Origin of the sequence: uncultured Aquimarina sp. (genome assembly GCF_947492965.1) — a bacterium.
Classification (GTDB): domain Bacteria; phylum Bacteroidota; class Bacteroidia; order Flavobacteriales; family Flavobacteriaceae; genus Aquimarina.
On record NZ_CANLOZ010000002.1, the window covers coordinates 519,043 to 576,713 of the forward strand.

The 57,671-nt window shown below is 33.0% G+C and carries 58 protein-coding genes (2 of these 58 only partly in view); 37 read left to right on the plus strand and 21 right to left on the minus strand.

Features of this window, described 5'->3' with window-relative positions; all coding sequences use genetic code 11:
* The 3 genes from Q1B37_RS06670 to Q1B37_RS06680 all read right to left on the minus strand — a co-directional run.
* A protein-coding gene (locus Q1B37_RS06670; RefSeq protein WP_299896981.1) for a DUF5916 domain-containing protein crosses the window boundary here: on the minus strand, positions 1–1,770 show its 5' portion. 465 nt of this gene lie to the left of the window's left edge; only the first 1,770 of its 2,235 coding nucleotides appear in the window; it begins with the start codon at positions 1,768–1,770; its stop codon lies off the left edge, out of view.
* A gap of 161 nt (positions 1,771–1,931) precedes the next feature.
* Positions 1,932–2,921: a glyceraldehyde 3-phosphate dehydrogenase NAD-binding domain-containing protein gene (locus Q1B37_RS06675; RefSeq protein ID WP_299896983.1), complete on the minus strand. Its 990-nt coding sequence runs from the start codon at positions 2,919–2,921 to the stop codon at positions 1,932–1,934.
* Positions 2,922–3,000: 79 nt separating this feature from the next.
* Positions 3,001–3,678, minus strand: coding sequence for a DUF2461 domain-containing protein (locus Q1B37_RS06680; protein ID WP_299896985.1), 678 nt, complete (start codon positions 3,676–3,678; stop codon positions 3,001–3,003).
* Between the two features lie 190 nt (positions 3,679–3,868).
* On the opposite strand from Q1B37_RS06680, the gene epsC reads away from it, so the two are divergent.
* From epsC to recQ, 6 genes are all read left to right on the plus strand, one after another.
* Entirely contained in the window at positions 3,869–4,660 is a 792-nt protein-coding gene (gene epsC, locus Q1B37_RS06685) for a serine O-acetyltransferase EpsC (protein WP_299601218.1), read from the plus strand.
* The gene (gene cysM / locus Q1B37_RS06690; protein WP_299896986.1) at positions 4,660–5,544 is read left to right on the plus strand and encodes a cysteine synthase CysM; all 885 of its coding nucleotides are present in this window, start codon (positions 4,660–4,662) and stop codon (positions 5,542–5,544) included. The genes epsC and cysM overlap by 1 nt, the downstream gene beginning before the upstream one ends.
* 135 nt (positions 5,545–5,679) lie before the next feature.
* The gene (pulA, locus tag Q1B37_RS06695; RefSeq protein ID WP_299896989.1) at positions 5,680–7,668 is read left to right on the plus strand and encodes a type I pullulanase; all 1,989 of its coding nucleotides are present in this window, start codon (positions 5,680–5,682) and stop codon (positions 7,666–7,668) included.
* 24 nt (positions 7,669–7,692) lie between these two features.
* Positions 7,693–8,622 (plus strand): erythromycin esterase family protein, encoded by a 930-nt coding sequence (locus Q1B37_RS06700; RefSeq protein WP_299896991.1) that lies wholly within the window; start codon positions 7,693–7,695, stop codon positions 8,620–8,622.
* Positions 8,623–9,078: 456 nt separating this feature from the next.
* On the plus strand, positions 9,079–9,450 hold the full coding sequence (locus Q1B37_RS06705) for a VOC family protein (RefSeq protein WP_299896994.1): 372 nt from the start codon (positions 9,079–9,081) through the stop codon (positions 9,448–9,450).
* Positions 9,451–9,521: 71 nt separating this feature from the next.
* Positions 9,522–11,642, plus strand: coding sequence for a DNA helicase RecQ (gene recQ / locus Q1B37_RS06710; protein ID WP_299896998.1), 2,121 nt, complete (start codon positions 9,522–9,524; stop codon positions 11,640–11,642).
* Between the two features lie 3 nt (positions 11,643–11,645).
* On the opposite strand, the gene Q1B37_RS06715 is transcribed toward recQ, so the two are convergent.
* The 5 genes from Q1B37_RS06715 to Q1B37_RS06735 all read right to left on the minus strand — a co-directional run bounded on the left by Q1B37_RS06715 (position 11,646) and on the right by Q1B37_RS06735 (position 14,996).
* Complete coding sequence (locus Q1B37_RS06715; protein ID WP_299897001.1) at positions 11,646–11,948, minus strand: hypothetical protein; 303 nt, start codon at positions 11,946–11,948, stop codon at positions 11,646–11,648.
* Positions 11,949–11,951: 3 nt separating this feature from the next.
* A complete protein-coding gene (locus tag Q1B37_RS06720) occupies positions 11,952–12,290 on the minus strand; it encodes a hypothetical protein (RefSeq protein ID WP_299897004.1) in 339 nt (112 codons plus the stop codon).
* 71 nt (positions 12,291–12,361) lie between these two features.
* Positions 12,362–13,495, minus strand: a complete 1,134-nt coding sequence (locus Q1B37_RS06725) for an NAD(P)/FAD-dependent oxidoreductase (protein ID WP_299897007.1) — start codon at positions 13,493–13,495, stop codon at positions 12,362–12,364.
* A gap of 3 nt (positions 13,496–13,498) precedes the next feature.
* Positions 13,499–14,149 (minus strand): MOSC domain-containing protein, encoded by a 651-nt coding sequence (locus Q1B37_RS06730; RefSeq protein WP_299897010.1) that lies wholly within the window; start codon positions 14,147–14,149, stop codon positions 13,499–13,501.
* A 58-nt stretch (positions 14,150–14,207) separates the two neighbouring features.
* A complete protein-coding gene (locus tag Q1B37_RS06735; RefSeq protein ID WP_299897013.1) occupies positions 14,208–14,996 on the minus strand; it encodes a tRNA pseudouridine(38-40) synthase TruA in 789 nt (262 codons plus the stop codon).
* Between the two features lie 149 nt (positions 14,997–15,145).
* Between Q1B37_RS06735 and Q1B37_RS06740 the strand changes: the two genes are divergently transcribed.
* Positions 15,146–15,523, plus strand: coding sequence for a LysM peptidoglycan-binding domain-containing protein (locus Q1B37_RS06740; RefSeq protein ID WP_299601188.1), 378 nt, complete (start codon positions 15,146–15,148; stop codon positions 15,521–15,523).
* 182 nt (positions 15,524–15,705) lie between these two features.
* Complete coding sequence (locus tag Q1B37_RS06745; RefSeq protein WP_299897015.1) at positions 15,706–16,026, plus strand: hypothetical protein; 321 nt, start codon at positions 15,706–15,708, stop codon at positions 16,024–16,026.
* 28 nt (positions 16,027–16,054) lie between these two features.
* On the opposite strand, the gene cmk is transcribed toward Q1B37_RS06745, so the two are convergent.
* Positions 16,055–16,750: a (d)CMP kinase gene (gene cmk / locus Q1B37_RS06750; protein WP_299897018.1), complete on the minus strand. Its 696-nt coding sequence runs from the start codon at positions 16,748–16,750 to the stop codon at positions 16,055–16,057.
* Positions 16,750–17,769: a type IX secretion system protein PorQ gene (porQ, locus tag Q1B37_RS06755; RefSeq protein ID WP_299897021.1), complete on the minus strand. Its 1,020-nt coding sequence runs from the start codon at positions 17,767–17,769 to the stop codon at positions 16,750–16,752. Before porQ ends, cmk begins: the two co-directional genes overlap by 1 nt.
* A 280-nt stretch (positions 17,770–18,049) precedes the next feature.
* Here porQ and Q1B37_RS06760 point away from each other — a divergent pair, with 280 nt between their 5' ends.
* The 5 genes from Q1B37_RS06760 to Q1B37_RS06780 all read left to right on the plus strand — a co-directional run bounded on the left by Q1B37_RS06760 (position 18,050) and on the right by Q1B37_RS06780 (position 21,721).
* Entirely contained in the window at positions 18,050–19,084 is a 1,035-nt protein-coding gene (locus Q1B37_RS06760) for a rod shape-determining protein (RefSeq protein ID WP_299897024.1), read from the plus strand.
* 62 nt (positions 19,085–19,146) lie between these two features.
* Positions 19,147–19,458 (plus strand): helix-turn-helix transcriptional regulator, encoded by a 312-nt coding sequence (locus Q1B37_RS06765; RefSeq protein ID WP_299601176.1) that lies wholly within the window; start codon positions 19,147–19,149, stop codon positions 19,456–19,458.
* Between the two features lie 41 nt (positions 19,459–19,499).
* The gene (locus tag Q1B37_RS06770) at positions 19,500–20,099 is read left to right on the plus strand and encodes a short chain dehydrogenase (RefSeq protein ID WP_299897028.1); all 600 of its coding nucleotides are present in this window, start codon (positions 19,500–19,502) and stop codon (positions 20,097–20,099) included.
* 51 nt (positions 20,100–20,150) lie between these two features.
* The gene (locus Q1B37_RS06775) at positions 20,151–20,936 is read left to right on the plus strand and encodes a PhzF family phenazine biosynthesis protein (protein WP_299897030.1); all 786 of its coding nucleotides are present in this window, start codon (positions 20,151–20,153) and stop codon (positions 20,934–20,936) included.
* 92 nt (positions 20,937–21,028) lie between these two features.
* Positions 21,029–21,721, plus strand: coding sequence for an aspartate/glutamate racemase family protein (locus tag Q1B37_RS06780; protein WP_299897033.1), 693 nt, complete (start codon positions 21,029–21,031; stop codon positions 21,719–21,721).
* A 23-nt stretch (positions 21,722–21,744) separates the two neighbouring features.
* On the opposite strand, the gene Q1B37_RS06785 is transcribed toward Q1B37_RS06780, so the two are convergent.
* The gene (locus Q1B37_RS06785; protein WP_299897036.1) at positions 21,745–23,259 is read right to left on the minus strand and encodes a DEAD/DEAH box helicase; all 1,515 of its coding nucleotides are present in this window, start codon (positions 23,257–23,259) and stop codon (positions 21,745–21,747) included.
* A 175-nt stretch (positions 23,260–23,434) separates the two neighbouring features.
* Between Q1B37_RS06785 and Q1B37_RS06790 the strand changes: the two genes are divergently transcribed.
* The 5 genes from Q1B37_RS06790 to lpdA all read left to right on the plus strand — a co-directional run bounded on the left by Q1B37_RS06790 (position 23,435) and on the right by lpdA (position 27,514).
* The gene (locus tag Q1B37_RS06790; protein ID WP_299601168.1) at positions 23,435–24,304 is read left to right on the plus strand and encodes an alpha/beta hydrolase; all 870 of its coding nucleotides are present in this window, start codon (positions 23,435–23,437) and stop codon (positions 24,302–24,304) included.
* 72 nt (positions 24,305–24,376) lie between these two features.
* Positions 24,377–24,862, plus strand: a complete 486-nt coding sequence (msrB, locus tag Q1B37_RS06795; protein ID WP_299601167.1) for a peptide-methionine (R)-S-oxide reductase MsrB — start codon at positions 24,377–24,379, stop codon at positions 24,860–24,862.
* Positions 24,863–24,948: 86 nt separating this feature from the next.
* The gene (gene msrB, locus Q1B37_RS06800; protein WP_299601166.1) at positions 24,949–25,350 is read left to right on the plus strand and encodes a peptide-methionine (R)-S-oxide reductase MsrB; all 402 of its coding nucleotides are present in this window, start codon (positions 24,949–24,951) and stop codon (positions 25,348–25,350) included.
* A gap of 73 nt (positions 25,351–25,423) precedes the next feature.
* A complete protein-coding gene (locus Q1B37_RS06805; protein ID WP_299601165.1) occupies positions 25,424–25,930 on the plus strand; it encodes a hypothetical protein in 507 nt (168 codons plus the stop codon).
* Between the two features lie 192 nt (positions 25,931–26,122).
* Positions 26,123–27,514: a dihydrolipoyl dehydrogenase gene (gene lpdA, locus Q1B37_RS06810; RefSeq protein WP_299897039.1), complete on the plus strand. Its 1,392-nt coding sequence runs from the start codon at positions 26,123–26,125 to the stop codon at positions 27,512–27,514.
* Between the two features lie 61 nt (positions 27,515–27,575).
* Here the strand turns inward: lpdA and Q1B37_RS06815 are convergent, their stop codons facing one another.
* From Q1B37_RS06815 to Q1B37_RS06825, 3 genes are read right to left on the minus strand one after another with little or no spacing between them, the layout of a single operon-like run.
* Positions 27,576–28,301: a diphthine--ammonia ligase gene (locus tag Q1B37_RS06815; protein WP_299897042.1), complete on the minus strand. Its 726-nt coding sequence runs from the start codon at positions 28,299–28,301 to the stop codon at positions 27,576–27,578.
* A complete protein-coding gene (aroQ, locus tag Q1B37_RS06820; protein WP_299601161.1) occupies positions 28,302–28,715 on the minus strand; it encodes a type II 3-dehydroquinate dehydratase in 414 nt (137 codons plus the stop codon).
* Complete coding sequence (locus Q1B37_RS06825) at positions 28,712–29,350, minus strand: porin family protein (RefSeq protein WP_299601160.1); 639 nt, start codon at positions 29,348–29,350, stop codon at positions 28,712–28,714. Before Q1B37_RS06825 ends, aroQ begins: the two co-directional genes overlap by 4 nt.
* 285 nt (positions 29,351–29,635) lie before the next feature.
* Here Q1B37_RS06825 and Q1B37_RS06830 point away from each other — a divergent pair, with 285 nt between their 5' ends.
* The 5 genes from Q1B37_RS06830 to Q1B37_RS06850 all read left to right on the plus strand — a co-directional run bounded on the left by Q1B37_RS06830 (position 29,636) and on the right by Q1B37_RS06850 (position 33,808).
* Positions 29,636–30,196 carry a hypothetical protein gene (locus tag Q1B37_RS06830; protein ID WP_299601158.1) on the plus strand — a complete coding sequence of 187 codons (561 nt, stop codon included), beginning with the start codon at positions 29,636–29,638 and terminating at the stop codon, positions 30,194–30,196.
* A gap of 207 nt (positions 30,197–30,403) precedes the next feature.
* Complete coding sequence (locus tag Q1B37_RS06835; RefSeq protein WP_299897045.1) at positions 30,404–30,937, plus strand: hypothetical protein; 534 nt, start codon at positions 30,404–30,406, stop codon at positions 30,935–30,937.
* Between the two features lie 73 nt (positions 30,938–31,010).
* The gene (xerD, locus tag Q1B37_RS06840) at positions 31,011–31,907 is read left to right on the plus strand and encodes a site-specific tyrosine recombinase XerD (protein ID WP_299897047.1); all 897 of its coding nucleotides are present in this window, start codon (positions 31,011–31,013) and stop codon (positions 31,905–31,907) included.
* Between the two features lies 1 nt (position 31,908).
* Positions 31,909–32,868, plus strand: coding sequence for a hypothetical protein (locus Q1B37_RS06845; RefSeq protein WP_299897050.1), 960 nt, complete (start codon positions 31,909–31,911; stop codon positions 32,866–32,868).
* Positions 32,858–33,808, plus strand: a complete 951-nt coding sequence (locus Q1B37_RS06850) for a hypothetical protein (RefSeq protein ID WP_299897053.1) — start codon at positions 32,858–32,860, stop codon at positions 33,806–33,808. The genes Q1B37_RS06845 and Q1B37_RS06850 overlap by 11 nt, the downstream gene beginning before the upstream one ends.
* A gap of 51 nt (positions 33,809–33,859) precedes the next feature.
* On the opposite strand, the gene Q1B37_RS06855 is transcribed toward Q1B37_RS06850, so the two are convergent.
* Positions 33,860–34,729, minus strand: coding sequence for an anti-sigma factor (locus Q1B37_RS06855; protein WP_299601144.1), 870 nt, complete (start codon positions 34,727–34,729; stop codon positions 33,860–33,862).
* A 114-nt stretch (positions 34,730–34,843) separates the two neighbouring features.
* Positions 34,844–36,394 (minus strand): NAD(P)H-hydrate dehydratase, encoded by a 1,551-nt coding sequence (locus Q1B37_RS06860; RefSeq protein ID WP_299897056.1) that lies wholly within the window; start codon positions 36,392–36,394, stop codon positions 34,844–34,846.
* Positions 36,395–36,796: 402 nt separating this feature from the next.
* Between Q1B37_RS06860 and thrA the strand changes: the two genes are divergently transcribed.
* The 4 genes from thrA to thrC are packed head-to-tail and all read left to right on the plus strand — an operon-like array spanning position 36,797 to position 41,852.
* Entirely contained in the window at positions 36,797–39,241 is a 2,445-nt protein-coding gene (gene thrA, locus Q1B37_RS06865; RefSeq protein WP_299897059.1) for a bifunctional aspartate kinase/homoserine dehydrogenase I, read from the plus strand.
* Between the two features lie 3 nt (positions 39,242–39,244).
* Positions 39,245–40,180 (plus strand): homoserine kinase, encoded by a 936-nt coding sequence (locus Q1B37_RS06870; protein WP_299897062.1) that lies wholly within the window; start codon positions 39,245–39,247, stop codon positions 40,178–40,180.
* A 1-nt stretch (position 40,181) separates the two neighbouring features.
* The gene (locus Q1B37_RS06875) at positions 40,182–40,547 is read left to right on the plus strand and encodes a RidA family protein (RefSeq protein ID WP_299601137.1); all 366 of its coding nucleotides are present in this window, start codon (positions 40,182–40,184) and stop codon (positions 40,545–40,547) included.
* A gap of 15 nt (positions 40,548–40,562) precedes the next feature.
* Complete coding sequence (gene thrC / locus Q1B37_RS06880; RefSeq protein ID WP_299897064.1) at positions 40,563–41,852, plus strand: threonine synthase; 1,290 nt, start codon at positions 40,563–40,565, stop codon at positions 41,850–41,852.
* 59 nt (positions 41,853–41,911) lie between these two features.
* Here thrC and Q1B37_RS06885 read toward each other — a convergent pair whose 3' ends face one another.
* Entirely contained in the window at positions 41,912–42,805 is an 894-nt protein-coding gene (locus Q1B37_RS06885) for a M28 family peptidase (RefSeq protein ID WP_299601133.1), read from the minus strand.
* 109 nt (positions 42,806–42,914) lie between these two features.
* Here Q1B37_RS06885 and Q1B37_RS06890 point away from each other — a divergent pair, with 109 nt between their 5' ends.
* The 6 genes from Q1B37_RS06890 (at position 42,915) to Q1B37_RS06915 (ending at position 48,341) form a co-directional block, all read left to right on the plus strand.
* Positions 42,915–43,505 (plus strand): hypothetical protein, encoded by a 591-nt coding sequence (locus Q1B37_RS06890; RefSeq protein ID WP_299897067.1) that lies wholly within the window; start codon positions 42,915–42,917, stop codon positions 43,503–43,505.
* 88 nt (positions 43,506–43,593) lie between these two features.
* Entirely contained in the window at positions 43,594–44,625 is a 1,032-nt protein-coding gene (gene gshB, locus Q1B37_RS06895; protein ID WP_299601128.1) for a glutathione synthase, read from the plus strand.
* Positions 44,618–45,454, plus strand: coding sequence for an N-formylglutamate amidohydrolase (locus Q1B37_RS06900; protein ID WP_299897666.1), 837 nt, complete (start codon positions 44,618–44,620; stop codon positions 45,452–45,454). The genes gshB and Q1B37_RS06900 overlap by 8 nt, the downstream gene beginning before the upstream one ends.
* A 51-nt stretch (positions 45,455–45,505) precedes the next feature.
* Positions 45,506–46,663 (plus strand): flavohemoglobin expression-modulating QEGLA motif protein, encoded by a 1,158-nt coding sequence (locus Q1B37_RS06905; RefSeq protein ID WP_299897070.1) that lies wholly within the window; start codon positions 45,506–45,508, stop codon positions 46,661–46,663.
* 81 nt (positions 46,664–46,744) lie between these two features.
* Positions 46,745–47,674, plus strand: coding sequence for a DUF547 domain-containing protein (locus Q1B37_RS06910; protein WP_299897072.1), 930 nt, complete (start codon positions 46,745–46,747; stop codon positions 47,672–47,674).
* A gap of 475 nt (positions 47,675–48,149) precedes the next feature.
* Positions 48,150–48,341 carry a cold-shock protein gene (locus Q1B37_RS06915; RefSeq protein ID WP_299601118.1) on the plus strand — a complete coding sequence of 64 codons (192 nt, stop codon included), beginning with the start codon at positions 48,150–48,152 and terminating at the stop codon, positions 48,339–48,341.
* Between the two features lie 124 nt (positions 48,342–48,465).
* On the opposite strand, the gene Q1B37_RS06920 is transcribed toward Q1B37_RS06915, so the two are convergent.
* The gene (locus Q1B37_RS06920; RefSeq protein WP_299897075.1) at positions 48,466–50,055 is read right to left on the minus strand and encodes an NAD(P)/FAD-dependent oxidoreductase; all 1,590 of its coding nucleotides are present in this window, start codon (positions 50,053–50,055) and stop codon (positions 48,466–48,468) included.
* Positions 50,056–50,360: 305 nt separating this feature from the next.
* On the opposite strand from Q1B37_RS06920, the gene Q1B37_RS06925 reads away from it, so the two are divergent.
* Positions 50,361–50,876 (plus strand): hypothetical protein, encoded by a 516-nt coding sequence (locus tag Q1B37_RS06925; RefSeq protein WP_299897078.1) that lies wholly within the window; start codon positions 50,361–50,363, stop codon positions 50,874–50,876.
* A 183-nt stretch (positions 50,877–51,059) separates the two neighbouring features.
* Here the strand turns inward: Q1B37_RS06925 and Q1B37_RS06930 are convergent, their stop codons facing one another.
* The gene (locus tag Q1B37_RS06930; protein WP_299897081.1) at positions 51,060–51,929 is read right to left on the minus strand and encodes a DUF5694 domain-containing protein; all 870 of its coding nucleotides are present in this window, start codon (positions 51,927–51,929) and stop codon (positions 51,060–51,062) included.
* A 213-nt stretch (positions 51,930–52,142) separates the two neighbouring features.
* On the opposite strand from Q1B37_RS06930, the gene Q1B37_RS06935 reads away from it, so the two are divergent.
* Entirely contained in the window at positions 52,143–53,177 is a 1,035-nt protein-coding gene (locus tag Q1B37_RS06935) for a sensor histidine kinase (RefSeq protein ID WP_299897084.1), read from the plus strand.
* A 17-nt stretch (positions 53,178–53,194) separates the two neighbouring features.
* A complete protein-coding gene (locus tag Q1B37_RS06940; protein WP_299897087.1) occupies positions 53,195–53,911 on the plus strand; it encodes a LytTR family DNA-binding domain-containing protein in 717 nt (238 codons plus the stop codon).
* 99 nt (positions 53,912–54,010) lie between these two features.
* Here the strand turns inward: Q1B37_RS06940 and Q1B37_RS06945 are convergent, their stop codons facing one another.
* Positions 54,011–54,748: a YARHG domain-containing protein gene (locus tag Q1B37_RS06945; protein ID WP_299897090.1), complete on the minus strand. Its 738-nt coding sequence runs from the start codon at positions 54,746–54,748 to the stop codon at positions 54,011–54,013.
* Positions 54,749–55,086: 338 nt separating this feature from the next.
* The gene (locus tag Q1B37_RS06950; RefSeq protein WP_299897668.1) at positions 55,087–56,451 is read right to left on the minus strand and encodes a glycosyltransferase family 2 protein; all 1,365 of its coding nucleotides are present in this window, start codon (positions 56,449–56,451) and stop codon (positions 55,087–55,089) included.
* A 353-nt stretch (positions 56,452–56,804) separates the two neighbouring features.
* On the opposite strand from Q1B37_RS06950, the gene Q1B37_RS06955 reads away from it, so the two are divergent.
* Positions 56,805–57,671 carry the 5' portion of an adenylate/guanylate cyclase domain-containing protein gene (locus Q1B37_RS06955; protein ID WP_299897093.1) on the plus strand. Its footprint extends 219 nt past the window's final position, so the window shows 867 of its 1,086 coding nt (coding positions 1–867); its start codon is at positions 56,805–56,807; the stop codon falls past the right edge of the window.

Consider the following 57,671-nt stretch of genomic DNA (forward strand, 5'->3'; position numbering starts at 1 on the left):
AGAAAAATCTTGATCGGCTGCTAATTCAGTAGAATCTGTACCCGTAGGATCAAATGGATCGAATAAATAAACATAACTATGATTTAGATTAAATCCAAAGTTAGAACGTTGGGATAATTCTCCTCCCCAACCCACTGAAAAGAAATGATCTGTTTTTCCAAATTCAGGTCTCCAAAAAACATCTCCAGACACACTATAATTATGATTATTCAAAAAATCGTTTTGCGGATAATATCGTAACTCTGCGCTAGGATTGATCCGGAAATAATTCGTTCTAGGTACGAATCCAACTTCTGCATTATAATCTTCATGCACATACTCATGTCTCCACAAGGCTCCAAACTTTCTTGTATTATAATTTAGAGTAGATCCTTGGGCGATTGCGAGATCTGTATCTGGTGAAAAAGTGCCGTGAACAAAACTCTTCCCAAACCAAGTATTACTTCTAGTAGAATAATTGTAGTCCAATCCTATCATTCGATTATATCTATTGATATCCAAAGTATCAAGGTTTTGATCAAAGTCTATTGCTTGTTTATTAACCGCAATAACGCCTATATTAGAACGTACACCGATCTTTCTCTGTGCTACTGCAACTCCAAAATTGGTCGCTGGAATTCCCTGACTGCTGCGAGCCTCGGTTTGCATATTTAGTAGACCTACACGTGTCTTTGGATCCAGTTTTCCGCTAATTCTAAGTCCTCCATAAATTCTATTCTGAGCTAACTCGTCTGTAACAACATCTTGAGCAACTCCAATACGTCTGGAAAAAAATGGATTGATATTTGAAAAACCGAACTGTCCAAACAAATCTGCATTTTCCAAGAAGAATTGCCTTCTTTCGGGAAAAAAGATCTCAAAACGGTCTAGATTTGTAATTTGTGTATCCACTTCTACCTGTGAAAAATCAGGATTCACGGTTAAATCAAGATTTAATCCAGGCGTCAACCCAATCTTTGCATCTCCTCCTATTTCAAAAATCTGATCCGTAGGTGTTCCGTCTTCGTAGTCTTTATTAATTCCTGAAGAAACAAATGGTATTAATGATATCGCACTACTTTTTGTCGTTAAATCATCCTCCCAAATCATCTCTGCTGGATATGCTAAAGTGAAAACAATCTGATTTCTTGGTGTGCCTGGATATACACTTATTTCGTTAGATTGTGTATCAAATCTATACGACGTAAAACCCCATTTTTTAGAAGGTGTTGGATACCTAAACGTACTAAATGGAATCTCTAGTTCCGCAGTATAATACCCATCATACTTTTGGGCATTACCTCTCCATTTATTATCCCATGAAGTAGAAAAATCCTGAATGACATTACCGCCATTACTTATGGTTCCTTCTCGTAATACTCCTTCTGGATTAATTCCAAAATAAAAAGCATTTGTTTGATCATCGAAAGTATCAAAAATCAAGGTAATATTATCATTACCTCCAGCACGATAGTCACGTCTTAGAGATTCTACTCTCCAATCGTTTCCTGCTGCGTAGCATTTAATACCTATGTAAAGATTCTTTTGATCCGTACACATATATATTTCTGTTTGTGCTGCGGCAGGTAAAGAATCATTAGGAAAATATTGCAAGAAGTCTTTGGCAGGTGTTAGCTTTTTCCAGATAGCTTCATCAAGTTTACCATCAATAGTCATACCTTCTTCCGTAGTACCCACTAAAAATGATTTCTTTTCTGAACTATTTACCTCTTGAGAAAAAGTCTGCTGTCCTAGCAAGAAGAAAAGGCATACACTAATCCATAACTTCATAAAAAAACTTTCGTATTAAATTTTATGTTTTAAAAATAATATGGCATTAAACCCTTTAGTGGTGCCAATAAGATCTCAAAAATATAATACGAAAGTTTAGTTTGTGTTAAAATTATTACAAACAAAAGTCTTCATACTTTGGTTTGTATCAAATTCTAATATTATAACTCCAATATCTGTCTGATCATCTGATTTGTGAATCCCCATTCATTATCGTACCAGATCATAATTTTCACTAAATCTCCATCTACTACTCTAGTCATAGAAGCATCTACGGTAGATGCATAAGGATTCATTTGTATATCGGAAGAAACTATAGGTTCATAGGTAACATCCAATACCTTCAAATATCTATCAGTTTTGGCTTCTTCTTCTAGTATTTTATTGATCTCTTCTGCAGTTGTATTTCTTTCTGCAATAAATGTAACATCACTAACAGAACCTACAGGAACAGGTGTTCTTACTGCTATTCCGTCGAACTTACCTTCAAATTGTGGTAAAGCTTTTGTAGTGGCTATAGCAGCTCCAGTAGTAGTTGGCGTTAAATTTACTGCTCCTGCTCTTCCCATTCTCGGATTTTTCTTCGATGGTGCATCTACCAATGTTTGTGATGCCGTGTAGGCATGTATTGTATTTAATATTGCCTTTTTAACTCCAATGGTTCTTCCTAATATTTCGACTACTGGACTAATATTATTGGTAGTACAACTCGCGCAAGAGAAAATAGCTGTTTTTCCATCTTCTGTATTCACTCCATGCACTACGGTTGGTGTATCTTTACTTTTAGTAGGGCCGGAAATTACAACATTTGTCGCACCAGCTTTTATATGCTTTTCAGCATCTTCTCTATTGGTAAAAAAACCTGTACTCTCTATGACAACATCAATATTGTTTTCTTTCCAAGGAAGTAGTTCGGGATCTCTTTGTGTCAAATATTTAATTTTTTGACCAGCTATTATCAAAGAATCACCTTCGATTGTTACCTCTTTATCATAGATTCCATATACACTATCGTATTTTAATAAATACTGTGCATTTTCAATGGTCATTAAATCATTCACAGCGACTATTTCTAATTCGGGTTGATCCATAATTACTTTTAGTGCAGCTCGCCCGATTCGTCCAAACCCGTTTATTGCTATTCTTTTCATTTTTTAAGATTTTGTTGATTTATGTTGTGGTTAAAATTCGATTCTAATAGTCGCAAATACTGGTAAAAAATTACACGAATTACTCTAACAGAGAAACGCCATTTAGATCCGTTGTCAATACATCACTCATATAGTCGAAATAAGGTCGTAAAAGTCTATAATGATATGTAAGATTATCTAAAAAACCTTCTGAAAAGACTTCTTTATCCGTAAAGCTCTTGGTAACAAAAAAGGACTTATTTTTTATCAAATCAATCGCAGGATGTTCTTTACTAAAACCTTTTGGTGCAGTTTTTACCTGATAATCTGTATTAAACCCTCCAAACGCTTTTTGAAACTCTACATTAGATAAAATCTCACGAATTTCTTGATCATCCATTTCAAATTCCTTTCTTATACGTAGTAAATCTTTAGGTTCTGGACCAAAAAAACCACCAGCCATCTGGGAATTTCCAGGTTCTAATCTAAGATAATAGCCACCACGTCTATGCGCTCCAGCACGACTAAAACTTGCACTTCGATGTACATTATAAGGTGTCTTATCTTTACTAAATCGAATATCTCTATTAATTCTAAAAACTTTTGTTTTTTCTATTTCATCCTCTTCATTTAATCTATCTACAACTGCAGCATAAAAAGCTTTTAGTTCCTTCTCATTAGATTGATATCGCTTTTTATGTTCTTGCATCCAATCACGGTGATTATTTTTTTTTAGATCTTTTAGAAACTCAAAAGCGGTTTTTGGTATCGTATTCATATATAAAGTTTGGCATTTAAAATTACTAAAATCTATAAGGCATCACTAAGTTTAACGTAATTTTATGTATAAATCGGAATTTTTGAAGCGAGATGTTATAATTCCGTAAAAAATGTAAGTATTTACAAAGAATTAGGACTTCTCTATTTCTTTATTCTATATATTTACTAGACTTTTCAAAACAGGCACAATGACTAAAGAAAAAGATCAGGTTATAGCTAAGATTAAGGAGCAGAAAAAGAATCCTAATCTAAAGCTAAAATTAAAAGAAAGAACAGAGTATTTTACTAATCTTCTTTTCTACACTTTATTCGATTCTGATACAGAAGTAGAAAAGAATATAGACATTCTCGAAAAAACTTTCGAGGAGCTAGTTGATCTTGCCTGTTGGGAAACTGAAAAACCTTGTAGTAAAATTTGGCAATCCTATTTAGAGAAACTACCAGAAATATTAGAAAAATTAAACAAGGATGCAGATTCTTTTATGAAAAGTGATCCTGCAGCTAATTCTATAGAGGAAGTGTATCTTGCTTATCCTGGATTTTACGCCATTGCTATTTATCGATTAAGTCATGAATTATTAAAATTTGGCCTACCATTAATACCAAGATTGATGACCGAATATTCTCATAGACTTACAGGAACAGATATAAATCCTGGTGCAGAGATTGGAGAATCGTTTTTCATTGATCATGCAACGGGTATTGTAATAGGTGAAACTGCCATTATAAAAGATAATGTAAAAATTTATCAAGGAGTTACTTTAGGAGGTTTATATGTAGATAGAAAACTACGAAATGTAAAAAGACATCCTACTGTAGAAAATAATGTTACAATTTATGCCAATGCCACTATCCTTGGTGGTAGTACTGTAATTGGTGCTAATAGTACCATTGGTGGTAACGCTTGGATTACATCATCTGTACCAGAAAACTCTGTTATATCAAATACTTCAGAAATAAAGATCAAAAAAGTTATTTAATGTCCCATAGCATTTTAGACCTCATAGGAAACACGCCTTTGGTAAAAGCTACTTCCTTAATTAAAAATCCAAATATTACATTATATCTAAAATTAGAAGGTCACAACCCTGGCGGAAGCGTCAAAGATCGTGCTGCTTATAATATGATTAAGTCTGCTCTAGATCGTGGAGATATTGATCAATCTTCTAAACTTATCGAAGCTACTAGTGGAAACACAGGTATTGCCTTAGCGATGATTGCTGGTATTTTTAAGTTGGATATTGAGTTGGTAATGCCCGAAAACTCTACGAAAGAGCGTGTGCAAACCATGAGAGCTTATGGAGCCAAAGTAACCCTTACCTCTCAGGATGTAGGGATTGAAGGTGCACGCGATTATGCTGAAGCTAAAGTAAAAAACGAAGGGTACATCATGCTGAATCAATTTGCCAATGATGATAACTGGAAAGCTCATTACAAGACTACTGGTCCAGAGATATGGAAAGATACAGAAGGGCAAATTACACATTTTGTATCCTCTATGGGAACCACAGGAACTATTATGGGGACTTCTACTTATCTGAAAGAACAATCTAAAGACGTTCAGATTGTAGGAGTACAACCCACTGATGAATCCAGAATTCCGGGAATTAGAAAATGGCCAAAAGAATACCTTCCTAAAATATTTAATCCTTCAAAAGTAGATCAGGTAATTGAAGTTAGCCAGGAAGAAGCTACAGAAATGGCCAAAAAGTTGGCCAAAGAAGAAGGTGTGTTTTCTGGGATGAGTAGTGGCGGATCTGTAACCGCAGCATTAAAACTAGCAGAAACCTTAGAAAGCGGTGTTTTAGTAGCCATTATTTGTGATCGTGGAGATCGATATTTAAGTTCTGATTTATTTTCATAATTTACACTACTCTTAATTCCTAGCATAACCATTTAACCAATTAATCAACCAGCAGTAGTTAGGATGGGATTAAGTATATCAATCTAATTAGATTGGCACTTAAGATGATTCTTTCTATAAAAAACAAACCAGTAAATGAAACGTATATTTTTATACCTTTTTGTTATATCTTGTAGTATCTCATGCACAGAAAAAAATATAACCTATTCCAGTTTTGAGGAATACCCTACTCCTTCAGAAACAAATCTTTGGGTTGATTACACCAAAGAGACTACTACTTTTAAGATTTGGTCTCCTATTGCAGAAAAAGTTCAATTACACTTATTCCAAAATGGTGACGGAGGTTCTGCATTAGAAAGCATTTCTTTAGATCTTGATGTAAAAACTGGTATCTGGAGTACCAAAATCAATAAAGATCTAAATGGTACCTATTATACCTATCAAATCATGCATGAAGGGAATTGGTTAGAAGAAACTCCCGGTATTTATGCTACAGCCACTGGTGTCAATGGTAAAAGAGCGATGGTATTAGATTTTGATGCTACAAATCCCGAAGGATGGAATGAAGATAAAGGACCAACCATAAAAAGTCCTAATGAAGCTATTATCTATGAATTACATATCAGAGATATGACAATTCATCCGCAATCTGGATCCAGTAAACCAGGAAAATATTTAGGATTGGTGGAAAAAGGAACCAAAGGACCAGAAAATGTTAGTACTGCAATTGATCATTTAAAGGAATTAGGTATCACGCATGTCCACCTATTACCCACGTATGACCACTACTCTATTGATGAAACAAAATTAGATACTCCACAATTTAATTGGGGATACGATCCACAAAACTATAATGTTCCGGAAGGATCTTTTTCTTCTGATCCTTATAATGCTGAAGTAAGAATCAAGGAATTTAAACAAATGGTAAAAGCTTTCCATGATCATGGAATTGGTGTCATCTTGGATGTCGTTTATAACCATACTGGAAGAACAGAAAACTCTAATTTTAATTTAGAGCTTCCTGGATATTATTACCGCCAGTGGGAAGATGGTAAATTTTCTGATGCGTCTGCCTGTGGAAACGAAACAGCATCGGATCGTATCATGATGCAAAAGTATATCATCGAATCCGTAGCTTTTTGGGCAAAAGAATATCATTTAGATGGTTTTCGTTTTGATCTAATGGGAATACATGATATCGAAACTATGAATAAAGTTGCTAAAAATGTAAAATCAGTAAACCCAAACATATTTATTTATGGCGAAGGTTGGACTGCTGGTGATTCTCCTCTACCGATTGAAAAAAGAGCACTGAAAAAAAATACTTTAGAAATGCCTGAAGTTTCTGCATTTAGTGATGACCTTAGAGATGGTTTAAAAGGATCTGTTTTTGAAGAAAAAAGTACTGGTTTTGTAAGTGGGGCTAAAAACACCGAAGAATCTGTAAAAATGGGGATTGTAGGAGCTATTAAACATCCACAAATTGCTTACGACAAAGTAAATTACTCGAAAGCTCCGTGGGCAAACGAACCTTGGCAGTCAGTTTCTTATGTTTCTTGTCATGATAATCATACCGTTTTTGACAAACTAAAAATTTCCAGAGAAGATACTACGGATGAAGAATTGGTTGCAATGCAAAAACTTACCAATGCTATCGTTATGACCTCTCAGGGAATTGCTTTTATGCATGCTGGATCTGAAATGTTGCGTACTAAAAACGGAGAGCATAATTCTTATAATTTACCAGATAGTATTAATCAGATCGATTGGTATTGGAAAAGCAACAATGCTGATGTTGTTGACTATTACAAAAATCTAATCCGATTACGAAAAGAGCACCCTGCTTTTAGGATGGATACTGCGGATGAAGTAAGAGAAAAACTAACCTTTGTAAAAGACTCTAAAGGGTTGATTAGTTATAAAATCAGCAATCATGCTAATGGTGATAAATGGAAGAACATTTATGTGATCTACAATGCCAAACCAGAGCGTTTAACCTATATGCTAGAAGGTTTCTGGCGTGTAGCAGTGTTGGGTGATGATTTTGATTTTGAAGGAGAAGAAATGATTAAAAACGCTGTTTCTATCCCACCAATATCTATGGCGATTCTGTTTGAGGAGTAAGTAAACTAATCGTTGACAAAAATTATGAAAAAACATCTGTTTATACTTTTGATTTTATTGTATTCTGGAGATGTGTGTATAAGTCAAATCCAAGACAACACTCACAATTTATTTTCAGAAAACAATGAGATCTCCAATATTGTAAAAGAAATCATCAAAGAAAACCTTGTAAACAAACAATTTGTTTTTTTAGGTGAATCGTTTCATAAATCAGGATCTGACTTAGTTTACAAAACAAAATTTGTAAAATATCTAGTTGAGGAACTAGGATTTAAAAATATTGCTTTTGAATCCGACTTTTATGGGTTGTATCTAGACAAAAATCCAAGAAACATCTATTGGACTTGGTATGGAGCAAATCAATGTATCGAACTGTTTGATTTTATCAAGGAAAAAAACATTAATATTTGGGGAATTGACAGTCAATTACATTCTAATTACTCAAAAAGAAATTTTCAATTTGAATTAAAAGAAAAGTTAAATGAATTGAAAATTCCTCTAACTCAATCATTCATCTCGAAAACGAAATATTTAGTTGATTATCAGTTTAATGCAAAAAAGAATATTACAAATTCTGAACTCAACTCATATCTAAATGAACTTGATCAAATCACTCAAATAGTAAATACATTAGGTGAGCCATTTCTTTTACAATCTTTGAAAAACCTTAAGAGCAGTGTAATAATCTATACGACAGAAGATATTAAAGTCGGTATGGCAAACAGAGACCGACAAATGGCTGATAACTTAGATTTTTTATCAAAACAATTTCCAAACAAAAAATTCATAGTTTGGGCCGCTAATGCGCATATTGCAAAAACGGATAGTGATTATATGGGAGAGGCTACCATGGGTTGTGAATTCTTAAAAGCAAATCAAAATAACTCTTATCACGTTGCTTTTGCTTCTATCAAAATGCCCTACCGAAAATTAAAAAAAATCAAAACAAGCTAAAAAAAAGAATTGCTTACTTTATTACTTACCAGACCGAAACAAAGATTATTTCATTGATATAGAAAACGCTGTTAAAATTAATAATGACTTAAAAAATCAAAAATTTCTGGCAAACTTATGGAGCGGACCAAAAAAACACCTTAATACTAAATGGCTGGAACATTTTGATGCCATTGTTTATATAGAAAACGGTGAATTGACAACATTTAGAAAATAACAATTGTCAGAAATCAATACGAAATCGTAGGGTATCGATGTCTAATTGAAAGGTCTCTGTTTCTTTATATGTTCCCAAATATAAAATTTGGGATTTATGAGAAAAAAGGTAAAAACTGTATAAAACTGTTTCTAACACAAATCCCGATTAATTACAAGTATTTAATTTTCAATTGAGTATTTAACCAGTTCATCTTAAATTTCTTTACATTTATAAAATAACCACCAAACCATATAGATATGAAATTAGGAGCTTTTTCGATTAGTTTAAGTGTAAAAGATATTAATGTTTCCAAAGAATTCTATGAAAACTTAGGATTCGAAGTTTTTGCAGGAAGTTTGGAGAACAACTATCTCATTATGAAAAATGAAACCACCTTAATTGGCCTTTTTCAGGGAATGTTTGAAAATAATATCATCACTTTCAATCCAGGTTGGGATCACAACGCAAGTACTCTAGAAAACTTCGATGATGTTAGAGAAATTCAAAAACATTTAAAAAATAAAGGTATCCCACTACAAAAAGAAGCCGACGAAGATTCTAAAGGTCCTGCAAGTGTTGTTTTAACAGATCCTGATGGCAATGCCATTTTATTAGATCAACATGTTTAGACTTGAGAAATAATTCATAAACTTTAGTTTCGAAAGTTTAGGTTTGCCACCTTTTTCCGTTCTTTGCAACTATGCCAGAGAAAGAACAAATTTACGCTACGCTCAAAGAGTATTTTGGGTATGACAGCTTCAGACCATTACAGGAAGATATTGTAAATTCTATATTTTCTGGTAATGACAACATGGTTGTTATGCCTACTGGTGGCGGAAAATCTATTTGTTATCAATTACCTGCTCTCTTACTTCCTGGAATTACTTTAGTTATCTCGCCTTTGATTGCCTTAATGAAAGATCAAGTGGATGGATTAAAGGCTAATGGTATACAAGCTGCCTATGTAAATAGTAGTCAGAATGACGATGAACAACAAGAGATTTATACTCAGCTTCAGGAAAATCAAATTCAGCTACTATACATAGCGCCAGAAAGCTTAAGTTTTATAGACAATCTTCTTTCTCAGATAGAAATCAGTTTAATCGCTATTGATGAAGCTCATTGTATTTCAGCATGGGGACATGATTTTAGACCTGCTTATACCCAATTAGGATATCTAAAAAAACGTTTTAATGATGTCCCTATTATTGCACTTACTGCTACAGCAGACAAGGCAACAAGGAAAGATATCTGCGAACAATTAAACATTCCTAATGCCAAATTGTTTTTAGCATCTTTTGATCGAAAAAACCTTAGTTTAGAAGTTCGTCCTGGAAATAAAAGAATAGAACAAATATTTGATTTTCTGGAAGATAAAACTGAAGAAGCAGGTATTATCTATTGCTTGAGTAGAAAAACTACCGAAATGCTTGCAGAAAAACTTCAAAATCAAGGTTTTAATGCTGAAGCATATCACGCAGGTATTGCACATGAAAAAAGAGCTTTAGTACAAGAGAATTTTATAAATGACACAACACATATAGTCTGTGCTACCATTGCCTTTGGAATGGGAATCGATAAATCTAATGTTCGTTGGGTGATTCATTACAATTTACCTAAAAACATAGAAGGGTATTATCAGGAAATTGGTCGTGCCGGTCGAGATGGATTACCATCTTCCACCCTACTTTTTCATAGTTTTGCAGATGTTATTCAATTACAAAAATTTGCCACAACATCTGGTAATCATGAAGTACAGATGGCAAAATTAGATAGAATGAAGCAATATGCTGATTCTTTAAGTTGTAGAAGAAAAATACTGTTAAGTTATTTTGGCGAATTGATTGAAGAAGATTGCGGTAATTGCGATGTTTGTAAAAATCCTCCGAGTTTTATAGATGGAACCATAATTGCTCAAAAAGCACTATCTACAGTAGTTAGAATAAAAGAAGAAGAACCTATGGGAACTATTATTGATGTTCTTAGAGGTGCTCAGAATGCTGTGGTAATTGATAAAGGATATCAACATCTAAAGACCTACGGAATTGCCAATGATATATCATGGCAAGATTGGCAGCAATATATCATCCAATTGATTAATCAGGGATATCTGGAAATCGCTTTTCATCAAAATAATAAACTAAAACTCACCCAACTTTCAAAAAAGGTATTATTCGAAGGTGAAAAAGTAAGTTTGGCGAATTTAGCAGAATTTGAAAAAATTAAAGAAACTGCTGCACAACAAACGAAACAGCGAACAGCAAATACATTATTCGACAAATTAAGAGAACTACGATTGCAACTGGCAAAGGAAGCTGGAATTCCTGCTTATCAAATCTTTAACGATGCATCGCTTAAAGAAATGGAAAAAGTAAGACCGATGAGTGATGAAGAATTTATGCAAATCAGCGGTGTGGGTAGATTGAAAATGCAAAATTATGGATATCAATTTATTAAAGCTATCATTGATTATTCATCCGAAAAAACAAAAAAGAAAAAAAAGCCGGCTAAAAATAAAGGAAACTCATTTAAAGAAACTCTAACTTTATATCAACAAGGTCTATCTATCGAAGAAATTGCTGAAGTAAGAAAACTAGCGCAATCCACCATTTTTTCTCATATTATGAAATTATATAATGATGGAGAAGATATAGATCTCAATACATTCATAGCTAAAGAAGATGTGAAAGCTGTAAGAGTTGCGAAAGAAGCGTTGGATAATCCGGATACATTAAAACCCTACTTCGAGCATTTTGAACAAGCAATGGATTATAATACGATTAAATTAGCACTTGCCATTTTAGAAAAAGAATCAGCCTAGTAGTTAATGATCTGTTATCGAAATTAGCTGATAAGAAGGACCTTGATCACAACCATCCATTCCATGAATAATACCAGATTCTATAAGTAAAAGATTATGTTCTTTAGAAAACCAAACATTTACAATACTTTGGTATAACTGGCAGTTCTCATTTATATCTGTACCTCCATTACAACAAAAACCATGAGATGATATTCTACGAAGATGAATTTTATCACTTGTATACTTTTGATCCTCGAGAGTAAAAGTAATCTTATGTTTATTATTGATATCATTAAGATGATTAAACTTCGTAATTTCTTTCAACGTTCAGTAGTTATTACTATCCAAAAGCTTCTGCACCTCCTTGTAAGCTGTTTCTAAATCTTGAACTAAAAATTCTGTTGCTTCTTCTCCTGGATATAACATAATTTCATCTAAAACCCTTCCATCTTTAGCGCTAATCTTTTGTAGCTTTGTTTCGGTAGATATGCAACAGGAATATTGACTATATTCTATTAAATAATGTGATCCATCGTTAGAAATAGCAGGAAAGTTGTCCACTACTAAATTATCACCGTAAAAATCAACGAAGGGCTTAAAGAACTCTTGAGCGATTGAAACATACCCAATAAAAAAGAATGCTATAAGTAGGAATTTGTTCTTCATTTTATACTGATTTTCAAAAATCAAATTTCATGTATACATGGAAAACATAAAACACCGTAAACCGTGAAAAACTATGTAGTCTTTCTAAGAATATCATCTACTATAATCTTAGAATCATTAACAATAGTTCCTAAGATTCCGCCAAGTTTATTATTATCAAAACCAACAAAATATAAACCTTTATGAATCCCTGTTCCTATTACATTCTTAGGAACTCCGTATGAATCTAATAAACCATCCGTGTTTTCAATAAACTGCTCAACCTTAGCACGATATCCAGTAGCTAAGATCACAACATCAACACTTATTTTAGTTCCGTCTCTAAGCTTTACACCTTTTTCATAAAAGGAATTGATATCTCCTACCACTTTTATTTTTCCAGATTTAATTTGTCTTACGGTCCCGAGATCAATTACTGGCGTTTTACCTGTTTGCTTCAGATGATCAATTGGATCTTTTTTAGAAATAGAGATTCCGTATTTAGAAAGATCTCCAATGACAATTTTTCGAACTTGCTTTCCAATCCATCTTCCTAATCCAAAAGGTAATTTCTCCAATTTTTTAGCAGTAATCTGTACTGGACGGCCATTAATATCCCTAGGAACAATTAATAATGGACTTCGTACAGATATACTAATATCTATATCATGCTCACTAAGATCCAATGCTAACTCAGCGCCAGTATTCCCCATACCTACAACCAATACCTTTTTACCCTTAAAAGGCAAAGCATTCTTATAATCCCTGCTATGTACAATAGATCCAAGAAAATCACTTTGATTTTCCCAAATTGGTACAAAAGGAGTTCTATTTATACCAGTGGCAATAATAACATTATGAGCCTTGTATGAACCATTATTCGTATCAACGACCCAATAGTCTTCTTCTTTTTTTACTGAATTTGCAGTGGTGTTAAAACGAGGTCGAATATCAAAATGTTCCGCATATGTCTCATAATATGCTGCTAATTTAGCTTTAGGCACATATCTAGGATAATCTACAGGAAACTCTAAGTGAGGCAAATGAGAAAGCTCTTTTACCGTATGTAGTAACAATCGATCATAATGGTTATGCCAACTCCAAGCTATTTTATCAGTTTGCTCGATGATCTCAAAAGGAATATTTTGTTTTCTAAAACGTCCTGCTACTGCCAGACCTGCAGGTCCCGCTCCAATAATGAGATTCTTGGTTCTACGAACATCCATATACTATTTAGAAATTGAGCTTCCGTAGCGGTTTAGGATATTTTTTTTATTGTTTGTAGTAACGAAAGGATCATCGATTGCCTTTTTGGCCAAAGCTTCATGAGAATTCTGGTCATAAAAAAGTTTGTACATATCCTGAATAGAAACTCCTTCTGTATGTAGCTTTTGCGGAATCAAGACATCATCTTTTTTAACCAAACCAGCTGTCAATACTCTTACATATACGCCTGGCATTAATGCTTGTATAAATTGTTTCAAAACAGTTTGGGTTCCAAAACGAACTCCCAATTTATAACAAGGTTGTCTTGGTTGCGTTACCTGAACCACAGCTTCACCAAGATTATATATGCTTCCGATGTGAATAATACGCTCATCTAATCCCAAAACTGTAAGGTTTTCGCCAAACATACCATAATTCCAATCGAGATCTGGATACTTCTCTTTCCAATAAGGGTAATGCTCTGCAGCATATAAGTAGCAAGCTTTGTCTACACCTCCATGAACTCTTCTATCAATCACATGATCACCCTTCACATCTTCTTTATCTAAAAAAATAGATTCATCCACAGGATACTTATAAATACCTGTTTTTACTTCTTTTCCTCTCCAAGATATGGTTTGAGGTTCTCCGATATTTGTTGATATTACTTTCATCTAATCACATATTTTTTGTAAAACTATGCATCACCAATTAATAATGTATTCAAATATTTTATTCCTGTAACTCCACAGAATTTAATATCAAACCAGAACCAGGAACAATGTGTTCTAAAGTTATTTTTTCATGATTTGGATCCAATGTATTTTTTATAAATTCTAAATCAATTTTACCCTTTCCTAAATCTAATAAAGCGCCCATCATCAATCGTATTTGATTTCTTTTAAAACCAACACCTTTAACTCTTAACATATAACTTGTATCTGGAAAAAAATTAGCCTTATACAAATCATTCTTTGTAATCTCACAAACTAAAATTTCTCCATGAACGATTGTATTCTCATTAGGACGATGGCAATAAGATCTATAATTGTGCTTACCCTCGAACAAGGTTGCTGCCTGCATCATACTCTCGATATCCAAATCTTCCATTACATTATACATAAAAGGCGCAGAAAATGGATGAAATTTCTTTCCGAATGAGAATAAGTATACATATTCTTTGATCTTGGGATGTTGTATGATATTAAAATTCTCATCTGTCTCTTGTATGCTCAAAGCCCTAATATCTTGGGGTAAATTTTGATTGAACAGTACAAAGAAATCCTTTAACTCTAGTTGCTTATGATCCACAAACAATTCTATATACGCTTCATTCGCAGATACTTTGGCATCTGTTCTCCCTGCAGCTAAAACTTTAAAATCTTTATGATCTAAAACATACGTAATAGTACGTTCCACCATCCTTTGCAAAGTATTCACGTTAGGCTGTTTTTGCCAACCATGATATCTAAAACCTAAATATTGAAGTTGAATAAGGTAATAGAAACGTTTTCGAAACATGTAACTAATTTTTATAACAATTCGAATATAGATAAATTCTGCATTTTGTCGATTATTTCCTCTTTTTTAATCTTCATATATGCTAAAATCAACTGTATAAATTATTATATTTGAGTAAATCTAATTAATAATTTTAAATCAACTTAGTTATGGTTAAAGCAAAATATCAAGATGTTTTAGATCTTGGACAGGAATTAAATATTCAAAACGGGGATGTAACTGAAGAGAATGGAGTTCTTAAAGTAAAAGGAACTGCTAACACGCAATATGAAAAAAACCAACTTTGGGATAAGATTAAAGAAATCGGTGGAGAAGCTCCATCAGATATTGAAGCAGATATAGATGTAGCTGATAATTCTGTTTACCATAGACATACAGTAAAAAGTGGAGAATCTTTAAGTAAAATAGCAAAGCATTATTACAAAGATCCTATGAAATACAAGGAAATTTTTGAGGCAAATACTCATATCTTAAAAAATCCTGACGTAATCCACCCAGATCAAGAATTGATCATCCCTAATCTATAAGACATATTAGATATCATATATAATTAGATCTTCTTAACTATTTAAGAAGATCTTTTTTTGCTATAAAAGTAGGATAAACACTCTAAACATTCGTTAATTATCAAGATTTGGCGATTTAAAAAAATAAAATCACTAATTTTACGGCTTTACCGTAATTACACTTCACCAAATCAGGTTTTGATATGAGATCAATTATACTTTTAGTTGCATTAGCGATTGGGATATCTGGCTATGGACAAGTTTTATCTAAAACAAATATCATCTTCGAATCTAATAAAACTGTAGTATTAAATAATGGTAAGGAATATAAAATTCTTAAAGAAACACCTTTGTATGCCATTTCAGATACTTCGATTCCTCTTAAACATACGGTAAAGGAAAAAACCTTAATCCTAAATAGAGTTCTTTTGATAAAAGAAAAAGACGAACCAAAAGAGCTGATAGAATACATCAAAGGTAAGATGTTTTACTACCAACTAAGAGAAACAAAAAGTACCGAATGATTTAAGTTAATAAATCAGTAGTTATTGGTTATTTTTTTTCAATAGTATTTTGAGCAAGGTCTAAAATCTGCTGAAATTGTTCATCTAATGTTAGATTAGAATTATCAATTTGTATAGCGCCTTCCGCTTTGCGAAGTGGAGAATCTTTTCTTGTGCTGTCTATATGATCTCTATTCACTACATTTTTAAGAACATCTTCATAGGTTACTTGATCACCTCTTTCTACAAGTTCTTTATACCTTCTCTCTGCTCTATCCTTTGCCGTTGCTGTCATAAACAACTTCAACTCGGCATCCGGAAAAACTACCGTTCCAATATCTCTTCCATCCATAACAATCCCCTTATCTTTGCCCATCAATTGCTGTTGTTCTACCAACTTCTTTCGAACTTTGGATACCGCTGCTACAGGACTTACTAATCTAGATACTCCAAGCGTTCTAATTTCTTTTTCTACGTTTTTATCATTCAGAACAACTTCTGCCAGTCCAGTTTCAGGATTTACTTCAAATTTTATTTGTATTAAAGGAAGGCTATTTTCTAATGCTTCTTGATAAAAATGATCACTGCCAATATATCCTTGTTTCATGGCATACAAGGTAACGGCACGATACATTGCACCGGTATCGACGTATATATATCCTAATTTTTTAGCAAGTTGTCGTGCTACGGTACTTTTTCCAGTCGAAGAATACCCGTCTATTGCAATGATAATTTTTTTATTCACTATTGTAAGTTTACGTTGACACCAAAAGTACTTGAAGATGCTGCCGAATTATAACGCGCATAGGAATAAGCGAACCTAAACTTTCCCAATTTCAGAGAAAAACCGCCACTTAATCCTGCAAAAGATCGTTGGTCAACTATTCTTAATTCTTCTGATCTTCTAAAATTATATCCTAATCGAACATTAAATCCACTTTCGGGAAAAAACTCTAATCCTACTACTACATGACGCAGAGCATTATTAAAAAAACTTGGATCATCAGCTTCGACATTACCTTCTAAGTCGGTGATATCTCTAGCAGGATTTCTAAAAGCTACATCCCAAACCTGTAAATTCTCTAATGTTAAATTCCATCGTATAGGGACATTTTTTAATGTTTGTGCAATTCCCATATCTACAGATAAAGGAAGATTTTCTCTCGTTTCATCATAGGTTGTAAACTGTGTTCCCAAGTTTCTTACTGAAAAACCAAAATCAAATTTTGTATCAGGATTATGATATATCAAACCTACATCAAGAGCCCCTCCGATAGAAGTATATTCTTCTAATTTAGAGGAAATAAATTTTCCATTAGCCCCAACATGAAAATTAGAATTAGGAATCGTATAAGCATAACCTACTGAGATTGCAACTTCACCAGCTCCAAAATCTCCTGTCTCATTTCCAAACTCATCAAACCCGTCAAACCTTCCATAATTTATATATGTAACTCCAGCGTGAAACATCTGTCTATTCCGACCAAATGCTTTAGCATAAGCTACTGACCCATAATTTACATCTGCTATATAATTAACATAATTTACGGACAGTTGGTTATCCATCTCACTATTGATCGCAGCAGGATTCAACATAGCATCTGTAGGATCCATACTATAACCGGTAACGTACTTACCGCCAAGGGCAGCTTGCTTAGGTGAAGAAACCAAATTAAGGAATTGATACGTATACCTACCTCCTATTTGTGAATAGGTAAATGTGGTTAAAAACAGGAATACTAGAAATATGTAGTTACGCGTCATCAGCAGCAAAAATAAAAGAAACTAACTGGAAAACGGTAGTTAGCCATAAAAATTTTATAACCGTTTAAATAAAACCTAAAACACCTTAAAAACCAATATCGCATATGTTTTATTAGCTGAAAAACATCATTGCAAATCCCTAAGAATTACACTAAAAGCACTAAAATGTTACAAAAAACTGAATATCAGTTATTTAAAGAATAACTGACAATATAATAACCATCTTGGAGTTATTATCAATTAGCAACTCAAATCTAAAAACTAACTTAACACACAAAACATGGGCTTATTAGACTTTCTAACCAATAAAATTGCTGTTGATTTAGGAACAACCAATACTTTAATTTCTCATAAAGGTAAAATAGCAATTGATGTCCCCTCTATTATTGCGGTTAATAGATTAAGTGGAAAAATAATAGCAGTCGGAAAAGAAGCCAGCTCTATGCGTGGTAAAATCCATCAAAATATTAAAACCCTATATCCGCTAAGGAATGGCGTTATTGCCAACTTTGATTTATCAGAAAAAATGCTAAAAATATTGATCAAAAAAATTTCTGATATCAGCAATGCCATATTTATAAAATCATATAAGATGATTATTGCCATTCCCTGCGGAATTACGAAAGTAGAAATGAGAGCAGTTAAAGAATCTGCAAGACGTCTTAACGCCAAAAATGTATATCTAATTTCGGAACCCATGGCAGCAGCTATTGGCGCAGGAATCGATGTATTGCAACCTAAAGGACATATGGTTATTGATATTGGTGGTGGTACTACAGATATCGCAGTCATTACACTTGGAGGGATTATTTCTGGGCAGTCCGTAAAAATTGCTGGAAACGTTTTTAATAATGATATCATCCAATATGTAAGAGAAAAACATAATTTACATATTGGAGAAAGTACAGCAGAAGAAATTAAAATTAAAGTAGGATCTGCCATCAACGTTCTGGAATCGCCACCGAAAAAAACCACGATTAGAGGAAGAGATGTACTTACTGGCAAGCCTAAACAAACTTTCTTAACGTATAAAGAAATTTTTAAAAGTTTGGATAAATCAATTACTCAAATCGAGAATGCTGTCTTAGAAACCTTATCAGATATTCCACCGGAAATTTCATCAGATATCTATAATACAGGAATCTTTCTTACAGGAGGAGGATCTTTATTACGAGGTCTAGATAAGCGATTTTCTACTACTACAGAATTACCTGTTTATACAGGTGACAACCCTCTAGAAGTAGTAGTAAAAGGAAGCGATATGGTATTAAAAAACATAGATCGATATAGTAATGTGTTAATTAGAGATATCTAGTAAACAAAACATAGGAGTACAAAATACACATATTTACAAAATTAAATATGTATATTTGTCTTATGAAAAGAGACCAAGTATTAGAAATTAAAAAAGCCTTAGCTAATGCTACCCGTTTAGACATTTTAAAATGGCTTAAAGATCCGGCTAGTAACTTCCCACCTCATTCCGAATTAGGTCACTTTGATTTTGGGGTTTGCGGTCAATTTATTCAAGAAAAATCAGGTTTATCACAACCTACAATCTCTAATTATCTTGCTACTATGCATAAAGCTGGTTTACTCATACCTACTAGACACGGTAAATGGACTTATTTCCAAAGAAATGAGAAAACAATACAAGAGTATATAAACGAAATGAAGAATAATTTATAAAAAATTTACAACAACATATTTATAAAATTAAATATATAATTATGAAAATCTTAATAATTGGATCTACTGGAACTATTGGAAAAGAAGTGTATCATCATTTAAAAGATTCCCATGAAGTTTTTGGCGCACATCGAAATAGTAATACCTATCCAGTAGACATAACAAACAAAGAATCTATTATATCGCTATTTGAAAAGTTACCAAAGTTAGACGCTGTTATAAATGCTGCAGGTACCGCTTCTTGGAAACACTTTCAAGATTTAACAGAAGAAGATCATTATATAGGAATACAGAGCAAATTAATGGGGCAAGTAAATCTTATACACATAGCTAAAGATTATTTAAATGATGATGGATCTATAACACTAACTACGGGTATTTTAGCCGAACATTATGAACCAAAAGCTTCTGCCCTTTCTCTAGTTAATGGGGCAATACATAGTTTTGTGCATAGTGCATCACAGGAATTAGAACGAGGCATTAGACTAAATACCGTAGCTCCTGGAGCCATAGCGGGTGATTTTCCCAAAGATCAAAAATTTGCTGGTTACTTCCCAGTAGAAATATCCGATGTTGTGAAAGTATACGCGGAAGCAATTACCAGTAATAAAACAGGACAAGTATTCAAAAAATATGAATAGCACATTAGCAATTAACTAAAACAATAACAAATCCATTTTAAAATTAAACTCATGAAAATTCCTATTTATCAAATAGATGCTTTTACTCAAAAGTTATTTGGAGGTAATCCAGCAGCAATATGTCATTTACCACATTGGTTAGACGATGAAACTCTACTAAATATTGCCATAGAAAACAATTTAGCCGAAACTGGATATTTTGTAAAGAAAGATGATATTTATGAAATTAGATGGTTCATGCCTTATGCCGAAATTGATCTATGTGGTCACGCTACTTTAGCTGCTGCTTTTGTTATTTTTAATTATTTGGACATTTCTATCGACGAAATTACTTTTTCTTCAAAAAGCGGCATTTTAAAAGCTAAAAAGGAAGAAAATGGTAGTATCACATTAGATTTTCCATCACGACCACCTAAACAGATTGATATCCCTCAAGAGGTTTTTAAAGCATTTAACTCCACTCCCATCCAAGCGTTTGCTGGAAGAGATTTATTATTAACTGTAGCTTCCGAGGAAGAAATAATAACCGAAGAACCTAGATTAGAATTACTAAAAGGGCTTCCTTATTTATGTACTATTATTACTTCTGAAGGAAACACATCTGATTTTGTATCTAGAGTTTTTGATGCTAATCCAGACATCCCTTTAGAAGATCCAGTAACGGGATCTGCTCATTCAGCATTAGTTCCTTTTTGGGCAGAAAAATTAGGAAAAACTAAACTACATGCTAGCCAACTTTCTAAGAGAGGTGGAGAATTGTTTTGCAAACTAGAACAAGATAGAGTGTTTTTAAGCGGATATGCCGTTCCTTACTTAATCGGTAACATAGAAATATAAACTTTTAAACAATGAAATAAACCACAGTGAATAGGTGAATCTAATTATTTATACGAAGACTTCATTGAACAATCAAAAATAAACATAAACAAATGAAAACTATAGGTTTAATTGGTGGTATGAGTTGGGAATCCTCAGCTATCTATTACGAATTACTAAATAAACTAGTAAAAGATAAACTTGGTGGATATCATTCTGCAAAATCAGTAATGGTATCCGTTGATTTTGCAGAAATAGAAAAACTTCAGAAAAAAGATGACTGGAAAGTACTTGCTAAACATATGATTGCATCATCCAAGCAATTGGAAAGAGCCGGAGCAGATTTTATAATTCTCTGTACAAACACAATGCATTTATGTAGCGAAGAAATTATAAACAACACAACAATTCCGTTTTTACATATAGCAGATGCTACAGCTAGTAAAATCAAATCTAAGGGATTACAAAAAGTGGCATTGCTAGGCACCAAATTCACGATGGAAAAAGATTTTTATAAAACAGTACTTCATAAGTACGGTATAGAGGTAATCATTCCTGAGTTAGCGTATAGAGAACAAATTCATCGAATCATATACGACGAATTGGTACTTGGAAAAATTGAAGATGATTCAAGAGAAACCTTTAAACATATTATCGCTAAACTTAAAAATGATGGTGCCGAAGGTGTAGTTCTTGGTTGTACAGAAATACCACTATTGATTCAGCAAAACGACGTAGATCTTCCTGTTTTCAACACCACAGAAATTCACGCAGAAAAAGCAGTTCAGATAGCATTAGAAGTATAAACTTTAAGGAGTATCAAACTTACCTATAAAAATAATTGATTAATCTTAGATCGAAGTTTTCTTTCGTAATCTTCTTGTAACCAATCTCTATAATTTTTTGTGCTTTTACTAATACAATAAGAATATCTACGAACTCTATATTCTATATCTTGATTTAGCAGCTTGCTAAGGATTCGTGCGTCGAATACGTCTTCGCTATTTTCTACGCACATCTTAGCATGCTGTCCGATGGATTTTTCCAAAACACTTTTGCTGCGTAATCCGTATTTTTTGGTATTTGCATATTCAGCCTCTATATCAAATTCGATATCTGTAGATTTACTAAACTCTTTACGAATCTCTTCTGGCATTACATACTTAAAATTACGCTCGATTTCTTCATCACTGACCAAACTATCATAATAAAAGTCTGGTGATCTAAATATGGATTGCCAATCAATATCACCATTCCAAAGTCCAAATCTAGCTGTATTATTTCCCATATCTATGATGGAAAATTCTGGTTTGTTAGGCAATATTCTAGAACCTCTACCAATCATCTGGAAGTATAAGGTCAATGATTTAGTAGCACGATTAAGAATAACAGTTTCTACCGTAGGTTCATCGAATCCAGTGGTCAGAATACTAACTGAAGAAAGTATCGCATCATCAGTATTCTTAAACCATTTTAGAATGTCCGCTCTTTCTTGTTTGCTATTGGTATTATCTAAATGTCTAATTGGATATCCAGCTCGATTAAACACATCATATACCTGAACAGAAGTATTGATTCCATTATTAAAAATTAGTGTTTTCTTACCTTTCGCTCTTTCTTCGTAAGCCTTGAGTAACTTATCTTGCATTAAAGCATTAGTATATAAATCTTCGGATGATTTTACAGTATAATCTCCGTTCATACCAATTTTTAAAGAACCAAGCCCAACATCATACGTAAACGTTACTGGTTTTGCTAAAAATCCTTTGTTAATTAAGGATGAAATGGTATCCCCTACTATTAGCTCCCTATAGTTATCCTTCATAGGTAGTTTCATATTAGAGCTTAAGGGAGTTGCGGTAACACCAAGAATAAAACAATTGTTAAAAAAACGAAATAACTTCCTGAAAGAATTATAATGTGCCTCATCGATGATTACCATTCCAACATTTTCAATTTCCAATTGGTCATCATTCAATCTGTTATTTAGTGTTTCTACCATCGCTACAAAACACATATATTCATGCTGATCTTCTAGCTTTTTTACATTACTGTTAATGATCTTATTTTTTACATTAAATTCAGTAAGCATTCTAGATGTCTGATCACAGAGCTCTATTCGATGAGTTAGAACAACTACTTTTTTCTTAGTAGTTTCGATATACCTTCTTACAATCTCCGAAAAGATTACCGTTTTACCACCACCTGTTGGTAATTGATATAATAAATTATAACTATTAGGAAATTCGTTTAGACGCCCAAAAATTTTATCAATATCTCTCGCTTGATAATCATAAAGTACTTTCTGTTCCTTTTTTTCTATTTCAGAGGGCGGTACCCGCATGCCGTTTTAGTTAAGAGTAAACTACAAAATTAAATACTTTATAAGCGTCTAAAAAAGAATTTATAAAATATATTTTGCTTATATTTTTAAGCTTTATACAAATGTTAATTAATCACAATATTTAGCTCTACTAATTCTGATGAATTAATTTTAAAGTGTATTTCAAAATCGCATAGTGAATAAAATTGATAAAGATCAAATACCTGTTCAGGCATTATTAATCCCAAAAACAATTTTGTATACAGGTAAAATTCTAAATTGGATTTCTCCTTTTTTAGCGTCTAGGTTTGGGGCTCGATTATTTTTAACTCCCTTCAGATATAAACGGCCGGAGCGAGAAAAAAACATGGCTTTAGAAAGCAAGAAAGAAATCATTACTATCAAAAAAATAAATAGAGAGGTTGTGGTATATAATTATGGTAATGCTGATACCAAAGTTTTATTAGTGCACGGATGGTCAGGCAGTGGTACACAATTATCTATGATTGCAGATCGATTGTTGGACAAAGGATTTAGCACGGTTAGTTTTGATGCTCCAGCGCATGGTGAAGCTCCTGGAAAAAGAAGTAATATGCTTCACTTTATAGAAGCAATTCACCAATTAGAAAAAACTCATGGCCCTTTTACAGCTGCCATAGGCCATTCTCTTGGAGGAATGTCATTATTAAGAGCTACTAAATTTGGATTAAACATCCAAAGACTTGCTATTATTGGAACCGCTAATAGTATCACTAAAATAACGCAAAACTTCGCGAAAAACTTACAGCTAAAACAAAAAACAGCGAAATTGATGAAACGATTTTTTGATAAACATTATGGAGAAGATCTGGACAATTATTCTGGTGGTGTGTCCGCGGAAGGAGTTAAAATACCCACATTAGTCGTTCACGATAAACAAGATGTTGATGTGCATTACAATGATGGAATAGAGATTCATAAGAAATTAGAAAATGGAACATTATTACTAACAGAAAAACTTGGCCATAGAAAAATTCTTGGCAATCAAGAAGTCATCAATAAAATTGTAGACTTTGTTGTAGTTTGAGATAAATAGTATTGTTATGAAACCTCATAATCAACGACTATTGATAAGAAGTAAAAGAAAAAATTGAATACCATGAAAAAATTAATATTGTTATGTGTGAGCATACTTGTAATAAGTTGTACAGGAAACGCACAAAAAGACACGAAAAAAGAAAAGAAAGAATATGCTATTACTAAAACGGAACAAGAATGGAAAGAAATTCTTACGAGTGAACAATATTACATACTAAGACAAGCCGGTACTGAAAGACCATTTTCCAGCCCTCTTAACAAAGTATATGCAGATGGAACTTTTTATTGTGCAGCTTGTAATACTGCTTTATATGAAAGTAAGCATAAATTTGATAGTGGAACAGGATGGCCAAGTTTTGATAGGGCTGTTAAAGGGAATGTAACCGTAGATGTAGATTATAAATTAGGTTATGCTAGAACCGAGTTATTATGCAATACCTGTGGAGGTCATTTAGGTCATGTATTTAATGATGGTCCAAGAGAAACCACTGGACAGAGACATTGTATTAACGGGGATGCATTAGTGTTTCAACCAAAAAAGAAATGATAGAATAAGTAATTTGGATTCAGTTCGTACTTAATCTAAATGATCATAATTGTGAATCTTTTGATTACTAAAAAAACAACAAATAGATGAAAAAATATCCGTTCTATAAAACTGAAGAACAATGGAAAAAGGATCTAACCGAAGAGGAATACAGAGTATTAAGACAAAAGGGAACGGAAAGACCTTTTACCGGAAAATATAACATCCATTCTGAAAATGGCACTTACAAATGTATGGCCTGTAATACACCATTGTTTGAAAGTTCCTCTAAATTTGATTCAGGATGTGGTTGGCCTAGTTTTGATGAATCTATCGAAGGAAGTATTGAATACGTTAGAGATACTTCTCATGGAATGATCAGAACTGAAATATTATGTGCTAATTGTGGAAGTCACTTAGGACATATATTTAATGACGGACCGACAGAAACAGGACAACGTTATTGCGTAAATTCTGTAAGTATTGATTTCGATCAATCTTCACAATAAAAACAAATAACTAATTTTTGGAACGCTTATTGATACATACTTCTCATATCAAAACAACAAATAATTACACATTATGAAAAAGATTTTTGGACTTTTATTTTTCGCAACATTATTATTTACTTCTTGTGAAGGTGATCCAGGACCTCCAGGACCACAAGGTATTCCGGGTCAAGATGGAGAAATTGGAACTACATATGAGTTCACAACTAGTTTTACTCAGGCAAATGATTTTGGGCATCGTTTCTTTTTTAACGAAAACATATTTGATTCTGACGTAGTATTAGTATATAGATTAGAGGCCGTGGATAATGGCTTAGACGTTTGGGAACCGCTTCCAACAGCTACTATATTTATAGATGATGGGAATGGCGGTGATATCACTGTTCTTTACCGATTTAACTTTACAGTTGGAGATGTAGACGTATTGTTAGAAAGTAATGCACCTGATTTAGTACCGGCAGATTTGACTACTAATCAAACGTTTAGAGTGGTTGTTGTGCCTGCAGCTTTTGCAGAAAATACAGATATCAACCTAGCAGACTTTAATGAAGTTCAAGCAGCTTTAAATTTAGAATTTTAATCCTATAAATATTTTAGCAATCACGCTAGATATTCTAAAAAAGTAAGGAAAATACCAAAAAATTAACACTATCGTTACGATAGTGTTTTTTTATGATATTTATTGGGTAATTATTATGAAAATGGAATTCCCATTTCCTTTTTAGGTTAATCGAATTATCCGTAAATTCGTGTCTTCAAAAAATTCACATTTATGAGCGCATATGATATTATCGTATTAGGAAGTGGACCTGGTGGTTATGTTACTGCTATTAGAGCTTCTCAATTGGGGTTTAAAACTGCTATTATAGAAAAAGAAAGCCTAGGAGGTGTTTGTTTAAATTGGGGATGTATCCCTACCAAAGCATTATTAAAAAGTGCACAGGTATTTGATTACCTAAAACATGCTTCAGATTATGGCTTAACAGTTGAGAAATTTGATAAAGATTTTGATGCGGTTGTAAAGCGCAGTCGTGGTGTAGCTGAAGGAATGAGCAAAGGTGTTCAGTTCCTCATGAAAAAGAATAAAATAGATGTAATCGAAGGGTTCGGAAAGCTGAAAGCGAGTAATAAAATTACTGTAACTGACAAAGATGGAAAAGCATCTGACTATGAAGCAAAACATATAGTAATTGCTACTGGAGCAAGATCCAGAGAATTACCAAATTTACCACAAGATGGTAAAAAAGTTATAGGATACCGTGATGCTATGACTTTAAAATCTCAGCCTAAGAAAATGATTGTAGTAGGTTCTGGTGCCATAGGTGTTGAATTTGCTCATTTTTACAATGCTATGGGAACAGAAGTAACGATAGTGGAATACCTTCCTACTTTAGTTCCTCTAGAAGATGAAGAGGTTTCTAAACAATTCGAAAGAAGCTTTAAAAAAGCTGGAATAAAAGTAATGACAAATTCAGCAGTAGAAAGTGTTGATACTTCTGGTGATGGAGTAAAAGCTACTGTAAAGACAAAGAAAGGTGAAGAAATTCTTGAAGCTGACATCGTTTTATCTGCAGTAGGAATTAAAACCAACATAGAAAATATTGGATTAGAAGAACTAGGAATCGCTACAGATAGAGATAAAATCGTAGTAAATGATTGGTATCAAACTAATATTCCTGGTGTTTATGCTATTGGTGATGTTATAGCTGGTCCAGCTTTAGCACATGTGGCTTCTGCAGAAGGTATTACTTGTGTAGAAAAAATCGCTGGTATGCACGTTGAAGCTATTGATTACGGAAATATTCCTGGTTGTACATATGCTTCACCAGAAATCGCAAGCGTTGGTATGACCGAAAAACAAGCTAAAGAAGCTGGCTATGAATTAAAGATTGGTAAATTCCCATTCTCAGCTTCCGGAAAAGCAAGTGCTGCTGGAACGAAAGATGGTTTTGTAAAAGTAATCTTTGATGCCAAATATGGAGAATGGTTAGGATGTCATATGATTGGTGCTGGTGTTACTGATATGATCGCAGAAGCGGTATTAGGTAGAAAATTAGAAACTACTGGTCATGAAGTACTAAAAGCAATACATCCTCATCCAACAATGAGTGAAGCTGTTATGGAAGCTGTTGCTGATGCTTATGATGAAGTGATTCATTTATAAGACGACTTAATAATACAAAAACAAGCACCTTATCTTTTTCGATAAGGTGTTTTTTTATGATTTATACAGGGACTAAATCACAATACCAAAAAGAGGTATCCCAACTTTTACTATCACGATCCGTATAACAATTGTCATCATCATCCGAAGGCTTATAATTTCGTAAGACCTTCTCTCCTATTTCAAAATTGATAGGCTTTTCAAAAATCGGTCCATCAAAAACAAACGTATGAAATTCACCATTTTCGCCACATGGATCTACGTTTTCTGGTAAATCCCTTAAAAAGTCTCGATTCAGTTCTCTTCCACAGAAGGATTCATCCAGATAATTAGCATTTACACAGACCGTAATCGCCCTAAAACCAAGATCTATAAATTCTTCTAACAACACTTTAGTATCCCTCTTCCAAATAGGAAAAACACCTTGTATACCAACAGTTTGTAATTGGTTTTCTCTATATGCTTTTAGATCTTCCAAGAAAATATCTCCAAAACAGCAATGAGTATAACCAGAATTCTTTAGCTTATTGACTTCTGTATGCATAATCTCATCATACAAACTCATAGATACTTCAGCCGGAAATTCAATTTTGTGTAGTGGGATGTTAAGACTTTTAGCTTGTTGTTCCAATAAAGACACTCTTAATCCATGCATAGATACTCGACCGTAGTCCTTATTAACTGTAGTTACCAAAGTAGAAATATCATATTCTTCTTGTTGTAGTATATAATACAATGCCAAAGAAGAATCTTTTCCGCTGCTCCAATTAAAATATGTCTTATGCACTTATAAAAAACTTTGAATAGCTAATACATAGCTTTGTAAGCCGAAACCAAGAATAACACCTTTGGCGTTAGGAGATATATATGATTGATGCCTAAACTCCTCTCTTCCGAAAGTATTAGATATATGAACTTCTACAACTGGCACAGCAACTGCTTTTATAGCATCTCCAATGCCTATAGAAGTATGTGTATATGCACCTGCATTTAAGATTACTCCATCAAAAGTATCATCTGCTTCCTGAATCTTCGTAATCAATTCCCCTTCAATATTAGACTGGTAGTATACTAATTCTATATCCTTAAATTTTTCTTGCAGAGTTCCAAAAAACTCTTCAAAAGATTGATTTCCATATATACCAGGCTCTCGTTTTCCTAACAGATTTAAATTAGGCCCGTTCAAAATTAAAATTCTCATTCGTACGCTTCTCGTATTACTCTTCTATTATTTTTTGTTTTAAATAAATACCCTACAGATAACTGCGCTATAGAATTTCTATTAGTAACATCTATAATTCCTGGATCATTGATATTCGTTAAACCAAGATTATATCGCAATTGAAAAAACAGACCACTTTCCAATTTGTAGCCAGCACCAAAAGCCCAACTAATATCCAGATCTCTAAAAGAATCAAAAAACGGATCATTATCGGCTACATCATCATTTCCTATAGTCGTTAATAAAGAAAACTGTGGCCCCGTTTCTAAACTAATGTTATCAGTGATATAAAATTTAGAAATTATGGGTAAAGAAATATAATTTAAACTTATCGTTTGCTCTACTCCTGCTACATCTGTTTTATATCCTTGTGCAGAATATAACAGTTCTCCCTGAATATAAAACTTACTTGATATAGGATATTCTACTACGGCACCAAGATGTATTCGTACTCTCCCACTTACATCATCCGCATCTCCAAGGATACTACTATAGTTTACACCTCCTTTAAAACCTGCACGAGCATATAATGGATCTTCATCCGAAATCTTTTGAGCACTCACCATTGAAATACTCAAAATTGCAACTACAAAAACAATAATCCTTTTCTTCATATTATTAAAATAGGTTAATACTCAAAAGTAACTTTATTTTTTGTAAACCTATTCAAGTAATTTAAAAACTATAAGAGTAAATGGTTTCAATAATCCAATATTTACAACATTCCTATTCTAAAGTGTGACCAAAGAAAATTAGAGAATGTTAAATATTTATCATGATTATCTGATTATAAACATCTTAAAAATAACAGCAAAAAAATGTCTGAAATTTTCAAAAAAACAGAGTAACAAAACAACCTATAGTGTCACTAATGGGATATAAACAAATAAACAAACAATATGAAAAAAATGATTTTAACTGCTATTGCAGTGTTCACATTAAGCTTTATCAATGCACAGGATAACGAGCAAACTTCTAAGGGGAAATTCCTTGTGGAAGGGAATACCAATTTTGGAGGAATTGAATTTATAGGAATATCTAATGGTAATGCTGCAAATACAGGGTTTTCATTCTATAGTTTTGAAGATGAAGGACCTTCAGGGTTTAATATTGGAGCTGAAGCTGGTTATTTTATTATTGATAATTTAGCGCTAAAACTTGGTCTAGGCTTTGGATCTTTTAAACCAAATAACGACTCTGATAGTAGTACCTCATTTAGCTACAAAATTGGTGCAAAGTATTATATTATAAGTAAAATACCTGTTCAGGTAGATTTTACAGGTGCAAGTATAGAAGATGCTGAAGACAATCCATCATTTATAGGATTACAAGGTGGTTACGCTTTATTTTTAGGAGATCATATAAGTGTTGAGCCTGGTTTGAGATATAATTTATCAACCGATGATGAAATATATTCAAGCTTCTTGCAGTTAAATGTTGGTTTTGCTCTGCACTTTTAATAAAAATCAAATACCAGCAAGTAATAAACCATTTCTGAAATAGGAATGGTTTTTCTTTTTTTGGTCCATCCACATCCATAAAATCTATACATTATTTAAAATCCCCAATTTCAGGGAAACAATTGTTTAAAATCTACCTGAAAACAGTGACTATTTTCTTTTTACACTCTTCTAATTTTGACTTCGAATTTTAAACAAACAATTATCATGAAAAAACTATTATTTACAGTTGTTGCTGTACTTTCGTTTACTTTTATTTACGCTCAAGATGGTGAGCAAACCGCTAAAGGAAAATGGCTTATCGAAGCAAATACAAATTTTGGAGCTGCTCATACAGCCAACACAGGGATTCAATTCACTTCTTTCTCGGATGATGCTGGTTACATTTTTAACATTGGTCTAGAAGGAGGATATTTTATTATGGATAATCTGGCATTAAAAGCTGGACTTGGGTATGGATCTATAAAGGCTAATTCTGATGCCGATGCTGTAGACAGATTTAGTTATAAAATTGGTGCTAAATATTATATCATTGGATCTATACCAGTACAGGTAGATTATAGTGGTGTAAGTACAGATGCAGATGAAGATCCTTCGTTTTTAGGAGTGCAAGGAGGATATGCTTTCTTTATAGGAGATAACGTTAGCATAGAACCTGGATTACGATATAATGTAAGTTTAAATGATGATTTCTTTACAGACGCTTTTCAATTAAACATAGGATTCGCGATACATTTATAAAAAACATTACCCCCTTAAACCTATTAAACCATCTTGATTAGATCAGGATGGTTTTTCTTTTTATATTAGACCAATGAAATGGAGTCACGCAATAAAAGATTACGAACATTACCTGCGTATAGAAAGAGGACTTTCAGATAACTCTATCATTAACTATAGTTTAGATATTCAGAGACTAATCAAATATTTAGAGTCGCAGGATATTAAGACCGGTCCGCTCTCCATAGAAAAAGAAATACTACAACAATTTATTTACGAAACTGCTAAACTAGTAAATGCTCGTTCTCAGGCACGTCTGATTTCAGGATTAAAAAGTTTCTTTAATTATTTATTATTCGAGGATTATCGTGAAACCAATCCGATGGATCTTATCGAGGCTCCCAAAATAGGAAGAAAGTTACCTGATACACTATCGTTAGAAGAAATTGACCTTATTATTTCCAAAGTAGACTTAAGTAAAGCTGAAGGTGAACGTAACAGAGCTATTATAGAAACTCTTTATGGCTGTGGACTACGTGTTAGTGAGCTGATCAATCTAAAACTATCGGATCTTTTTTTTGAAGAAGGTTTTATTAATGTTACGGGAAAAGGTGACAAACAAAGATTTGTTCCTATTGGAGATATTACCAAGAAATACATCAACATTTATAAAGATGAGATTAGGAATCACCTTAACATTCAATCTGGTCATGAAGACACTTTATTTCTAAATCGTAGAGGAAGACAATTAACAAGGGCTATGATTTTTACGATTGTAAAACGTCTTGTGGAAAAAGCGGGAATTCAGAAGAATATTAGTCCTCATACTTTTAGACATTCATTTGCTACACATCTATTAGAAAATGGAGCCGATTTAAGAGCCATACAATTAATGCTGGGACATGAGAGCATTACAACAACAGAAATTTATATGCATGTCGATCGAAGCCACTTAAGCGAAGTAATGAACACTTATCACCCAAGAAGATAATATGGTACTTAATTACTTAAGATACTCGCTGATTTTAACAACTCTCTTAGGTGGCTGTTCCATATATTCTCAAAGACTTAGTGCAGATGGTGGTATTATCCTCAAAGCGGAAATTACTATCGGCAATCAAAACCAATGGTTAAAATTAGGGGCTTCTGGTTTTGGTACACTAAATTATGGTGATATCTCTGTAGAAAGTGGTTTATCATTTCTCTCCTATCAATTCCTTAAACGACATACTGTCCAAACCTATGGATTTGCATATACCTATGAATTCTTTGCACTTGCTGGAATTGGTAAGAACAGTAACCTTCTTGGATCTACAGTTTCGAATGTAAATACCACTATTATTTATAATCCAAAAGGAGAAGGTGGCTTTCAGGGATTAGGTTTTGGATTTAGTAAAGATTATTTACCGGGAAAACTAAAGTCTTATGGACTCAGACGAGGTGCATTTTTAATGAGATTTAGCAACGCCAGTCACAATATTCATTTCTCTTTTCAAAACGATTTTAGTATTGGATTGTTCAAAGGTTCAGGAACAGACTACGGCGTTACAGGATCTTTAGACATTGGTTTTACAAATATTAGAGATGTCGAAACTGTACAAAAATTTGGTTTTGGTATTGATTTATTTACCGCAAGGCCCAATTATAGTGTTGCTCCAAGAAACCCTATTAATTCAGATGATGGAAGAAAAAACGTTTGGTTTACCTTACCTCCTTTCAAAGAATTATTCTATGGCAACTTATATGGCTATGCTACGCATCAAGAGAATGATTATAATGTACACGTTAAAATGGGAATTAATAGTCAAAAAGCTGGAGCATACATTCAGAACATATTACATGATGGCTTAGGATTAAATCCAAGATTTCCTTGGCAAGTAGACACTAAAGACAAGATTTTTATCGAAGCTTCTGGAAATATATTTCTTAAAACCACTACTAATGAGGAATAATATCAGATATATATTCTTAAGTACATTAGTATGTTTATGCACTAGCTGCTCTACGTATACTACATTTTATAGTAAAACTCACAAACAAGTAGTTGGAGAAAACATTTCTAAAATTCATCGATTAGATGTAAGCAATCAAAATCTAACCGAACTACCAGCAAATATTGAGCAGATCAAAGATTTACGAATGATTAATCTAAGTAACAATCCAGATTTAGATCTAAACAATACGTTTGAACGTTTATCAGTGCATACTAATCTCGAGGTACTAATCTTAGATAGTTTGGATATTAATATAATTCCAGAGTCTATTTCGCAATTCAAAAATTTAAAACAAATTTCTTTGGCGCATAACACAGATTTATTAATAGATGTAGCTCTTTCTAGACTTTCGGAATTACCAATTGAATTTCTAAATCTGGCAAATAACAATCTTACGATGCTTCCAGAAAATATTATAAATCTTACAAGCCTCAAAGACTTAAATTTATCGTATAATAATATGAAAGACCCTAAAACCTATAACTTATTAGGGCAATTACCCAAATTATATTCTTTATGGATTGATCACAACGAATTAGAAACTTTACCTGCTACTATTGGTAATCTCAAGCAAATTCGATTCCTATATATTGATCACAATAATTTAGCCTATATGCCCGATTCGATCATAGATATGAAAAAATTATGGGTGATACATGCAGGATATAATAAGTTTAAGAAACTTCCAACCGTCTTTGCAAAAATGAAAGTATTGTTAATGGTTCATATTAATAATAATGAGATTACAACAATTCCTAAAATCTATGAAACAGAAAAATATCCATTAGCTGGATTACTTTTAGACAACAATGCATTTTCCAAGGAAGAAGTGGAGCGTGCAAAACAGATTTTTAATGGTTTTTTCCTTCTCTCTTTTGAACAAAAAGTATATAAATAAAAAAACTCCCATAATCGGGAGTTTTTCTATATATAATAAGAAACTATATTATTAATTAGGTCTTGTTACTGTTCCAAATGGTCCAGTTCCGTTAGGTCCTAATGTATTTAATGCTGGCGCTAAATCCTGACCTGCAGTACCTGTTAAAGGCTTAAAGAAAAACGGTTCAGCCTGATCATAATCTGGATTTGGCTCAACAGAAATTACCACTTGCTTACCTCTTACATCTCCATCCTGTGGAAATGTTAGTGGTGATGGAGCATTATTAATAAAGTCTTCGCCTGGGAAGTCTGGAGCTGTTTGATTCCCGCTATATGGAGAAGCATCATCTACACCAGATAAACTAGAAAAAGTACCTGTAGAAACAGGAACATTATTAATAACTACCCATCCTTCATATTTCCAACCTTGTTGAAGTGTCGGTAAATTTAAACCAGCAACTGGAGAACCTCCATTAGGATTCATAAACCAGATTCCGTTTTGATCGTTATCCGGGTCAGTATCCGTTGGACTAGCCATTACAAACTCACCAGAAACAGATGTGAAATCACCTATAACATTAGTTACTCTTACTTCTGCAGTAGTCCCATTGAAATTACCACTCAATATTTTGGTATCAGATGGTCCTGGATCAGTATCATTTGGTGGTTCAACAGATAGCACGAAAGAAGTAGCATCTTCTAGTTGACTTGCAATAGCAACAAAATTTTGAGTATTTGCAGTACTAGTAAACTTTCCAGTTGATATTGGATTTCCATCTACTATGATCCATCCTTCATAGGTAGCACCATTAGTTAATGTTTCCAATCCTACCACTTCCATAGTCAATGTTGCCACTGGTGGTCCGTCGTCACTTGAGCAGGAAACTCCTAATACTCCTAAGGCAATTGCAGCTATTGCCATCATCTTTTTTTTCATCATTTTTTGCTTTTTTTAATTTAATTTTTGACAGTATGGATATCATTATTCAAAGTAACTACAAAAAGTCAATAAAATTGTACGTTTTTAACGTTATTTTTTGACGTTAAACTAGGATTATGATGATCTTTGTGATCCCTGAGGTGGAATTTGTTGTGGTTTTTTAAACAATTCTAAATACGCCTTTCCTATATGAGCGACAATATCACTCGCTAACAAGCCTTGATATCCAGCACTTTGCACAACCAAGTCTCCCGACATTCCATGTAAATACACTCCAAATATCGCTGCGTGTAGAGGATCATAGCCTTGTGCCAATAATCCTGTAATAATTCCTGTAAGTACATCACCACTACCAGCAGTAGCCATACCCGGATTTCCAGAAGTATTCACATAAATTTGGTCTTGATAAATAATCAGACTATTCGCTCCTTTTATTACAACAATAGCATCATATTTCTTGGAAAATTCTTTTACTCTATTGATTTTATCAAAATCATCTTTCCAATCTCCTATTAATCTCTTTAATTCTCCTGGATGAGGAGTTAGTATTGTTTTAGGTGGTAAGTATTCCAAAAGCTCTTGTTTTTTGGATAATATATTGATCGCATCGGCATCGATAACTAAATTACTTTTATTTTCCTTCAGTAATGCTTCAAAGCCGTTGATAGTTTTCTCTCCGGTTCCTAGACCAATACCAATACCTATAGCTGTTGGCTCAAAATTAATATCTATATTGGATATATAGTCATCTTCTTCGTCAGTAATTACCATAGCTTCGGGAACTGACGTTTGTAAAATCTCGTATCCACATTCTGGAATATATGCAGTAGCCAATCCTGCTCCTATTCGTAGGGAAGATTCGGTAGCTAAAACTACACTTCCCATTTTCCCATAACTACCTCCTATAATAAGACAATGACCATAGTCTCCTTTGTGCGCAAATTTGTGTCTTGGTCGATATAGAGAAAGTAATTCATTTTTTCCAATCAAATCAGCAAAACCAGGTGTCTGAGCAATAAACTCTCTACTTAATCCAATATCAATAACCTCTAAATCCTGAGAATACTGGCCAGTTTCTGGTAGAAAAAAAACAAGTTTTGGCAGTTGAAAAGTAACTGTTGTAGATGCATAAATAACACCTTCCTTATCTTCTGGAGCTTTATCAGCATATAATCCAGAAGGCACATCTATGGATAGTGTAAAACTTCTTGCAGCATTAATATGCTTGATTAGATTGATAACCCAAGGAACTATGGGTCTATTTAATCCAATACCAAAAATAGCATCTATGACCATATCTTGTGGACTAATAGTAGGAAAATCATCCTCAGACTTAATTTGGGTTGGCCATTCAGAAGCTATTTCTTTTAATCTATCATAATTGACCAAAAAGTTTTTAGATCTTTTATCACTAAAATTTACAATATAAGTTTTAACATGATACCCATGTTCTACTAATAATCTAGAAATCACCAATCCATCTCCTCCATTGTTTCCTATTCCACAAAAGACATGAATAGGAATTGGTGCTCCTTGTAGTCTTTGGTGTAATACGTTAAAAATTTGAGTGGATGCTCTCTCCATCAAATCTAAAGAGGTAATGTTTTGGGTCTGGATGGTTATTTCATCTGCTTTTCGCATTTGATCAGCGGAAAATATCTTCACAAGCTTTAATTTTAATTAATTAACTAAAAATATTAGGTACTAACGTAAACAACCTTTTACTATTCTTTTTTAAGAATGCCTTAACGAATCAGGTGATAAATTAGAGTATTAATAAAAGTTTATGATTAGAACCATTTTTATTTTGTTCAAAAGTAAAAAATTATACTTTTGAACTTAAATATAAAGCAAACTAATGTTTAGTACGGTTTCAATCTCGGTTTTACTTTTCGTGTTAGGAACAACAGCGGTGATCGCTTATACTTCATTTTCTCGTACTGCTACGATTATTACCCTTAGGGGTTAATTCATTTATATAACTTTAGAAATCAAGTAGATAGTTTATTTTACGTAAAGAAACTATCGAAAAAGCTTTATCAATTCATCTTTTATAAATACCATATTATGAACGTTCTAAAATTTGGAGGTTCTTCTGTTGCAAATGCAGCGACTATAGAAAAAGTAATTACAATCATTGAAAAACAATCTGAAAATCAACCTTTATACGTTGTGGTTTCAGCATTGGGAGGTATTACAGATCTTTTAATTCAAGCTGGTAAAGAGGCTTCTTCCAACAATGAAAAATATAAAAATACATTAGCTATCGTAGAAACAAGACATCTGGATGTTATTAAGGAATTAATTCCTGTTGTTTCTCAAAGTGCTATTATCAGTAAAGTAAAATCCGAACTAAATAAACTAGAATCCTTATGTGAAGGTGTATTCTTGTTAAGTGAATTATCCCCAAAAACCGAATCCGTGATCACTAGCTTTGGTGAAATGTTATCATCTTTTATCATTTCGGAAGCGGCTAAGGTAAGAGAACTGGATATTGTTCTAAAAGATTCAAGAGACTATATAATTACTACAGAAGCCTCTAAGGTAACTATCGATTACGAAGAGACAAACTTCAGAATAAAGAGATATGTGCAGGATAACAAACACCAAATTAGTTTATTTCCTGGCTTTGTAGCTAGAACTTCTGATGGAGAACCTACTACTTTGGGAAGAGGTGGTTCAGATTTTACAGCTGCAATTTTGGCTGCAGCCGTACAAGCCGAAAAATTACAAATCTGGACCGATGTTAGTGGAATGTACACCGCAAATCCGAAACTGGTAAAACAAGCGAAACCTGTTGCCCATATTTCATATCAGGAAGCTATGGAGTTATCTCATTTTGGAGCCAAAGTTATTTATCCGCCAACTATTCACCCTGTTTTGGATAAGAACATCCCAATTGTAATAAAAAACACTTTTCAACCTGAGGATAAAGGTACCCTGATAACTAGAGAAGTTACAAATAGAGCAAAACCTGTTACGGGAATAAGTCATATTGATGATATTTCTATTATTTCTTTAGAAGGAAGTGGAATGGTCGGAATTCCAGGATTTTCTAAACGCCTATTCGAAGCTTTGTTTTTGGAAAACATCAACGTAATACTTATTACCCAAGCTTCTTCTGAGCATTCTATCTGTCTAGCCGTAGAATCTGTAGATGCTGAAAGAGCTAAAACTGTACTTGACGCTACTTTCGAATTTGAAATTACCAAGCACAAAGTAGACCCTGTTAAAATTGAAAACGATACTGCAATTGTTGCGCTCGTTGGTGATAATATGTATCATCATCAAGGTTTGAGTGGGAAAATGTTTAGTACTCTTGGAAAAAATAACGTGAATATTCGTGCCATAGCACAAGGTGCATCAGAAAAAAATATATCTGTTGTTATCGGAAAAAAAGATATCAAAAAAGCACTAAATATCTTACATGAACGATTCTTTGAGGTAAAAACAAAACAATTAAACCTTTTTATAACAGGAGTTGGAAACGTAGGTAGTAAACTATTATCACAATTAGAGCAACAAAAAAGCTACTTAAAAGATAAGTTAAGATTAAAAGTTAGGGTTGTTGGAATCTCAAATTCCAGAACAATGGTTTTTGACGAACAAGGAATAAAGTTAAGTTCTTGGCAAGAAAAATTAGCAGAAGGAGAAAAAGCCGACTCAGAGAAATTCTTCGAAACTGCTAAGGAAATGAACATTCGTAATTCAATTTTTGTAGATAACACTGCCAACCCGGATATCGCAAAGGTTTATAAACATTATCTAGCCGAAAGTATGGCTGTGGTAACCTGCAATAAAATTGCTTGTGCCGATGAATATGTAAATTATGCCGAATTGAAAGAATTATCACGAAAATTTAGTGCTTCTTTCCTATATGAAACTAATGTAGGTGCTGGTTTACCGATTATCGACACACTAAACAATCTCATTGCTTCTGGTGATCATGTACATAAAATCCAAGCAGTTTTATCAGGTAGTCTCAATTTTGTGTTTAACAATTACAAAGAAGGAACTAACTTTTATGACATTGTAAAACAAGCACAACAAGAAGGATACACAGAACCAGATCCTAAAATTGACCTTAGCGGTGTAGATGTGGCCAGAAAAATCTTGATTTTAGCACGTGAAAGCGGACAAATAATGGAACTTGAGGATATCGAAAAAGAAGCTTTTTTACCAAAAGAAAGCCTGGAAACATCCTCTGTAGAAGATTTCTTCGAAACATTAAAAAATAACGAAGAACATTTTGCAAAAATTCTTGACGAAGCAAATCAAAAAGATTGCCGACTAAAATATGTTGCCCAATACGAAGATGGGAAAGCAAAAGTAGGGCTGCAACACATTCCAGCGGATCATCCATTTTATAATTTAGAAGGAAGCGATAATATTGTTCTTTTCTACACAGATCGTTATCCAGTGCAACCCCTCATTGTTAAAGGTGCAGGTGCAGGTGCAGAAGTTACTGCTTCTGGTATATTTGCCGATATAATTAGAATTGGTAAAAAGTAAACTATGCAATCACAAACAAAACGTATAAAAGTATTTGCACCAGCGACAGTAGCTAATTTGTCCTGTGGTTTTGATGTTCTGGGTTGTTGCTTAGATACAGTTGGTGATGAAATGATTGTATCATTATCCTCCGAACCAGGTGTTAGAATCACTAAAATCAAGGGTGCTGATTTACCTTTAGAAACCGATAAAAATGTAGCTGGTGTTGCTGTGAAAGCATTACTTGAAACGTATGAAAAGAATATTGGTGTTGATATAGAAATATACAAAAACATCAAAGCAGGAAGTGGTATCGGAAGTAGTGCTGCTAGTAGTGCCGGTGCTGTTTGGGCTGTTAATTATCTTCTCGATAATCCATTTTCTCCTCATAAATTAGTGGAGTTTGCGATGGAAGGAGAAAAATTAGCAAGTGGTAATGCTCATGCTGATAACGTTGCTCCTGCCCTTTTGGGAGGGTTTACACTGGTAAGAAGTTATGATCCCTTGGATGTTATAAAACTTCATACACCCAAAGATTTAGTAATGACCGTAATACATCCACAAATAGAAGTAAAAACTTCGGATGCCAGATCTGTCATCAAGCAAAAAGTAACACTAAAGCAGGCTATTCATCAATGGGGTAACGTAGGAGGACTAGTTTCTGGATTATTTACCGAAGATTACGATTTAATTGGACGTAGTTTGGAAGACGTAATTATAGAGCCTATGCGCTCTATCCTGATTCCAGAATTTAACAACGTAAAAAATGCTGCAATTCAGAATGGTGCACTAGGATGCGGTATTTCTGGATCCGGACCATCAATATTTGCTTTAAGCAAAGGAATGGATACTGCAAAAAAAGTAGCTGATGCCATCAGAGAGGTATATGCAACGACAGGATTAGATTTTGATATTCATATATCCAAAATAAATAGTGCCGGAATTAAAATATTAGAGTAATATGCAAGAAGTAAAAAAAATAGCAACTGGATCTCCTTGGGAAGATATTGTAGGATATTCCAGAGCGATTAAAATAGGAAACATCATTGAAGTTTCAGGAACTACTGCTCCAGGTGCAAATGAATATGAACAAACAGTGGCTATTATCGAGGCTGTAAAAAAAGTGTTGTCTCAGTTAGACGCTGATTTGTCTAATGTAATACGAACTAGAATCTATTGTACTGATATTACCAAATGGGAAGATATCGGAAAAGCACATGGAGAATATTTTGGAGATATAAAACCGGTTACTGCCATGGTGGAAGTATCAAAATTAATCGACCCTAATATTTTGGTAGAGATAGAATTTTCTGCTTTACTTAATTAAATAAATAGCATATTCATGCAGTATTATAGTTTACATCATAACGCCCCAAAGGTATCTTTTTCTGAGGCTGTTATAAAAGGATTAGCTCCTGATAAAGGATTATATTTTCCAGAAACCATTACTCCTCTACCCGATTCCTTTTTTAAAAATATTGAGAACCTAGATGAAGTGGAAATAGGGTATCAAACTATCAAACAATTTGTTGGGGATGAAATTCCTGAAACTGAACTAAGAGAGATTCTAAAAGATGTTCTAAGTTTTGAATTTCCAGTGGTTGATATTTCTGAAAACATCGGTACATTGGAGCTTTTTCATGGTCCTACAATGGCTTTTAAAGATGTTGGAGCACGATTTATGGCCAGGTGCCTTGGATATTTTAATAAGAATAATGAAAATAAAGTTACTGTTTTAGTAGCTACATCTGGTGATACTGGTGGTGCTGTAGCACAAGGGTTTTTAGGTGTAAAAGGTGTTGACGTTGTTATTCTCTATCCATCAGGAAAAGTAAGTGACATACAAGAAAGACAATTAACCACATTAGGTCAAAATATAACCGCACTAGAAGTTGATGGTGTTTTTGATGATTGTCAGGATATGGTTAAAAAAGCTTTTCTGGATACCAGTATTACGGATCATATGCAATTGACTTCAGCTAACTCTATTAATATAGCAAGGTGGTTACCGCAATTATTCTATTTCGTTTTTGCTTACAAACAATTAAAATCCAAAGGTAAAGATATTGTGTTTTCTGTACCTAGTGGTAATTTTGGGAACATCTGTGCTGGTATTGTAGCAAGTAAATTAGGCCTTCCTGTGAAACATTTTGTTGCTTCTACAAATGTAAATGATACCGTAGTACGCTATATGGATACAGAGAAATACGAACCTACTGCCTCTAAAGCTACAATCTCCAATGCCATGGACGTGGGAAATCCAAGTAATTTCATTAGGATACAACAATTATTCAATAATAATTTCAACTCGCTTAAAGGTGATTTTTCTGCTTATAGCTTCAATGATGTATTGACCAAAGAAGCCATGAAAGAAATCTATAAAAAGTCTAATTATATTGCAGATCCACATGGAGCTGTTGGTTATTTAGGACTCAAATCCTATGGCCTTAATGAGAATGAATATGGTGTTTTTCTAGAAACTGCACATCCAGTTAAGTTTTTAGACATAGTAGAAAACACATTAGATCTCAATGTTGAGATACCGAAACAAATCCAAAAAGTACTGAATAAAGAAAAAGTGAGTATTAAAACGAATGATTATAGTAAACTAAAAGAGTTCCTTCTTAGCTAAGGAACTCTTCTGCATATTATGAAATTATCCGGTTCTTTAAATTTCGTGCACTAAAAGTATTAGTAGATTTTTTTAGCAAACGATTTCATCACCTTGTACACAATGTACGATGTGGATGCTAAATATTTAAAGTTTACTGTAGTGTACTTATCCTCTGCCTGACGAACATAAGGAGAATTATCACCATTCATTAATTCTGCAGTAATTGTAATCGTTTCATACCCTAACTTAGAAAAAATCTTTGATTCCGGTGTAGATACTCTTCTTTTAAAAACGGGTACTCCAGATTCCAATCTATATGCAGACTCTAAACTGATGTTAGAGGACAATAATTCTATTGCTCTATCTTCGTCATTATCCCATCCTACATAATCGGCTCGGTGCATAGAGGTTACATTATACTTGTCTTCTTTTAGTTTCTTCACAAACATTCTGCAACCAATCATATTTGTTTCTTGCTGGTCGAAGAATACGACGATAAAATTAACCTTTCTTTCTTCCAATTTAGCAATCTCTCTGGCTACATATAAGGCAAGAGCAACTCCAGTAGCATTATGAACAGCTCCAGGACTTCCTTTTGCGGTATCATAATGCGCGGTTAGTACGACATACTCGTCACTACCATTGGTAGCTGGAATTTCTGTATATATATTAGTGCCATTATACGAATTACCTTTCTTATCCTGTACATTATAAGCATTCTTTAAAGGTTTTAATCCAATACCTTTAAGGTAATCAGACAAATAATCAGCTGTAATTCGTCTCTCAGATGGGGTAGCTCGACTAGAAAGTTTCTTTTTTCCTTTTATCGGTTCATGTCCTGTTAATTTCCCTACAATATCTTTCTGAACATTAATAATTGCAGCTTCTTCCTGATCTGTTAGGGCTTGTGCCATAGAAATTTGTGCACAAAAAATAAATAATAGTAATATTTTAAACGTATATAACTTCATTTTTTGTTTTTTGTATTCTTAATTTTTTCCTTCCTTTTAACAAATTTATAAAAATCAATAAATATTTTTACAATTAGTATTTTTATTCCCTAAAATAATTGTTTTTAATATGACTTTTTCAAAAATCATACCATTTTTTATACTATTATTGTTTGTAATCATCGGATGTACAGACAGTAATACCTCTTCTAACCCACTTAAGGCGCCTGATAACTGGAGAAAGGAAACAATAGAATTTCCGTTATCGTTTGCACCTTCACTTACTTATAAAGGTACTGAATATGTGCGATTTGCACCAGGCTGGGGGAAAAAAGATGCAGAAGATTACTTTACATATGCATTTTTGTGGTATTTAGATGAAGTTCCAACCTTATCCAGTAAGATTTTGGAATCTGAATTAGAAACATATTTTAATGGTTTAATGGGTGTGGTTTCTGGATCCAAAGACACAACTACTTCTTCAATTCCAACATCTAAAGCTTTTTTCGAGAAACTCGATGAAACATCGTATGCGGGTAAAGTAATAACACATGATGCTTTTACAACAAAAAAAGAAGTTACTCTAAATGTTATTGCTAAATATTCAGCTTGTCCTGAACTGGAGAAACATCTGGTATTATTTAAATTTTCTCCTAAAAAAGTAGATCATCCTGTTTGGTCTAAATTAGAAAACATCCAAATAGACTTAGATTGTAAATAATACGGAGATCTTTTATAAAATTATGTGTCTTTTTAAATCATCTAAGCATAAATTTTACTATTTTTCTTTTCTAAAATTTTTATAACTCATGAACGTTTGTTTTCTAATGTATCCTTGGGAGGAAATTAACCCTGAAAAGGATACCAGTCTTACGTTAATTCACGAATTCGCAAAGCGAAAACATGGGGTAGCTATGGCTACGCCTTCTAATTTAACCATCAGAGATAGTGTAACATATTCTTTTTGTAAAGTATTAAATAGACAAGAAAAGATATCATCCTCAATGAAGTCTTTTTACACCAAAGCTACCTTTAGAGATGAAATGCTGCCTTTGGCGGGCTTTGATGTTATTATTTTGAGAAGTAACCCTCCTCTAGATATGATTATGCTTAATTTTTTGGATTCCATTAAGGATGATGTCTTTATCATGAACGATATTGATGGTATCAGAAGATCTAATAACAAGCTCTATACAGCGGCTTTTGATGATATAGATACTCATTTTATTCCAAAAACTCATGTCACAAAAAATAAGGATTACTTGATAAAGATGATCAAGGAATCCCCAAACGATAAAATGATTCTTAAACCTCTTAATGGTTTTGGTGGTTCGGGTGTGATCTTAATAGAAAAAAGAGCCATGAGTAGTATTCGGTCCTTGCTAGATTTTTATATTGATAACAAGGATGGTACGACAAATTATGTAATTCTACAGGACTATATTGAAGGAGCAGATCAAGGCGATGTTAGAATATTAATTCTCAATGGAAAACCTATTGGTGCTATGAGAAGAGTCCCTGCAGAAGACGATCATCGATCCAATGTCACAGCTGGTGGATCTGTTGTAAAACATTCGTTAACTAAACAGGAAAAAGAATTATGTAGACTCATAGGGCCGAAACTGGTAAAAGACGGTTTGTACTTCGTTGGTATAGATGTAATTAACGGTATGCTAGTAGAGGTTAATGTAATGAGTCCAGGCGGTATTACCTATATCAATAAAAAATATAAGGTTAGATTACAGGAGAAAGTCGTTGATTTTATTGAAGACAAGGTTGTACAACGAGTAAATCGATTTGATAGAAAAGCCAAACTAAGAAAAACTGTTGATGATGCTTAGATTGTCTGTCTCAGAAATCATTTCTAGAATAAAAGCGGAAGAACTTTTTCATGCAGTAACAGAAGATTATTCTTTTACGATAAAAATAGATTCTTACGCCTATTATATCTGTGCTGCAGTTCATGATGGACATCAATTTAGAAAAGAACTTTGGGAGAATTGTATTCATACAGAATATGAACGTTGGTATGAAGAAGATCCTGCTACCAAACAAATGATAGCAACTCATCCGATTGTTATAGCTGGATGTGATTCTAGATTTGAGTATGATTTAAATAGAGATCCCGAAAATGCTATTTATGAAGACGCTTGGGGTAAACAACTATGGAAAGAGCCTTTATCCAAACAAGAAAAAGATATTTCTTTACGAAAACATCAAAATTTCTATTCAGTAGTACACGAACTTGTTCATAAAATTGAGTCAAGATATGGTGCTGCTATAGTGTATGATATGCACTCTTACAATTGGAAACGTTGGGATCGTGAAGTACCTATTGTAAATTTAGGAACAAAAAATATTGATAACGAGCGTTTTGGTTCTTTTGCCTCTTCTTGGTGTGATAGTCTATCAAATATTAAATTACCTTACCACACCCAAACTACTGCAGCCATCAATGATACTTTCCAAGGAAATGGTTACTTCCTGAAATATATCACCCATCATTTCAATAACACCTTGGTATTAGCGACAGAATTTTCTAAAATTTATTGTGATGAAATGAAATATGTACTATATCCAGAAGTAGTAGAATCTATTGAAAAAGAACTCCAAGTAAGGATACCGGAGCACGCCGCCTCATTTTATAAAAGCTTTATTGACCTAAAGTAGTGTATCTCACAACTTAATCTATTATTTTTGCATTCTAGTTAAAAACAAGATATGATAGGAGATGTTGTCGACACCTATACAGATTTATTCAAAATTGATCAAAATCTGGATCGATTAGTAAAGAATATTGAACTTCTTAACTACCTTAATCCTTTAAATATAGAGCAAGAAAAGAAAAGTTTTTTTGCTTGTAAATACCGCTTTAACCCTAGCTTCAACTATCGGAAAATCAAATTTGATCCATATCGATTGCAAAGATTATTTTTTAATCAACGACTAGAGAGAATTGAAGACGATGAAATTCGTAAACTTTTTCAGGATATTATTTATGAATATTCTGGATTGATCCAGTGCATAGAGACGATCGGTAGTGGAAAAAATTTCTATTATAATTCGTTAAAAGTATTTGGTACTCCTAAAGAACGTGATGTAGAAAACGCAAGGTTTATTCTTCATTTCGAAGATGAAGATCCAGGTGAATCCATGCAAAAAAAGCATTCTGCAACCGACGCAGAGAAATACTTCAGAAAGTTCTCAGAAAGATATGATTTTGACTTTACTATTAAAAAGTCTACAAACATCTCTGCCTCTGCTATGGTATTAAATGCTTCGGAAACGCTATTATTAAAGAAAAACTACCAGTTTAGTGATAATGAACTTCAGGTACTCGCCAATCATGAAATTGGTGTTCATATGGTGACCACTTTTAATGGAAAAAGTCAACCATTAAAAATATTTTCTAACGGTTTTGTAAATAATACAGAAACACAAGAAGGTTTGGCTGTTTTTAGCGAATATATGTCTGGATGTCTTACACTAAAGCGTATGAAAGAATTAGCCTATCGTGTAATCGCAGCAGATAGTTTAATCAAAGGATATGACTTTAAAGATACATTTGATTTACTATATAGTCAATACAAGTTAGATCGTGAAGCGGCATGGCAAATCACATTACGAGCTCATAGGGGTGGTGGATTTACCAAAGACTACTTATACCTCACGGGACTTAAAAAAATATACGATTATTATCATAATAATGAAGACATCGGTCTTCTATTAACGGGTAAAGTAACCTTAGAAAACAAACAACATATCAGCAAGTTACAAGATTTAGGATTAGCAAATAGAGGTACGCATATTACCGATTCCTTTGCCAAAAATCTAAATACTAATAAAAAGCTGGATTTTATACTGAGCAACTTAAAATAAATTATACAGTAGATTTGAGGAATGGTTTTTTGTAAGTACTAAGAATAACTACTATCTTACAGATACCTAAAATCTCATTCTATGAAAATTGCCTTTCAATTTGCTATAGCCTGTATTCTTTTTGGATGTATTTCTTCTAATAAAGAGCCACAAATAATTTCTAATAAAGTCGCTGATACTTCTAAATTAGATCAAACAAAAAAATCGATTGAAAGCCCTATTGCTGATACTTTAGTAGTCTCAAAAGATACTATTAACGAAAAGATTACAGATACAATTCTAAAAGAGACTCCTGCACAAGCTGAAGCTATAAAAACCGAAGTAAAGAAAACTAGCAAAAAGAAAGAGAACAAAGTTGTAAAAGTTAGACCAGATCATAGCATTTGGGATCAACTTACAAAAAAGTATGTATCCTCCTCTGGCAAAGTAAATTATAGAGGATTTAAATCTAATATTTCTAAAATTGAAGAATACTTAGCGCATCTTCAAAAAACCTATCCCAAAAATGACTGGACTAAAAATGAAAAACTGGCATATTGGTTTAATCTCTATAACGCTTCAACCATTCAGTTGGTAGCAAGTTCTTATCCTGTAAAAAGTATCAAAAACATCAACTCAGGGAAACCATGGGATAAAAAATTTATTAAATCTGGTAGTAAGGTATATTCTTTAAACCAAATAGAAAATACCATCGTACGTCCTAATTTTAATGAACCTAGATTGCATGTAGCTTTTAACTGTGCCGCAGTTTCTTGTCCCAAATTATTAAAAGGAGCCTTTTTCCCATCTAAGCTAAATTATCAATTAGAAACACTTTCTAGAAGCTGGATTAATGATACTTCTAAAAACAAAATTGGATCAGATAAGATAGTAATTAGTAAAATATTCGAATGGTATGCTGTAGATTTTAAGAAAGGTGTCATACCATTTATCAATCGTTATGCTATTACAAAGGCTAATGAATCTGCGAATATTGAATATTTAGAATACAATTGGAAATTAAATGATTAGTTGATACTAAAAAATAGAATTTCAGTTTATTTAATCTCAAACCACTCTTTAGTTACTGGCGGTGGAATAATACCATAAAAATCTTTCCACATACCTATCCTAATAGATTTTACGGCCTATGAACGCATGAAAGAAAACCGCCATTTTTATATCTTATATATCAATTTACTTATATTGAAAGTGCATTAAAGATGATGAGAAAATATGATTTTTAATTATTTACCAAATAAATATGTACATGTAGAATTTAAAAGTATATCTTTGCATTGTTCTAGAAAGAACACCTTTTTAATTTTAAGGTATTTATTTGGTAATTAGTTAAAGAGTTTTCTCTTCTTTCCTTTTTTATTTTTCTTTACTTTATTTTTTTTAAGTTTTATTTAATTTTTAATTGAGTTGATACATAGCTCGTTAAAAATCATTTTATCTCTTTCCTTGAACAAAATATATATTCAATAATTTTAAATTTAATAAGATGCAAGAAGGCATAGTAAAATTTTTTAATGACTCAAAAGGGTTTGGGTTTATCAAGTCAAATGAATCGGGAGAAGACGTTTTTGTACACTCTACAGGTTTAATCGATACTATTAGAGAAAATGATAAAGTTCAATTTACTACTGAACAAGGAAAAAAAGGACTAAACGCAGTTAATGTGGAAGTTATTTAATTTCCAGTTACATAATTTATTCTAAAAAGAGATTGTTATGGATAATGATCTCTTTTTTTTATCTTTTATCTCAGCCAAAGTAAAAGAACAAAGCGTCTAATACTAAGATTTCATAAATTCCTTATTAATTCACAAAAATCTTCTTTTTAAAATTAATCCCTGTAGCGGCAGATGCAGTGATCACCCCAGAAAACAAGGCTCCTCCTACTCCAGCGGTCACGATATCTTGTCCTGTAAGATACAATCCTTTAATTGGTGTTCTGGGCTGTAAGAACTTTTGTCTGAAACGCTCCGGAGTATGGTCAATACCATAAATTTCACCTTTCTCATAGTTAACAAAATGCGCTGTACTTAGTGGCGTAGAAAGTTCGTAATGATCTACCTTTCCTTCTAAATGCGGTAATTGCTTAAAAAGTGCTTTCATTAATCGTTGCGAAATATTTTCTTTCCAGGCTTCATAATCCTCTCCTCTTTTCATCCATTTGGTACCTTTCCATTTAGACACAGCTTCATAAGGAACTAAGGTGATGATGTCTATCGTACTCCGATTTGGATATCGGTTTGACCAATCTGGATCTTTTGCCGATGGAAAAGACACATATACTACTGGAAAATCTTCATTTTGATCTTCTAGATAACGAGCTACACAAGTATCATGATCTACATCTTCTGGATAAATCCAAAAATTGGTTTTAGGTAATTGTAAATCCTCTGGACTACTCTTAAATCCCATATACAAACAAGCATGTGATACCGATGGAGTTACTTTTTGTAAGCTTTCCATCAAATTATGTGTACGAGTAACTGAATCTGGAAGTAATTTTCCAAAAGTGTTGAATACTCCTGTTCCACTGATGATTGTATTGGCATAAAACTCTTTACCATCGATCATCTTCACCCCTTTTGCCTGGTTATTTTCTACAATTACTTGATCTACTTCAGCATTTATCAAAATTGTACCAGATGACGCTTCTATAACAGGATCTATTGTTTCTACGATTTTTGAAGATCCACCTACTGGAAAATTTCCACCTCCAAAATAATGTCTGGCCACAGAAGCGTGCATTGCAAAACTACTTTGTTTAGGAGGTAACCCATAATCACCATATTGTGCTGTTAATACTTTTATTAACTCTTGATTATTCGTTAATTTACTAAGTACTTCATAAGTAGTCTGATCAGAAAACTTGAGATATGGCCTTTTTAAAAAACCTCCTATCAAGAATCTTAAGAATCCTGGTAATGCTTTTTCTTTATAAAAAGCTCCCATTACCTTATTTGCTTTAAACACCAGATCTATATAACGGTCTATAGCATTTTCTTCTTCCGGGAAATAGGATACTATTTTGTTTCTAAAATTTTCTACTCCTTTTACGAAATCATATGATGATTCTCCTATGATAATTCGATCATAGACCTCTCCCATGTCTGCCCATTGGAGCTGATGATTAGAAACATAATCAAACAACTTCCTAATTGGACTTTTTTCCTGTTGAACTCCTCCTATATAATGAATACCAACATCCCATTCATACCCTTTTCGTTTAAATACGTGTGTAAAACCGCCTGCGGTATAATGCTTCTCTAGAATTAGAACTTTCTTCCCTTCTTTTGCTAAAATCGCTCCAACGGTAAGACTTCCCATTCCCGACCCTATAATAATAGCATCATATTTTTCTTCTAATACTGGACGTTGTTTATAGGATTGTATCATAAATTGAGTAAAGTTGAAAGTTCTTTATCAAATCTAAGAAGATTCTAGAGATCTTTACTTTCAAATTCAAAATTCATTATTTCAAAGCCTTTTTGGGTACTCTAAAGGTTTAGTATTTACAGAACAACCGCATTTATAGGTTGTGCCAATGCATATGTTACAGCTACTTTAATTATATATTATAAAAAGTTGAAATTTCCCCTTAACCTAAATCAAAATATTCACGTTTTCTTAAAAGTTAACTACACTAATTTCCGATGCTCTTTGGTTACTTTTATTCAACTTTTAACCTTAAAATCATAACAATGAAATCAACTTTCAAATCCCTATTTGGGGCATTATTCGTATCCTTATGTATCGTTTCATGTAGCGACGATACTGATTTTAACCAATCAAACGAATCTATTGACAGAACTGCTGCTTTTGACCTTGTTGGTACTGAAGAGCAAAGAACAGCTACTACCGAAGAATTAAATCAAATACCACAAATTCTTGAAAAAGCTAACTGCACATTAAGTGGTGACGAAGGATGCTCTGATAACGCTTCTTCTGAGTTCGAAAGATATGTACGTGAGTGTACTACGTATACCAGAAACTGGCCTCCATCTAATGTGGTTAATACTTACTACAGAAGTATGGTATACTATGTAGATGGAGATAGCGATATTAACTTAGATCACTACCAAGATGATTTACAGGCTCATGTTACTCAGATCGTTGGATCTGGAGGAGCGGCATTTGTAGATGCGGATATCATCTACTGGGAATGCAATGAAAGACAAAACAATTCTTGTGTAATTAAGTACTCCGTTTTTAGATAATCATACTTATAAAAACACAAAAGAGGCTGTCTGCAAGGTGTTAAAACTTGTATTTGTCAGTCTGAGCCTGTCGAAGACATATTGAAAATCCGATAGTAAAATAACTTCGACAAGCTCAGTTTGACATTTTAGAATAAACCTTTGGACAGCCTCTTCTTATTTGATTGATGATATTTTTTAAATTTATAAACTACTAAATTCTACGAATTCATATTCTGGAGAGTACTCGATCATATGTCTCAGTACCGATGCATGACCGTTTCCTACAATGACCAATATTCGATCTTCATTCGTATGATCTATTTGTTGGATTTTTCTAAACATTCTTAGGTTTCTATTATACCACCAAATCGATAAAAAATCTGCTCCTCTATTATTGTCTAATTTAAAATCTCCTATAAAGTAAGCTCCATAATTATTTCTATGGCCTTCTATAGTATTCATATACTTAAAATAGTCTATGATTTTTACTTTAGCCGGTAAAATAGTAATGGCATTAAAAGACTTTTGCACCATTTTATTGTATGGATCGTCTGACTGAAAATCATATCCTTCTGTTAATTCTTTCATCATTTTAGGATATTTCTTTTCCAAATCTGTACTAAATGTAGTCGCATCGATAGAGTAAATTTTATCTAAATTAAGATCATTGGCAATACGCATTCCCAATTGATAACTTTCATTTCGTTTGTCTCTATGTTTTCCTTGTCTATATTCCTTGTACATTTTATCCATTCCCCAATCTTCTTTGGCCTCTATAGCTATTTTGGTAGGTTTAAATTTTTTGATGTACTCCACTAACTCTAAAACTTCTGATTTCTTAGGTTCTTTTAAAACATCAATTTTATCTTCTTCGTTGGTTTTGGTATAATCCATTCCTGGATACGCAAAATGAAATGTGCCAACTACTAAAATCTTAGCTTTTTGTTTTGGATAATAACTAGCATAGGGTTTCAGATATTCTGAAGTCTCTTTAGAAATTTGTTGCGCATTTAAGGTTTTAGCAAATAATGTAAAACTGATAACTGTAAGTATGAATAAGCGATATTTCATGATATGTTGTTTTTAAAATTCACAACAATATTATCTCGTATTCTAAGGATAGATTCGCATTTTACACCAAATAGAGATATCGTTCTATAAACGAGTGTAATGATAAAACGTATGGTTTGATTGTGTAAAAAACCCTGTTTGTCTTGTGAAAATAATTGTTTGTCATTTCTTATAAAACTAAAAGTATTTTCACCTTACTTTTGAGATATGAATATGAGAAAAGAGCTTTTATACAATGGTATCATTATCGCCATTATCCTAATCGTTGATGTTTTAGGTGATTACATAATTTCTAACAAAAATGTTTTTGCTACTCAACCACCCTTCTTATTATTTAAGACTGCATTTACCCTTTCATTATTATCTGTTTATGCAGTTAATTATCGGTATAGTGCGCCAAGATTTCTTTTTAAGAAAAAGTACTGGCAATATACCATTGCATTTCTTGGAATGATCTTACTGTTTGCAGTAATTCGGTTTGTACTAGAAGAAGTGATTCTATACCAAATTACGGGAATGCATAATTACTATTTTGACGTACCTGTTTCTGAATTAATTGCGAATTATTTATTGGACTCATTCTATTATACCTTAAGAGTATGTTTAGTAAGTACTGCTATTTGTTTATTCTTTAGATTAAACGAACATAAAGAACAAATACACCATCTAGAAATAGCACATGAAAAAGCGAAACTAGCAGCTTTAAAGTCTCAGATAAGTCCTCATTTTTTGTTTAATACACTAAACAACTTTTATGAAGAATTATTCGATGAGAAGCCAGAAACTGCTAATGATATTTTAAAGCTTTCAGAATTATTGAGATACGTTACCTATGAGACTAATAATGATATTACTTTCTTAGGCAAAGAAATTACCTTTATCGAAGATTATCTCTATTTCTTTAAACGTAGATATGAAGATAATTTTCATGTATTACTGCAAATCGAGGGTATGGTACATCTACAAAAAATACCAACTCTAATTTTAATACATTTTGTCGAAAATGTATGCAAACACGGAATCATCAATGATAGCAAGAGACCTGCCTCTATTATGTTAGACATTAAAGAAGACTCATTGGTATTGACTACAAAAAACTACATCAACACATCCGAACAGCATACAGAAACTGGTATTGGCACTGAAAATATTAGACAACGATTGGAGGTTTTATACAAGGATAATTTTATTTTAGAGCACACAAACAAGAATGGTCAATTTGAAGCATATTTACAGCTCAAATTCTAACTCAATCAATTTTATAAATGGAGAAATTATTTACTTGTGTAATCATAGATGACGAACCTGCTGCAATTCGATTGTTAGAAAAGTATTGTGCTAAAATCCCCTTTCTAGAAGTAAAAAAGACCTTTACAAACCCTTTAGAAGGATTAAACTATCTAGAAAAACAGCCTATTGATCTATTGTTTATGGATATACAAATGCCTGAAATTACAGGAATTCAATTATCCAAGATCATTACAAGCTCCACCAAAATTATCTTCACAACAGCCTATCCACAATTTGCTTTAGATAGTTATGAGGTAGCCGCTTTAGATTATTTATTAAAACCGATCTCTTTTGAACGTTTTTATAAGGCTGTTTCCAAAATAAAAGACCAGAGCAGTCCCGAAGCAATATCTAAACAACAAAACACAGACGAATTTTTCTTTTTCAAAACAGATGGAAAAAACAAATATGCTAAAGTATTTATAAAAGACATTATGTATGTAGAAAGTCTGAAAAACTACATCGCAATTCATTTAAAAGATGAACAAATCATCACCTATAACACCTTAAAACATTGTAAAGAAGGGTTACCAGAATCTAATTTTATACAAATACACAAATCCTACATTATTTCTATTCAGCACATTGATAAGATTACTAATGACTCGGTATGGATCCAAAATAAAGAATTACCTATTGGAAATACGTATCGCAAATCATTTTTTGAGACGATCGGTAATCATCAGTTGTAGTTAAAAATAGAAAATCCATATAATGATGAATTGAAAATCGAGTCGTTAGAAGTCTTCGACAAGCTCAGACTGACAATCAGAATGCTTAACTAAATAACACTAGCCCGCAACCTCATGCCGTTCTAGTCGTAATTTCTGACCATCAAACTTAAAAATCCAAAAAGAACTATATTCACTTTCGGAATAGTAATTACTTCCATACTTAAAAGGTTCTTTCATAATTTCAGAATGTGCCAGATCTCCCATACTGGCGATTACTTCATTTCCATTAATTCGTAAGGAAGTTTCTCTAATCAAAAACCCATTATCAGTAGCTACTTTATATATCGCCTCATCGCGATACCAATTGATGTCTTTCAGGTCTATTTTAGAAAAAATGGAAGTAAGTTCATTAAGCGCGCCTTTGGGGTTTACTTCATCCTTAAGTCCATTATCTAAAAACAAATTAATAGTAATTGTATCATTCGCTTTCAGTACTCTTTTTAGTTCCTTTAGCTCTGAGATTAACCGTTTCCGCTTATTCTTAATATTAGATTCAGCGCTTTTTATAAGTGCTATGTTCGCATTCTCAATATCATTCAATGTGATTTCAGGTGGATTGTTATAGTCTGGTTGATACCAGGAATAATCCTGAAAATGTTCTAGTAAACGTTCATCCTTAAAAATATACTGATGCCTGGCAAAAATCTCATTTCGTAATAGCTGAAGTTCATATAATGTATTATTTGCTATATCCTTTTTCGAATAAGTTTTGGTATCACATTCAGAACAATCTTCTAATTGTGAGTACGCAATAAATGAGAAACAAAGAAAAACTAAAAGTATTGAATTTTTCATACGAGTAGAGATTGGTTAGCGTGTATTAAAAATAATATAATTTGGTATACAAGCTAAAATTTATTGCCATCAAAATATAATCTCTAAAAAGAATGAATGTTATATCATAGCAAAAGCTCCTCTAATTTGGGGAAAGAGGAGCTTTTAGGTAGGTTGGTTATCATAGTAAATTGATAAGCAAAAAAAAGAGTGAAGTTGAGTTTGGGTGTTGTGTTTACGTATTTTTTCGAAAAAGGTTATCTCCTAGGGTCTGATTGCCTATTGGAAAAAACATTCAGACCCCTTGACGGAAATAGATTGGTTGGTTAACTGAGATAAATGGGTAATCAATTTAATTATTAAGAAATAGAAACCGATTGTTCGTGTTCTTTAAGTTGTTTCTTCGTAAGATCTCTTGTAAGCCATCCGCTTCTTCCTGCAGTAGCAATAGCATAAGGAGTAATCCAGAATAATGTAAAAGCATAAAACAAACTATATGGATATGCCCAAAGAGACTCAGACAAACTATGTTTTTTAGCATAAAAGAATGCCTGAATACTAGAAAATAATAGAATACTCATCATTGTAGAGCTAAAAAACAATATCGGATATGTAGCGATAAAATAGATCATTAATAAGGTAGCTGGATACGCCATGATTAGTTTTAACCATTGGTTCATTAGTAATATCCTTGTTCCAGATTTAGCACCGTCTCTAAAGTTTCCAAAAGCAAACTTACTCATAGCAATATTCTCCCTAATATTACTTCGCTCCCATCTGATAAACATTTTATATAAATTCTTGTAGCGCTCTGGAGTGTTAGTGTATACGTAAGCATTTTTCTGAAACAATACCTTATATCCTTGTTTCAATATCATATTAGTCATCGCACGATCCTCTCCTATTTTAGATACTTGCCCTAAAAAAGTTTGTGTAATCCAAGCCTCACGACAGTTCATTACAGCTTCTCTTCGATAAGCAGATAAAGCACCAGGAGTACATAATACAGATCCTAAAGCACTTTGTGCAGAACGGATAAATTCAAAACTAAAAGCAAAACTTACATTAAGCATTCTTGGAATTAATGCTTTATCTCTGTTTAGTACACGTACATTTCCGGCTACAGCACCACATTCATCATTTACAACAAATGGAGAGGCCATAATACGTAGTGTATCTTTTTTTACAATAGAGTCACTGTCTACTGTTATAAAAACATCTCCCATACCAAGTTTAAAACCTTTGTACAATGCATGTCTTTTCCCTTTGTTTTTAGGCTGTTGGTAGATAGAAATACGATTTCCCAATTCTTCCTTTGCAAGTTGCATCCACTGCCAAGTATCATCTTTACTTCCGTCATCAATAGAAATAATTTGTAATTTCTCCGCTGGATAATCACTTTCTGCTAAACTATGTAGGGTTTTATATACTAATTCTCCTTCATTGTAGGCAGGAACAATCACTGTACATAACGGTAATTCTGTATCTGAAACTGATGCTACAGTCTTGTAACGAAGGTATAAAAACAAGATATATACCAGAAAGCTTACTTTTATTAGTAATAACGTTAGCCCAGAAATCATTAAAGTAATTCCCCAAGTAGTATTCATTCGTTGTAAATGAATTTCTTCAAAATAAGGTTGTAAGAAATACAATAAAGAAGCCGAACTAAACAACACTAAAAACGTAGCTAGTAGAATAAAAGAAGAAGACGCGTTCTGCATTTTATGTTTTAGACGGTCTAAAACATTCTCGATTTTTGGTGATTCTGATATTCCTATTGATCTTGAAATTTCCATATTCGTTTTTATTTCCACACTGGAAAACCAAAATTGATACCAATTCTAAAGATTATTGAAAAACAAGGGCTTAGAGAATATGCCAAAAAATAAAAGTGTGTATTTTTTACACAACTGTGTATTTACAGGACCAAAATTCCACAGTTTTTATGGTTAAAAATAAAAGTTGCTTTTCAGATATAAAGCTATTTCTACAATTTCCGAAGTGATTAGAATGTTTTGTTATTTTTGTTATATCAAAATAGTATGTTCCTTTCACACTACTTTCTGTTACACAAATGAAACGTCAACTCAAAAAATATCTTCGCCTATTATGGCAATCTATACTCTTCTGGTCTATTGCTATGGGGTTGTTCTCTATCTTTAGGTATTACGGTATTGATGAAGAAGAAGGTTTTACGGTGATTCAAGAATATAGTGGTATTCAAGGGACATTAAGAGCCTTAATGGGATTTACGAGTATTGGTGTACTGCTTGGTATCGTGTATACTACTATAGATATTTTCTTTGATAAATATAGTTCTAACAGAATATCATTGGTATATAATATCATCATCCAAACACTATTATATTTCATCACTACCGTGATCATCTTTACAATCATTATGGATATTTTTTCGGATATCTATAACATCAATTTAAACACAGATACCGGTTGGTGGAGAAAAAACAAGTCTTTTTGGGCCACCATATTATACATGGTGATGGTGTCTTTTGTCTTTTCTTTTATCAAAATTGCAACCGAAAAGTTTGGAAGAGGCGTGTTTATTAAAATGCTTTTTGGTAAATACAAAAATCCACAAGAAGAGAAACGTATTTTTATGTTCTTGGATCTTAAAGATTCTACCACTATTGCAGAACAACTAGGACATTTTAAGTATAGCCAATTTATACAAGATTGTTTTTATGATTTAAATACAGTAGTTCCTAAACACGAAGCAGAGATCTACCAATATGTAGGTGATGAAGCAGTACTGAGCTGGCCTTATAAAAAAGGGCTTGCCAATAATAACTGTGTAAATCTATTCTTTTCATTTCAGCAAAGGAAACAACAAAAAGCTGATTATTATAAGGAGAAATATGGTGTTATTCCAGAGTTTAAAGCAGGATTGCATGGAGGAAAATTAATGGTCACCGAAGTAGGA

Coding starts and splice junctions, on each gene's coding strand:
- Q1B37_RS06675 (WP_299896983.1), bottom strand. CDS start 2,921: ATGAAAAGAATAGCAATAAACGGGTTTGGACGAATCGGGCGAGCTGCA.
- Q1B37_RS06680 (WP_299896985.1), bottom strand. CDS start 3,678: ATGAATACGATACCAAAAACCGCTTTTGAGTTTCTAAAAGATCTAAAA.
- epsC (WP_299601218.1), top strand. CDS start 3,869: ATGACTAAAGAAAAAGATCAGGTTATAGCTAAGATTAAGGAGCAGAAA.
- cysM (WP_299896986.1), top strand. CDS start 4,660: ATGTCCCATAGCATTTTAGACCTCATAGGAAACACGCCTTTGGTAAAA.
- pulA (WP_299896989.1), top strand. CDS start 5,680: ATGAAACGTATATTTTTATACCTTTTTGTTATATCTTGTAGTATCTCA.
- Q1B37_RS06700 (WP_299896991.1), top strand. CDS start 7,693: ATGAAAAAACATCTGTTTATACTTTTGATTTTATTGTATTCTGGAGAT.
- Q1B37_RS06705 (WP_299896994.1), top strand. CDS start 9,079: ATGAAATTAGGAGCTTTTTCGATTAGTTTAAGTGTAAAAGATATTAAT.
- recQ (WP_299896998.1), top strand. CDS start 9,522: ATGCCAGAGAAAGAACAAATTTACGCTACGCTCAAAGAGTATTTTGGG.
- Q1B37_RS06720 (WP_299897004.1), bottom strand. CDS start 12,290: ATGAAGAACAAATTCCTACTTATAGCATTCTTTTTTATTGGGTATGTT.
- Q1B37_RS06725 (WP_299897007.1), bottom strand. CDS start 13,495: ATGGATGTTCGTAGAACCAAGAATCTCATTATTGGAGCGGGACCTGCA.
- Q1B37_RS06730 (WP_299897010.1), bottom strand. CDS start 14,149: ATGAAAGTAATATCAACAAATATCGGAGAACCTCAAACCATATCTTGG.
- Q1B37_RS06735 (WP_299897013.1), bottom strand. CDS start 14,996: ATGTTTCGAAAACGTTTCTATTACCTTATTCAACTTCAATATTTAGGT.
- Q1B37_RS06740 (WP_299601188.1), top strand. CDS start 15,146: ATGGTTAAAGCAAAATATCAAGATGTTTTAGATCTTGGACAGGAATTA.
- Q1B37_RS06745 (WP_299897015.1), top strand. CDS start 15,706: ATGAGATCAATTATACTTTTAGTTGCATTAGCGATTGGGATATCTGGC.
- porQ (WP_299897021.1), bottom strand. CDS start 17,769: ATGACGCGTAACTACATATTTCTAGTATTCCTGTTTTTAACCACATTT.
- Q1B37_RS06760 (WP_299897024.1), top strand. CDS start 18,050: ATGGGCTTATTAGACTTTCTAACCAATAAAATTGCTGTTGATTTAGGA.
- Q1B37_RS06765 (WP_299601176.1), top strand. CDS start 19,147: ATGAAAAGAGACCAAGTATTAGAAATTAAAAAAGCCTTAGCTAATGCT.
- Q1B37_RS06770 (WP_299897028.1), top strand. CDS start 19,500: ATGAAAATCTTAATAATTGGATCTACTGGAACTATTGGAAAAGAAGTG.
- Q1B37_RS06775 (WP_299897030.1), top strand. CDS start 20,151: ATGAAAATTCCTATTTATCAAATAGATGCTTTTACTCAAAAGTTATTT.
- Q1B37_RS06780 (WP_299897033.1), top strand. CDS start 21,029: ATGAAAACTATAGGTTTAATTGGTGGTATGAGTTGGGAATCCTCAGCT.
- Q1B37_RS06785 (WP_299897036.1), bottom strand. CDS start 23,259: ATGCGGGTACCGCCCTCTGAAATAGAAAAAAAGGAACAGAAAGTACTT.
- msrB (WP_299601167.1), top strand. CDS start 24,377: ATGAAAAAATTAATATTGTTATGTGTGAGCATACTTGTAATAAGTTGT.
- msrB (WP_299601166.1), top strand. CDS start 24,949: ATGAAAAAATATCCGTTCTATAAAACTGAAGAACAATGGAAAAAGGAT.
- Q1B37_RS06805 (WP_299601165.1), top strand. CDS start 25,424: ATGAAAAAGATTTTTGGACTTTTATTTTTCGCAACATTATTATTTACT.
- lpdA (WP_299897039.1), top strand. CDS start 26,123: ATGAGCGCATATGATATTATCGTATTAGGAAGTGGACCTGGTGGTTAT.
- aroQ (WP_299601161.1), bottom strand. CDS start 28,715: ATGAGAATTTTAATTTTGAACGGGCCTAATTTAAATCTGTTAGGAAAA.
- Q1B37_RS06825 (WP_299601160.1), bottom strand. CDS start 29,350: ATGAAGAAAAGGATTATTGTTTTTGTAGTTGCAATTTTGAGTATTTCA.
- Q1B37_RS06830 (WP_299601158.1), top strand. CDS start 29,636: ATGAAAAAAATGATTTTAACTGCTATTGCAGTGTTCACATTAAGCTTT.
- Q1B37_RS06835 (WP_299897045.1), top strand. CDS start 30,404: ATGAAAAAACTATTATTTACAGTTGTTGCTGTACTTTCGTTTACTTTT.
- xerD (WP_299897047.1), top strand. CDS start 31,011: ATGAAATGGAGTCACGCAATAAAAGATTACGAACATTACCTGCGTATA.
- Q1B37_RS06845 (WP_299897050.1), top strand. CDS start 31,909: ATGGTACTTAATTACTTAAGATACTCGCTGATTTTAACAACTCTCTTA.
- Q1B37_RS06850 (WP_299897053.1), top strand. CDS start 32,858: ATGAGGAATAATATCAGATATATATTCTTAAGTACATTAGTATGTTTA.
- Q1B37_RS06855 (WP_299601144.1), bottom strand. CDS start 34,729: ATGATGAAAAAAAAGATGATGGCAATAGCTGCAATTGCCTTAGGAGTA.
- thrA (WP_299897059.1), top strand. CDS start 36,797: ATGAACGTTCTAAAATTTGGAGGTTCTTCTGTTGCAAATGCAGCGACT.
- Q1B37_RS06870 (WP_299897062.1), top strand. CDS start 39,245: ATGCAATCACAAACAAAACGTATAAAAGTATTTGCACCAGCGACAGTA.
- Q1B37_RS06875 (WP_299601137.1), top strand. CDS start 40,182: ATGCAAGAAGTAAAAAAAATAGCAACTGGATCTCCTTGGGAAGATATT.
- thrC (WP_299897064.1), top strand. CDS start 40,563: ATGCAGTATTATAGTTTACATCATAACGCCCCAAAGGTATCTTTTTCT.
- Q1B37_RS06885 (WP_299601133.1), bottom strand. CDS start 42,805: ATGAAGTTATATACGTTTAAAATATTACTATTATTTATTTTTTGTGCA.
- Q1B37_RS06890 (WP_299897067.1), top strand. CDS start 42,915: ATGACTTTTTCAAAAATCATACCATTTTTTATACTATTATTGTTTGTA.
- gshB (WP_299601128.1), top strand. CDS start 43,594: ATGAACGTTTGTTTTCTAATGTATCCTTGGGAGGAAATTAACCCTGAA.
- Q1B37_RS06900 (WP_299897666.1), top strand. CDS start 44,618: ATGCTTAGATTGTCTGTCTCAGAAATCATTTCTAGAATAAAAGCGGAA.
- Q1B37_RS06905 (WP_299897070.1), top strand. CDS start 45,506: ATGATAGGAGATGTTGTCGACACCTATACAGATTTATTCAAAATTGAT.
- Q1B37_RS06910 (WP_299897072.1), top strand. CDS start 46,745: ATGAAAATTGCCTTTCAATTTGCTATAGCCTGTATTCTTTTTGGATGT.
- Q1B37_RS06915 (WP_299601118.1), top strand. CDS start 48,150: ATGCAAGAAGGCATAGTAAAATTTTTTAATGACTCAAAAGGGTTTGGG.
- Q1B37_RS06920 (WP_299897075.1), bottom strand. CDS start 50,055: ATGATACAATCCTATAAACAACGTCCAGTATTAGAAGAAAAATATGAT.
- Q1B37_RS06925 (WP_299897078.1), top strand. CDS start 50,361: ATGAAATCAACTTTCAAATCCCTATTTGGGGCATTATTCGTATCCTTA.
- Q1B37_RS06930 (WP_299897081.1), bottom strand. CDS start 51,929: ATGAAATATCGCTTATTCATACTTACAGTTATCAGTTTTACATTATTT.
- Q1B37_RS06935 (WP_299897084.1), top strand. CDS start 52,143: ATGAGAAAAGAGCTTTTATACAATGGTATCATTATCGCCATTATCCTA.
- Q1B37_RS06940 (WP_299897087.1), top strand. CDS start 53,195: ATGGAGAAATTATTTACTTGTGTAATCATAGATGACGAACCTGCTGCA.
- Q1B37_RS06945 (WP_299897090.1), bottom strand. CDS start 54,748: ATGAAAAATTCAATACTTTTAGTTTTTCTTTGTTTCTCATTTATTGCG.
- Q1B37_RS06950 (WP_299897668.1), bottom strand. CDS start 56,451: ATGCAGAACGCGTCTTCTTCTTTTATTCTACTAGCTACGTTTTTAGTG.